Here is a 53,391-nt window from a genome sequence, read left to right on the forward strand (position 1 = left end):
GTACGCCCGGCGCGTCCCGCCGCGCGCCCGCACCCGCGCCTGGCTCACCCTGGAACGCAACCGGCAGCTCTTCGTCTGGCACGACCCCGAGGGCAACCCGCCCCCGCCCGAGGTCACCGTCCCCGTGATCGAGGGGATCGACAGCGGGGAGTGGTCCGCCTGGTCCTGGAACACCGCCCGCGTCGACGGCTCCCACTGCCGGGAGATCGTCGACAACATCGTCGACATGGCGCACTTCTACTACGTGCACTACGCCTTCCCGACGTACTTCAAGAACGTCTTCGACGGCCATGTCGCCACCCAGTACCTGGAGTCCACGCCCCGCCAGGACATGGAACTGGGCAACCTCAGCGCCCCGCTGCGCTCCGACGCCTCCTACTACGGCCCGTCCTACATGATCGACCGGGTCTGGTCGGACATCGGCGGCGGCGTCGAGATGGAGTCCGTCCTCATCAACTGCCACTACCCGGTCAGCGCGGACAGCTTCGTCCTGCTCTACGGGACGATCGTGAAGAAGCTCCCCGGCATGACCGCCGAACAGGCCGACGAGGCCGCGAAGCTCTTCACCTCCGGCCTCGCCGTCGGCTTCGAGCAGGACATCGAGGTCTGGCGGAACAAGACCCGGATCGACAACCCGCTGCTCAGCGAGGAGGACGGCCCGGTCTACCAACTGCGGCGCTGGTACCAGCAGTTCTACGTGGACGCGGCCGACGTCGAGGACGCGATGGTGCGCCGCTTCGAGTTCGAGATCGACACGTCCCGGGCCAACGAGGCCTGGACCGCCGAGGTCGCCGAGAACCTCGCGAAGCGAGCGCGGGAGCAGGAGCAGCAGAAGCAGCAGCAGAAGCAGCAGCAGGAGCAGGAGTCCTGATGCGCGCCGTGGCGTGCGCGGTCTGCGGCAACCGGGTGCTGTGCGAGAAGTTCAGCCCCGCGCACACCGCAGTGCAGTGGACCGAGGAGGCCGCCGCGGTCTGTCCGCGCATCGCCGAACGGGTCGCGGCCGGCGAGCCGTCGGCCCGGGTACGGGTCTGCGGCGCGCTCCGCGACAGCATCGACGCCGCCGTCGCGGCGGGGGAGCTGGAGGTGACGGGTGCCTGGTAGCCGCGGCCCCGGCCGTACGGTCCGGGTGGTGGAGGCGGTCCGCGAGACCGCCGACGCCGTCTCCCTCGTCCTCGACCCCGGGGCCGCCGGGCTCGCCTACCGGCCGGGGCAGTTCCTGACGGTACGGATCCCCGGCGGCGGCGCCCGCTGCTACTCGCTCGCCAGCTCCCCGCACACCGGCGAGCCGCCGCGGATCACCGTCAAACGGGTCCCGGGCGGCGTCGGCTCGGCCTGGATCTGCGAACGGGTCGCGGTCGGCGACGAGCTGGAGGTGCTGCCGCCGGCCGGGGTGTTCGGGCCCGCCGACCTCGACCGGGACCTGCTGCTCGTCGCCGGCGGCAGCGGCATCACACCGGTCCTCTCGGTCGCCAAGTCGGCGCTGGCGGCCGGGCGCGCCCGGGTGGCCCTGCTGTACGCGAACCGCGACGAGCCCGCCGTCATCTTCCGCGACGAACTGCGGGAGCTGGCCGAGGACTACCCGGCCCGCTTCACCCTGATCCACTGGCTGGAGTCCCTGCAGGGGCTGCCCACCGCCGACGCGCTCGCCGCCCCGGTCGCCCCGTACGCCGCCCGCGACGCGTACCTCTGCGGGCCGGTGCCGCTGATGGACGCGGCGGAGGCGGCGGTACGGGCCACCGGGGGCCGGACCGTGCACCGCGAGCGCTACTTCTCCCTCGCCGACGACGTGTTCGCCGCGCCGCGGCCCGTGGCGGCGGGGCCTGTCGTGGCGGACCCCGTCGGCCGGACGCCCGGCTACACCGCCGCGGTGGTCCTCGACGGCACGGTGTACGAGGTTCCGGGCGGCCGGGAGACGCCCCTGCTCGACGCCCTCCTGGCGGCCGGCGTGGACGCGCCGTACTCCTGCCGGGAGGGTGCCTGCGCGGCCTGCACCTGCCGGATCGTCTCCGGCGAGGCGAAGCTGCTGCGCAACGAGGTGCTGACGGACGCGGACCTCGCCGAGGGCTACACCCTGGCCTGCCAGGCCGTGCCCCTCGGCGACCGCTTCGAGGTCACGTACGACGCGTAGGCCCGGCCTACATCCACTCGCTGGTCCGCAGCCAGCCCATCATCGTGTCCATCGCCTGCTCCGACATGTCCGGCCTGGGCGCCGGACCGGACGGCGCGGCCGACGCCCGCCGGGCCGGCCGGCCCGGGCCGAACAGGTCCCGCCACACCGCTCCGGCACAGGCGCGCACCGCTGGGGCGAGCCGCTCCAGTTCGCGGTGCGCGCCCCGGCCCGAGACCGAGACCGCGGCGATCGCCCGGCCCGAACCGCGCAGCGGGGCGGCCACGCAGGACACCCCGCGGAACGTCTCCTCCAGGTCGAACGCCACCCCGCGGTCCCGCACCTCGGCGAGCCGCGAGCGCAGCTGCGCCGGCGCGACGATCGTGCGCGGCGTGTGCGCCCGCAGCCGTCCGGCGAGGACGGGCTCGACGACCGCCGGGTCCCCGTGGGCGAGCAGCGCTTTGCCGGCGGCCGTGGAGTGTGCGGGCATCCGCCCGCCGACGCGGGACGGCACGCTCGTGTCGGCCGAGCCGCCGATGCGTTCCAGACAGACGATCTCGGCGCCGTCGAGCACGTACAGGTGCACCAGCGAGCCGGTCGACTCGTGCAGCGCGTGCAGCCGCGGCAGCGCGGCCCGGCGCAGCCGGTTGTGGTGCGCGGCGAGCGCGCCGAGCTCCAGCATCCGCATGCCCATGCGGTAGTCCCGGCCCTCGCGGTCCAGCCAGCGCAGCCGCACCAGCTGGTCGAGGATGCGGTGGGCGGAGGAGCGGGGGAGCCCGGAGCGGCGGATCACCTCGGTGAGGGACAGGCGCGGCTCGGGCCCGTCGAAGGCGGCGAGCACGCGCGCCGCCTTCTCCAGGAGGGACGGTGCGGCCGGCGCGCCGACCAGCTCAGTGGTCATGGACGTCTCCCCGGGTGACAGAGCGCCGCCGCGCCATCGCGGCGTGTTTCCGTGACGTTTGCGCAGACCCTGCCACGGGGCCGAGGGCCCGGGGAAGACACGTGCACTACTTATTTCTAATAGGCATACCTGAAGGGGTGTCAGCCCGCCCGCCCCCGCCGTGCGCGCTCCCCGCCTGCTCCCCGCCGGGTTCCCGCTCAGCGGGAACCCCGTATGTCGTTCCGAAACACCCCGGGCGTACGGTCCAGCCACTTCCACTCCTTCCGAAGAAGAGAGGACACGCGATGAGCGACGCCACCGGAGCCGTCCTCGAGGCGGTCCGGGCCCTGGCCCCCGCCCTGCGCGAACGGGCCGCCGAGGCCGAGGCCGCGCGCAGGGTCCCCGACGCCTCCGTCGAGGAGCTGGCGGATACCGGCTTCTTCAAGCTGCTCCAGCCCCGCGCCCACGGCGGGTACGCGGCCGACCCCGCCGTCTTCTACGCCGCCGTCAAGGAGATCGCCAAGGCCTGCGGCTCCACCGGCTGGGTGGCCTCCGTCGTCGGCGTCCACCCCTGGCACGTCGCCCTGTACGAGGCGAAGGCGCAGGAGGAGGTCTGGGGCGCCGACCCGGCCGCCCGGATCTGCTCCTCGTACGCCCCCACCGGCACCGTCACCCCCGTCGAGGGAGGCTTCCTGCTCGACGGGCGCTGGCACTTCTCCTCCGGCTGCGACCACACCGACTGGGCGCTGCTCGGCGGCCTGGTCACCGACGCCGACGGCCGGCCCGTCGACATGCGCACCTTCCTCGTGCCGCGCGCCGAGTACCGGATCGACGACGTCTGGGACACCGTCGGCCTGCGCGGCTCGGGCTCCAACGACATCGTCTGCGAGGGCCTGTTCGTGCCCGAGCACCGGGCGCTCAGCTTCGGCCCGGTCACCGCGCTGGACACCCCCGGACAGCAGGTCAACCCCGAGCCGCTGTACCGCCTGCCGTACGCCGCCGTCTTCACCACCACCATCTCCACCCCGATCGTCGGCATCGCCGAGGGCGCGCACGAGGCGTACGCCGCCGCCACCCGCGAACGGTTCCGCGTCTCGTACGGCCAGCAGGTCGCCCAGGACCCGTTCGCGCAGGTCCGGATCGCCCGCGCCGCGAGCGACATCGACGCCTCCTGGCTCCAGCTGACCCGCAACATGGCCGAGTTGTACGAGCTGGCCGCCCGCGGCGAACCGCTCCCGACGGCGCTGCGCGCCCGCGCCCGGCGCGACCAGGTGCTCGCCACCGAACGGGCCGTCGCCGCCGTCGACCTGCTGATGGAGAACGCCGGCGGCAGCGCGATGCGCACCGGCCCCAGCCCCGTCCAGCGCGCCTGGCGCGACGTGCACACCGGCCGCGGCCACGCCGCCAACGACCCGGAACGAGCCCTCGCACTTTATGGGCAGTCGGTGCTCGGCCTCGACATCCAGGACACGATGCTCTGATGATCTTCGACTACGCGCACACCTCCCGCACCGCCAAGACCGCCGGCGGCCTCACCCTCCACTACCACGAGGCGGGCCCGGCCGACGCTCCCGTCGTGATCCTGCTGCACGGCGGCGGCCCCGGCGCCTCCGGCTGGACCAACTTCGGCCGCAACCTGCCCGTCTTCGCGGAGCGGTTCCGCACCCTGCTCGTCGACCAGCCCTGCTTCGGCGCGTCCGACAAGCCGGAACCCGACCGCGACTACTTCTCCTTCAGCGCGGGCGCCGTCGCGGGCCTCATGGACGCACTCGGCATCGAGAAGGCCCACTTCGTCGGCAACTCGCTCGGCGGCGGCGCCTCCGCCCGGCTGTCCCTCGACCACCCCCACAAGGTCGACAAGCTCCTACTCATGGGCCCCGGCGGCATCTCCCTGAACCTCTTCTCGGCCGACCCGACCGAGGGCCTGCGGCGGCTCTTCGACTTCAACGGCGCCGCCGAGCCCAGCCGGGACCTCATGCGGGCCTTCCTCACCACGCTCGTGTACGACCCGGCCGTCGTCACCGACGAACTCGTCGAGGAGCGCTACGCCCAGGCCCTGGACCCGGAGGCCCGGCTCGGCAGCGCCCGCATGGGGGCCGCCTTCGCCAACCCGGCCTGGCAGCAGGACACCATGCTCTGGCGCGAGGCCCACCGCATCACCCACCCCACCCTTCTCACCTGGGGCCGCGAGGACCGCGTCAACCCCCTCGACGGCGCGCTCGTCGCCCTCAAGGCCATCCCCGACGCCCGGCTGCACGTCTTCCCGCGCTGCGGCCACTGGGCGCAGACCGAGGCGTTCGAGGAGTTCAACCGCCTCGCCCTCGACTTCTTCACGCACTGAAGCGTTCTTCGCGCACCGAGCGTTCTTCGCGCACGCAGAGCGTCCTTCGCGCACCGACCGAACTGAGGACCCCGCCATGGACATCCGCTCGCTCGGCTACCTCCGCATCGAGACCGCCGACCTCCCCGCCTGGCGCTGCTACGCCCTCGACATCCTCGGCATGGTCGAGGGCGAGGGCTCCGGCGACACCGTCCTGCACGCCCGCATCGACGACCGCATCCGCCGCTTCTCGTTCGTCGCCGGCACGACCGACCGCCTCCTCGCCGCCGGCTTCGAGCTGCCGAACGCCCGCGCGCTGGCCGAGGCCGCCGAGGAACTGGAGGCCCACGGCTTCCCCGTGAAGCACGCCGACGAGGCCACCCTCGCCGAGCGCCGCGTCCAGGGCCTGATCCACGTCGACGACCCGGCCGGCAACCCCCTGGAGCTGTACTGGGGCCAGGCCCAGGACCACAGCCCGCTCGGCACCCCGTACGGCAACCGCTTCGTCACCGGTGATCACCTCGGCCTCGGCCATGTCGTGCTGCCCGCCCCCGACATGGAGGCCGCCGTCTCCTTCTACGAGCACCTGCTCGGCTTCCAGCTGCGCGACCGGATGAAGCTGCCGCCGGTCGCCGTGCCCACCGGCGAGCCCGGCCGCGACTTCTACTGGATGAACTTCCTCAGCCCCAACGCCCGCCACCACAGCGTCGGCCTCTACCCCGGCGCGCTGCCGCCCGGCATCGTCCACTTCATGGTCGAGACGGACTCGCTCGACGCCGTCGGGTACTGCCTGGACCGGATGAACGCGGCCGGCATCCCGATCGCCTCCACCCTCGGCCGGCACTCCAACGACCACATGGTGTCCTTCTACGCCCAGGCCCCGGGCGGCTTCCAGGTCGAGTACGGCTGGGACGGGCTGATCGTCGACCCGGCGACCTGGACCACGAAGGAGATCACCTCCGACAGCCTGTGGGGACACCAGTGGAACGGCTGATGAAGCACGTTCTCGGCCACTTCGCCAGCGGCGTGACGGTCGTCGCCGCCGCCGGCGAGGACGGTCCGGCGGGCCTGGCCGTGCAGTCCTTCGCCTCGCTCTCCCTCGACCCGCCGCTCGTCCTGCTGTGCGTCGGGAAGAACTCCACCAGCTGGCCGAAGGTCGAGCGCGTGGGCCGGTTCGGCGTCTCGATCCTCGCCGAGGACCAGCGCGAGGTCTGCGCCGCCCTCGGCCGCCCCGGCCGCGACAAGTTCGCCGGCCTCGACTGGACGGCCACCGAGGACGGCGCCGTCCACATCGAGGGCGCCCTCGCCACCCTCGACTGCGCGGTCCACACCGTCCAGGAGGCCGGCGACCACCTCGTCGTCACCGCCCGGGTGCACGCCCTCGACGCCCGCGAGGACGGCACGCCGCTGGTCTTCTACCGCAGCGACTACGCAACGGGGGTCTTCTCGTGACCGAGCACACTTACGACGTCGTGGTCGTCGGCTCCGGCGCGGCCGGCTTCGCCGCCGCCGTCACCGCACGGCTGCGCGGACTGTCCGTACTGGTCGTCGAGAAGACCGACCGGTACGGCGGCTCCACCGCGCTGTCCGGCGGCGCGATCTGGGTCCCCGGCAACCTGCACCTCGACGCGGCCGGCCTCGGCGACACGTACGAGAAGGCCCGCGCCTACCTCGACGCGACCGTCGGCGACCGCGTCCCGGAGGCCCGCAAGGACGCCTATCTGCGCCACGGGCCGCGCATGGTGCGGGAGTTCCACGAACGCACCGAGGTCCGCTTCATGTACACCCCGGGCTACTCGGACTACTTCCCCGAGGCGCTCGGCGGCATGGCGCAGGGCCGCTCGATCGAGCCGCAGCTCATGGACCTGAAGCGGCTCGGCCCGCTCGCCGCCGGCATGCGGCGGGCCGGACTGCCCACGTACGGGCTGACCATGACCTCGTACGACTTCCGCTTCCTCAATATGATCAGCCGCACCTGGGCCGGGAAGCGGACCGCCGTCCGGGTCGGGCTGCGGGCCGTGAAGGCCCGGCTCACCGGCCGCAGGCCGCTCTCGCTCGGCGAGGCGCTGATCGCCAGGATGCGGTACGCGCTGGACCGGCTCGGCGGCGAGCTCTGGCTCTCCGCGCCGGTCACGGCGCTGACCAGGGACGACGCGGGCCGGGTCACCGGCGTACGGGTGGAGCGGGACGGCACGGAGCTCACCGTGCGCGCCCGCGGCGGCGTCGTCCTCGCCTCCGGCGGCTTCTCGCACGACCAGGCGCTGCGCGAGAAGCACCTGCCCGCGCCGACCTCCACGGACTGGACGCACGCCGCGGAGGGCCAGACCGGGGACGCGCTGCGGTTCGGCGAGGAGCTGGGCGCGGCGACGGACCTGCTCGACAAGGTGTGGGGCGCGCCGTCGGTCTGCCCGCCGGGCGAGAAACCGTTCTTCCTGGTCGCCGACCGGGGCATCCCCGGCATGGTGATCGTGAACGCGGCGGGGGAGCGGTACGCCAACGAGGCGGCGCCGTACCACGCGTTCGTGGACCGCATGTACGCCTGCGACCGGCCGGAGGCGACGACCGTCCCGTCCTGGCTGATTCTGGACGCCCGCTCCAAGGCGCGGTACATCTTCGCCGGGCTCTTTCCCGGGCAGCCGTTCCCGAAGGGCTGGCAGGACTTCGTGGTCGAGGCCGGGACGGTGGCCGACCTGGCCCACCGCATCGGCGCCCCGGGCCTGGAGGCGGCGATCTCCCGCTTCAACGGCTTCGCCGAGGCGGGCCGGGACGAGGACTTCGGCCGCGGCGACTCGGTCTACGACCGCTACTACGGCGACCCGACCCTGAAGAACCCCAACCTCGCGCCCCTGGACAAGGCCCCCTACTACGCGATCCCGGTCCACCCCGGCGACATCGGCACCAAGGGCGGCCTCGTCACCGACCCCGACGCCCGCGTCCTCCACGAGGACGGCACCCCCGTCCCCGGCCTCTACGCCGCCGGCAACTGCGCGTCGGCCGTCATGGGTGACACGTACCCCGGCCCGGGCGCGACGATAGGCCCGGCGATGACCTTCGCCTGGGCGGCGGTCAACGCGATAGCGCAGGAGCGGGCGTAGGAGCAGTCGCCCGCTCGCTCACCGCGGTGTCGTCCACTCCAGGCGGGTGCGGAGCCGGGGGTCCTGGACGAACTCCAGCGCGGCCAGGGCCGTGTCGCGGGCGCTGCTCTCCGGGGGCTCCGCGGACAGCAGGCGCAGCAGCGTGTCCACCGCCCGCGGATCGTGCCGGATCGCAAGGCCGCGGGCGGCCTCGGCGGCCGTGTCCCGGTCCGGGTCGGCGAGCCGTGCGGCCAGCGCCTCGCGGACCGCCGGCGCGTCGCCGGGCGTCTCCGCGAGCGCGAGCGTCGCCCAGTCCCGCACCCCGGTGTCCGCGTCGCGGCTGAGTGCGACCAGCGCGTCCACCGCCCGCGCGTCGCCCTCCGGCACCAGCCCCGTCGCCGCCACGGCGACCCGGCGCCGTACCTCCGGGTCCGGGTGGCCGGCGTGCCGCAGGATCTCCGGCAGCGCGGCCGGGTCCCCGAACTGCCCGAGTCCCGCCACCACCGCCTGCACCAGCGCACCGTCCCGGGCCTCCCGGGACAGCTCCCGCAGCAGCGGCAGCGCCCGCGGCGCGAACTCCTTCAACTGGCCGAGGACGCTCGCCCCGAACGCCTGCCGCAGCTCGTCCGCGAGCCCGCAGTACGCGGCCGCCGCCCGGTACGTCTCCTCGTCGCCGCGCCGCCACAGCGCGGCCACCGACTCCGTCCAGTCGTCGAGCTCCGGGTCCCCGCACCGCAGCGCCCGGTCGGCGAGTTCCTCGAAGGGGGTGCGCAGCCCCAGTTCGCTCTCCAGGAGGGTGACGATCGCCGCGTGCCCGGTCTGCTGCTCGTTGCCCGCGCCGGGCGTGCCGTCCTCCCGCAGCAGTTCGACGACGACGGTGATCCCGCCGTCCTCGGGGATCCGCCGCACCACCGTCTCGTGCCCATCCCCATGCGTCTGCGCGAGTCCGTTCCGCAGCCCCGCCTCGATGTCCGCGCCCACCCACCGCCGTGCTTCCCGCAGGGCGTCCTCGACGGGGCCGGCGCCGAAGCCGAGCAGCGCGCGCACGCAGCCGGCGGAGCCGCGGCGGGCGGCCGCGATCAGCGGCGGCAGGCCGTCCGGCCCGGGCAGGTTGGCGTCCGCGCCGTGTTCCAGGAGGGCCTGGACGGTGTCCGCGTGGCCCTGCCTGACCGCCCAGGCCATCGCCGTGAAGCCGTACTCCTCCTGCCGGTCGGCCACCGCGCCGGCGGCGAGCAGGGTCCCCACCACCTCGGTGTGCCCTCCGCAGGCGGCCCCGCACAGCGGCAGGTCGCCACCCTCCGGCCCGCTGCCCCGCTCCGGATCGGCCCCGGCGGCGAGCAGGACCCGGACCGCTCCGGGGCGGTTCGACACGGCCGCCAGGTACAGGACGGTCTGCCCGTCCTCGTCGGCCGCGTCGGCGGGGGCGCCGGAGCGCAGCAGCCGTACGAGGGCGTCGTCGTCCCCCTCGTACATGGCCTCGAACAGATCGTCCATACACCGACCATCCCCCGCAAAGCCCCCGTTCGCCAAATCAGCCCGGCGACCGGCCCCCGGACCGGCCGCTACGGCTCGCAGTCCAGGACCGTCCGGCACAGTCCGCAGCGCGCCCGCACGCGCCGTCCGGACGCCGGGATCCGGATCCGCTGCCGGCAGGTCGGGCAGGGGAACGAGACCCGCAGCGAGGTCCCGGCGCCCTCGAAGGAGTACGGCGCGCCGGGCGCCGCGAGGCCGTGCCGGCGCTCCTTGGCGTACCGGTGCCGGCGCGCCCAGCCGGCGTCCGCGAGCGGCGGCCGGCGGGCTTCGCGCCGCGCCAGGTCGAGGCCGCGCGCGTAGGCCTCGTAGGCCTGCGGGCTGGTGAACCAGGGGGAGGGGTCCTCGTCGAAGACCCGGGCCCGCAGGGCCAGGACGTAGCCGAACTCCTCGGGGGTGAGATAGCCCAGCTTCTGGCTGGTCAGCTCGTCCTCGCGGAACGCGTCGAGCAGCAGCCAGCCGGCGCCGAGGTAGGTCGTGACGGTGTCGGTGAGCAGTTCGTTCTCGCGCCGGCCGGGGAACCCGAGGGCGAGCCGGTGCAGCAGTACGTGGGTGATCTCGTGGGCGAGCGCCGCGCCGATGTCCCGGCGGTGCCGCCGGAAGCGGTCGTTGAGCTCGATGAAGTACTCGGGTCCCGCGGTCAGTTCGACGGCGGCCGCGTGCTCCATGGCCCGGAAGCTCACGACCATCCGCGCCTCGGGAAGCCGCAGGTGCCGGACGAGCGTGCGGGCGATCCGCTGGGCGCCCAGGTGGAGGTCCTCGTCGTCGCCGAAGGCCACGTCGGCCGGGGCGACGCTGGCCCCGTGGGCGAGCACGCCGTCCGCCGAGAGGCGCTTGTAGAGCGCGGTGATCGCGCCGTGCACCGTGTCGAGATGCGGGAATCCGTGTACGACTTCGCCACCGTTCGCCACGATCAGCCGCCCCTCCGCCTCCGCGTCCCGTCTCCACTGTACGTGCGGCCCCGTGTGTACTTCTGGCCGAAAGAGCGCTCTTGTGTGCGGCCCGCGCCGCTCCGCACAATCGGACCGCAACTTGACGGGCTCATGCCATTCGGGTGGGTCCTGTCGGGCTGCGCGACGAACAACCCCCCACGAGAGGCAGTCAGTTGAAGAACACGCTTGTGCGTTTCCTGAAGAGAACAGCGGCGGCCGGCGCGGTCATCCTCGCCGCGGTGAGCCTCCAGCCCAGCTCCGCGACCGCGGCTCCGGCGCCGGTCGTCGGCGGCACCAGGGCCGCCCAGGGCGAGTTCCCCTGGATGATCCGGCTCTCCATGGGGTGCGGCGGCTCGCTGCTGACCCCGACGGTCGTCCTCACCGCCGCCCACTGCGTGGACGGCTCCGGCCCGAACACCGGCATCACCGCCACGGCCGGCGTCGTCGACCTGCAGAGCAGCAGCGCCGTCAAGGTCAAGTCCACCAAGGTCTACCAGGCCCCCGGCTACAACGGCACGGGCAAGGACTGGGCCCTGATCAAGCTGGCCTCGCCGATCACCTCGGTGCCCACCCTGAAGATCGCCGAGACCACCGCGTACAACAACGGCACGTTCACCGTCGCCGGCTGGGGCGCCACCCGCGAGGGCGGCGGCCAGCAGCGGTACCTGCGCAAGGCCACCGTGCCGTTCGTCTCCGACGCCACGTGCAAGAGCGCCTACAGCGAGCTCGTCGCCGGCGAGGAGATCTGCGCCGGCTTCAACGAGGGCGGCGTCGACACCTGCCAGGGCGACTCCGGCGGCCCCATGTTCCGCCGCGACAACGCCGGCGCCTGGATCCAGGTCGGCATCGTGAGCTGGGGCTACGGCTGCGCCCGTCCGGGCTTCCCGGGCGTGTACACCGAGGTCTCCACCTTCGCCTCCGCCATCAAGTCGGCGGCGGCCACCCTGTAACACCTGAGCACATCCCCGGGGGCGGGCCGCTCGCCGGCCCGCCCCCGGGCACGTCACGTCAGCTCCGCCCCCGCCCCCGCAGGGCCCTCCAGTTCCAGCACCCACACCTCGTTCCGGCCCTCGCGGAGCACCGGACCCGGTACGTACAGGGAGTGCTGGGGGCCCGCGGACCAGTAGCGGCCCAGACAGAAGCCGTTGACCCAGACGAAGCCGCGGGTCCAGCCGGGGAGCGCCAGATCCGCGTCGCCCGCGCCGGCCACCTCCATCGGCAGGCGGTACAGGCCCGGCCCGCCGTCCGCGACCGGTGCTGTGAACGGGAGCTTCGCCACCGCCTCCGGCGCGAAGGCGTCGAGGCGCAGGCCCTGGGCCCGTACGCCGTGCAGGTACTGCCGCTCGTGCCGCAGCCCGCCGGTGATGCCCTTCGGCTCGGCCAGCCGCGGCCCGTAGTTGACCCGGCCCAGCGACTCCACCCACAGCTCCACCGACGCGGACCCCGCCACCGGCTCCGGCAGCACTCCGTCCTCCGTGTCGAGCACGCCCGCCCGGACGCCGTCCACGTACACCACCGCCCGGTCCCGCAGCCCCGCCGCCGTCAGCGGGTACGGCTGCCGCGGCCCCGGCACCTCGACGCGGTAGCGGACCACGCCCCGGTCCACGCCCAGCTCCTCGAACGTCGGCGGCAGCGGCGCGAACCGCTCCTCGTCGCCCAGGCCCTCCAGTACTTCCGGCAACGGCAGCCATTCGGTCACCGCACCCGACACCGGCGCGCCGAGCCGCGCCGGCGGCTCCGGCACCTCGGGCAGCGGCCCGTCCGCGTACCCGGCCAGCACCTCGCGGAACCGCCAGAACTTCTCCGTCGGCCGCCCCCGCTCGTCCACCGGCGCGTCGTAGTCGTACGAGGTCACCGTCGGCCGCAGCAGCCCCTCGTGCAGCTCGCCCGCCCGGTTCGCGCCCGCCCAGCCGCCGAAGCTCGTGCCGCCGTGCGCCATGTAGACGTTCACCGACGCCCCGCACTCCAGGATCTCCCGCAGCGCCGCGGCCGCGTCCCCCGCGTCCCGCACCGCGTGCCCGGCGCCCCAGTGGTCGAACCAGCCGCACCAGAACTCCATGCACATCAGCGGCCCCCGCGGCCGGTGCCGACGCAGCACCCCGAACGCCTCCCGCGCGCCGGAGCCGAAGTTCGCCGTCGGCAGCACCCCCGGCACCGAACCGCCCGTCAGCATGTGGTCCTCGGGCCCGTCCGAGGTGAACAGCGGCACGGTCACCCCGCACTCCACCAGAAGGTCCGCGACCTTGCGCAGATACGCCGCGTCGCTGCCGTAACTGCCGTACTCGTTCTCCACCTGCACCAGCACCACCGGGCCGCCCCGGTCGATCTGCCGCTCGGCCACCTGCGGCAGCAGCCGCCGGAACCAGTCCGCCACCGGCCCGAGGAACTGCGGGTCGTCCGTCCGCACCCGCCGCCCCAGCGGACCGGTCAGCCAGTGCGGCAGTCCGCCGTTCTCCCACTCCGCGCAGATGTACGGACCCGGCCGCACGATCGCCCACAGCCCGGCCCGCGCCGCCGCGTCCAGGAAACGGCCGAGCGCGGCCACGTCCCCGTACCGGCCCGGCCGCGGCTCGTACAGGTTCCAGGGCACGTACGTCTCCACGCAGTTGAGCCCCATCGCGCGGAGCATCCTCAGCCGGTGCTCCCACTGGCCCTCGTGCACCCGGAAGTAGTGCAGCGCCCCCGACAGCAGCCGCACGGGCCGCCCGTCCAGCAGAAAATCCGTCTCACCCACCGCGAATCTGCTCATGGGCCCACCCTCACCCTCTGGCGGAGGACGGGTCCATGGACAAAGATCGTCGCTGTTTGGACGTACGCACGGCCGTGCGACGCGCGTACGGGCGAGCCCACGAGCAGGACAGGAGGGGGCGCGGATGTACCACACCTGGATGCGCTACTTCACGCCCGGCCCGGTCCACCACCGGCTCGGCCTGGTCTGCCTCGGCGTCGGGCTCCAGCACGGCGCGCTGCCCACCGTCGGCCCCCGCACCCTCGACCACCACGTCGCCGTCGTCGTCAGCGCCGGCAGCGGCTGGTACCGCGCCCCCGACGGCCGGCGCACCACCGTCACCGCACCCGCACTGCTCTGGCTCACCCCCGGCGTCCCGCACCACTACTCCGCCGACCCCAGGACCGGCTGGGACGAGGCCTTCGTCGACTTCACCGGCCCGGCCACCGCCACCTACACCGAACTCGGCTGCATCGAGCCCGAACGCCCCGTCGTCCCGCTCTCCGACGCGAGCGGGCCGCGCGCCGTCGTCGGCCGCATCGCACGCGCCGCCCGGCGCGGCAACCCGCTCCTGGAGGTGGAGACCGCCGCGGCCGTCCACGAACTGCTCGTCGCACTGCGCCGGGCCCGCGCCGACACCAACGCCGAAGGCGACCCCGTGCTCACCGCCCTGGCCCGGGACGCCTTCCGGCCGCTCTCCGTCGCCGAGCACGCCGCCCGGCACGGCATGACCCCCGCCGAGCTGCGCACCGCCGTACGCCGGTCCGCCGGCTGCAGCCCGAAGGACTACCTGCTGACCATCCGGCTCGGCCGGGCGAAGGAGCTGCTCGCCGCCACCGAGCTGCCCGTCGCCGCGGTCGCCCGCCGAGTGGGCTACGACGATCCGGCGTACTTCTCGCGGCTGTTCACCCGGCGCGTCGGCATCGCCCCGGTCCGCTTCCGTGAGCAGCAGGGACGCGCGGTGCCCGGTGGCTGGAGCGACCGGATCCCGGATCCCGAACACCCTCCGACGATCGCCGGGTGATCGGGCTAGGCTCGCTGCTCATGAGCGAGATCGACGAGTCCGTACGGGCCGAGCTGACCCGGCTGCGCGAGAGCATCGACAACATCGACGCCGCGGTCGTGCACATGCTCGCCGAGCGCTTCAAGTGCACCCAGCAGGTGGGCGTCCTCAAGGCGCAGCACCACCTCCCGCCGGCCGACCCGGCCCGCGAGGGCCGGCAGATCACCCGGCTGCGGCAGCTGGCGGAGAACGCCAAACTGGATCCGGCGTTCGCCGAGAAGCTGCTGAACTTCATCATCGCGGAGGTCATCCGCCACCACGAGACCATCGCCGACGAGACGATCGCCGACGAGACGGGTACGGGTACGGGTACCGGTACGGGCATGGAGGAGAAGGACTGATGGGCCGCGTCACCGTCTTCACGCTCGGAGGGACCATCTCGGCGCGCGGCGGCGACGCCAGCCGGCTGAGCGGCGCCGAGGTCCTCGGCGCCGCCGGCGCCGACGTCGACCTGCGCGACTTCCGCCGCCTGCCCAGCTCCTCCCTCTCCCTCGCGGACCTGCACGCCCTCGCCGACGAGGTGCGCGCCACGGTCGCCGCCGGCTCCGGCGTCGTCGTCGTCCAGGGCACCGACACCCTGGAGGAGACCGCCTTCCTGCTCGACCTGCTCTGCGACACCAAGGAGCCCGTCGCGGTCACCGGCGCGATGCGCCGCCCCGACCTGCCCGGCGCGGACGGCCCCGCCAACCTCGCCGCCGCGGTCGCCGTCGCCGGCGACCCCCGCTGCCGCGACCTCGGCGTCGTCGTGGTCCTCGCCGACGAGATCCACGCCGCCCGGTACGTCCGCAAGACCCACACCACCTCCGTGGCCACCTTCGCCTCGCCCGGCGCGGGCCCCCTCGGGCACGTCGTCGAGGGCGCCCCCCGGATCCTGCTGCGGCCCCCCGCCCCCACCGTCGCCCACCCGCTGCGGCTCGACCCGGACGTACGGGTCGCCCTGGTCACCCTGTCGCTCGGCGACCGCGGCGAGCTCCTCGACGCCGTCGACGACCGCTTCGACGGCCTGGTCGTCGCCGCCTTCGGCGCCGGCCACGTCCCGAACTGGCTGGTCGAGCCCCTGGAGGCGCTGGCCGCCCGGATGCCCGTCGTCCTCGCCTCCCGCACCGGCTCCGGCGCGACGCTCTCCCACACATACCGCGGCCCCGGCTCGGAGTACGACCTGCTGCACCGCGGCCTCGTCCCCGCCGGCCTGCTGGACCCCGTCAAGGCCCGGCTGCTGCTGCACGCCCTCCTGTCCAGCGGAGCGAAGGGCCCGGCCGGCTACGACCGCCCGCGCATCACCGCCGCGTTCGCCCACCTCGCAGGCGCCGGCCTGGCCTGACCGGCCGGGCTGCTCGCCCACAGCGGAATCCGGGCCCCTGCCCGCCCACACCCCCATCAGGCAGCATGGGGCCCATGTCCGTACTCACGCGCGACGAAGCGCAGACCCGTGCCCGGCTCCTCGACGTCCACCATTACGCCGTGGAGCTCGACTTCACCACCGGAGACGACACCTTCGACTCCGCCACCACGATCCGGTTCACCGCCCGCACCCCCGGGGACACCTTCGTCGAGCTGAAGCCGGCCGCCCTGCGCTCGGCCACCCTGGACGGCGCGCCGCTCGACCCCGAGGCGCTGACGGAGAACCGGCTGCCCCTCACGGGTCTCACCGAGGGCGAGCACGAGCTGCGGATCGACGCGTCGATGCGGTACTCCCGCACCGGCGAGGGCATGCACCGCTTCACCGACCCCACCGACGACGAGTCGTACGTCTACACCCAGCTGTTCATGGAGGACGTGCAGCGGGTCTTCGCCGCCTTCGACCAGCCCGACCTGAAGGCCGTCTTCGAGCTGACCGTCACCGCCCCCGAGGGCTGGACCGTGCTCGCGAACAGCGTCACCGAGCAGCAGGAGGACGGCCGCTGGAAGGCCGCCCCGACCCCGCTGCTGTCCACGTACTTCGTCGCCGTCGCCGCCGGCCCCTGGCACTCCGTCCGCACCGAGCACGCCGGCCTGCCGTTCGGCATCCACTGCCGCCGCTCCCTCGCCCCGTACCTGGACGCCGACGCCGACGAACTCCTCGACGTCACCAAGGCGCTCTACGACCGGTACCACGAGAAGTTCACGGAGCCGTACCCCTTCGACTCCTACGACCAGGCCTTCGTCCCCGAGTTCAACGCGGGCGCGATGGAGAACCCCGGCCTGGTCACCTTCCGCGACGAGTTCGTGTTCCGGTCCGCCGTCACCGACACCGAGCGGCAGACCCGCGCCATGGTGATCGCCCACGAGATGGCGCACATGTGGTTCGGCGACCTGGTCACCCTGCGCTGGTGGGACGACATCTGGCTGAACGAGTCGTTCGCCGAGTACATGGGCTACCAGACGCTCAACGAGGCCTGCTCCGACCGCTTCCCCGACACCTGGATCGACTTCGGCGTCACCCGCAAGGCGTGGGGCTCCGACGCCGACCAGCGCCCCTCCACCCACCCCGTCGCCCCCGACCCGGACGCCGTCCCCGACACCGCCTCCGCGCTGCTCAACTTCGACGGCATCTCGTACGCCAAGGGCGCCTCCGCGCTGCGCCAGCTGGTCGCGTGGCTGGGCGAGAAGGACTTCCTCGCCGGCATCAACACCCACTTCCGCCGGCACAGGTTCGGCAACGCCACCCTCGCCGACTTCATCGACAACCTCGCCTCCGCCACCGACCGCGACGTCCACGGCTGGGCCGAGCAGTGGCTGCGCACCACCGGCGTCGACACGCTGACCCCGCGGCTCACCGGCGAAGGCGACCGGGCGGGACTGGCCGTGGACCGGGACGGCGCCCGGCCGCACCGGATCGCCGTCGAGATCTACGACCGCGACGCCTCCGCCGCGCTCGTACTGCGCGAACGGCGCGAACTCGACGTCCCGCAGCAGGAGCCGGTCGAGCTGCCCGGCCCGCGCCCCGCGCTGGTCGTCCTCAACGGCGAGGACCTCACGTACGCCAAGGTCCGCTTCGACGGGACCTCGCTCGAGACGGCCCTGCGCTCCCTCTCCCGCATCCCGGACGCCCTGACCCGCGCCGTCGTCTGGAACGCCCTGCGCGACATGGTCCGCGACGGCGAGCTGGAGCCCGTGGCCTACCTGGAGACCGCCCTCGCCCACCTGCCCGAGGAGAGCGAACTCGCCGTCGTCCAGGGCGTGCTCGGCTTCGCCCGCACCCAGATCGCCGACCGCTTCGTCCCCGCCGAGGACCGCCCCGCTGCCCTCGCCACGATCAACGCGATCGCCCGCGACCTGCTGCGCCGCACCGAGGACGGCGACGCGCCCGGCCTGCGCCTCACGGCCGTGCGCACCCTGATCGACAGCGCCACGACCCCCGACAAGATCGCCTCCTGGCTCGACGAGGGCACCGTCTTCGGCGGCCCCGAGCTCGACCCCGAGCTGCGCTGGCGCATCCTCGCCCGCCTCGCCGTCCTCGGCGCCACCGACGAGACCGCGATCGAGGCCGAAGTCGCCCGCGACCCCTCCGCCTCCGGCCAGGAGGGCGCGGCCCGCTGCCGCGCCTCCCTGCCCACCCCCGAGGCCAAGGCCGCCGCCTGGTCGGCCATGTTCGCGTCGGACGACCTGTCGAACTACCTCTTCACGGCCACCGCCCACGGCTTCTGGCAGCCGGAACAGTCCGACCTGACCCGCCCGTACGTCACCCGCTTCTACGAGGACGCCCCCGCCCTGGCCACCCGCCGCGGCCCCGCCATCGCCGAAGCCGCCGGCCGCTACGCCTTCCCCGCCCACGCCATCGACGAGGACTCGCTGACCACCGGCCGCACCCGCCTCACCCAGCCCGACCTCACCCCCGCCCTCCACCGCAAACTGATCGACCAACTCGACGACCTGGCCCGGTCCCTACGCGTCCGCTCCGGCAACTAGCCGAGGACGGCGAGGAGTAGGCGCCGAGCCTCGTGGACGGCCGCTCTTGTCAAGGGCGGCCGTCCCCCGTTCGGGTTACTCGAACCGCCTTGCCGGACATACCGGCAGAATCCCCGGCACCCTGTCGTCCATGTGTGCCGCATCCCCGCCCCCGCCCCTCGCCGGAGGAACGTCCGGTCCCGACGCGCTGCGTCCGCTGCTCGACACCGTGCTCGACACGCTGCGGTCCGGCGCGGCCGAGCGGGGCGGGCCGCTGCCCCGCGGGGGGCCGGACGGCGTCGCCGGGCGCGTACGGGCGGCGCTCGGCGACACCGCGCTGCCCCACACCGGCGCCGGGGCCGGCGAAGCGCTGCGGCTGCTCGTGCACACCCTGGCCGCCGGCGCCGCCGACCCCGCCGACCCGCTCTGCGTGGCGCACCTGCACACCCCGCCCCTCGCGCTCGCCGTCGCCGCCGATCTCGCCGCGTCCGCGCTCAACCCCTCCATGGACTCCTGGGACCAGGCCCCCGCCGCCTCCGCCCTCGAAGCCCTCGTCACCAGCGCCCTCGCCGCCGAGGTCTACCCCGGCGCACCCCACGCCGACGCGCTCGTCACCACCGGCGGCACCGAGTCCAACCAACTCGCCCTGCTCCTCGCCCGGGAACGCCACGGTTCCGTCCGCGCCGTCGTCGGAGCCAACGCACACCACTCCTTCGCCCGCGCCGCCTGGCTGCTCGGCCTGCCCGAACCCGTCGTCGTCCCCACCCCCAACGGCACCATCGACCCCGTCGCCCTCGACGAGGCACTGACCGACCTCACCGGCCCCCTCCTCGTCGCCGCCACCGCCGGCACCACCGACACCGGCAGCATCGACCCGCTCATCCAGATCGCCGACCTGTGCGACGCCCACGGCGCCGAACTCCACGTCGACGCCGCATACGGCGGACCCGTCCTGTTCAGCACCACCCACCGCGTCCTGCTCGCCGGACTCGACCGCGCCCGCAGCGTCACCCTCGACCTGCACAAACTCGGCTGGCAGCCCGCCGCCGCCGGACTGCTCGCCGTCCGCGACGCCGCCGACCTCGCGCCGCTCGCCCACACCGCCGACTACCTCAACGCCGACGACGACACCGACGCCGGACTGCCCGACCTCCTCGGCCGCTCCCTGCGCACCACCCGCCGCCCCGACGTGCTCAAGACCGCCGTCACCCTGCGCGCCCTCGGCCGCACCGGACTCGGCGCCCTCGTCGACAGCTGCATGGACCAGGCACGCCACCTCGCCCGACTGGTCGAGAAGGCCCCCGGCCTGGAGCTGTACGCCGCGCCGACCCTCACCACCGTCCTGTTCCGGCCCGCCGCCGCCGGCGACGACACCGTCGCCGCGGTCCGCCGCGATCTCCTCACCGACGGCCGCGCCGTCCTCGGCCGGGCCCGCGCCGACGGCCGGCTCTGGCTCAAGGCCACCCTGCTCAACCCGCACACCGCCCCCGGCGACCTGGAAGAGATCCTCACCCTCGTGGAAGGCAGCACCGACCGATGACGGCCAGCACCCCCCGCAACGCCCCCGAGCACCCCCACGACCTCGTCGGCGTCGGCATCGGCCCGTTCAACCTCTCCCTCGCCGCCCTCGCCCACGGCGTCCCCGGCGGCCTCGACACCGCGTTCTTCGAACAGCGGCCCGAGTTCCACTGGCACCCCGGACTGCTCATCGACGGCGCGACGCTCCAGGTCCCTTTCCTCGCCGACCTGGTGACCCTCGTCGACCCCGCGAGCCCCTGGTCGTTCCTCAACTACCTGCGCGCACAGGACCGGCTCTTCCCGTTCTACTTCGCCGAGACCTTCCACATCCAGCGCGCCGAGTACGACGCCTACTGCCGCTGGGTCTCCACCCGGCTCCCCGGCCTGCACTTCGGCCACCAGGTCGACTCCGTCCGGTGGAACCCCGAACGCGCCCTGTTCGAAGTCGACCACAGCCGGCTCGACGCCTCCGGCGAGGCCGAGGCGCTCGGCCGCACCTACGCCCGCAACGTCGTCCTCGGCGTCGGCACCGAACCGTACGTCCCCGAACCCCTGCGCCCCCTCGCCGACGCCCCCGGCGTACCCGTACTGCACTCCGCCGACTACCTCGACCACCGCGCACGCCTCGTCGCCGCCGAGCACGTCACCGTCATCGGCTCCGGCCAGTCCGGCGCCGAGATCTTCCTGGACCTCCTGCGCGCCCGCCCCGCCGGCGCGGAGAAGCTCCACTGGCTCACCCGCACCGAGGCCTTCGCCCCCATGGAGTACTCCAAACTGGGCCTGGAGCACTTCACCCCCGACTACACCCGCTACTTCCACGGCCTGCCCGAACCGGTCCGCAACGACCTCGTGCCACGCCAGTGGCAGCTCCACAAGGGCATCGACACCGACACCCTCGCCGCCGTGCACGAAGAGCTCTACCGCCGCACCCTGCACGGCGGCTGGCCGGACGCCGTCATCACCCCGGGCGTCCGTGTCCGCACCGCGGGACGGGTCGCCGCAGCCAAGGTCGAACTGCACCTGGAGCACCTCCAGCAGGGCAGCCGCTCCCGGCTCACCACCGACGCCGTCGTCCTCGCTACCGGCTACCGCGAACGCTCCGTCGAACGCATGCTCACCGGCCTCGCCCCGTACCTGCGACGCGACAGTGCCGGCCGGCCCCGCATCGACCAGGCCTACCGGCTCGTCCTCGACGACTCCGTCACCGGCAGCGTCCACGTACAGAACGCCGAGAAGCACACCCACGGCGTCGGCGCACCCGACCTCGGCCTCGCGGCCTGGCGCAGCGCCACCATCCTCAACGCGATCACCGGCAAGGAGCCCTATCCGCTGCCCCGCCGCACCGCCTTCACCCGCTTCGGCCTGGACGGGCGAGAGGCGCCCCGCATCCCGGCCCAGGGCCCGGAGCTGACGCCTCTCACCCCCCTCACCGACAGGTCCTGAAGACGCGGCGCGCTAGAACACCGGCACGCCGTCCCGGGTCAGCTTCCAGCCCACCGAGGCAAACCGGCCCGGGTCGACCGTGCCCTCCGCCTTCACCCACTGGATGATCGTGTTGCGGATCTCGTCCGAATTCGCCCACAGCTGCTCGGCCTTGGCGACATGCGGGAACGCGCCGCCACCGCTGGCCCGGTAGTTGTTCACGGCGAGCACGAACCGCGCAGCCGGGTCGAGCGGCGCACCCCCGAACGACAGGTTCACGATGCGCGAACCGGCCGGCTTCGCGATGTCGATCTCGTACGTCAGCCCGGACACGGCGTCGTAGTTGTAGTCCGGGGTGCCGTCCGCGTTGGTCAGCTTCGCGGTGTCCACCGGAGCCCCGGCCGGAGTCCGCACGTAGTACTTCGCCGAGTACTCCAGGTACTCCTTCAGCTGGGCGCCCGTCATCAGCCGGGCCTCCAGCGTGTTCTCGAACGGGTACAGGCCCGCCGCGTCCTTGAGCGTGACCTGCCCGGCCGGGATCCGGGCCGTCCGCGAGAAGCACGACGCCTGCGAGAGCACCGGCAGCGCCGCGTACGCGCCGCCCGCGAGGGCCGCCTTCACCGTCTCGGCCTGGACGTGGTTGATCAGATCGATGATCGGCTCGTCCTTCCACGGCGCGTCGACCGTCGTCATCGCGGCCGTGGAGGTGCCGATGACCTGGTTCACGTACGCCACGACCTTGGTGTGCTCGTCGCCGAGCAGCTTCGTGATCGCCGGGTCCTCCTCCACCGTGTTGGAGTTGAGCACCTGCGCCGAGACCTTCTCCACCGTCCAGCGGCCCCTGCCCCACACCAGCTCGAAGTCGAACAGGGTCAGCCGCTGGCCCCACTTGAGCGGCTCGGACAGCACGACGTCCTGCCCGGTCTCCTTGTTCTTCACCCGGTACTCGGGGATCTCGGTGTGCGCGTGGCCGACGAGGATCGCGTCGATGCCGGGAACCTGCTCGGCGACGAGTCCGGCCGCGTTCTCGACGTACGGCAGCTGATCGCCGTACGAGGACGTGCCGCTGGATCCGGAGTGCGCGGAGACGACGACCACGTCCGCCCCCATCGAACGCAGCCTCGGCACCCACTTCGCGGCCTGCTCCTCCAGGCCGGGGAAGACCATCTGCCCCGTGACGTTGGCCTTGTCCCAGATCGCGATGCCCGGGTTGGTCAGGCCCAGGATCGCCACCTTCACGTCCCGGCCGTGCGGGGTGCGCAGCCGGTGGATGCTGTACGGCGCGAACGCCGGCCGCAGCGTCCGCGCGTCCAGCGCGTTGGCGCCGAGCAGCGGGAAGTCGCACTGTTCCTCGAACTTCCGCAGCACGGGGATGCCGTAGTTGAACTCGTGGTTGCCCAGCGCGGCGGCGTCGTACCCGATGGCGTTCATGGCCTGCGCCATCGGATGCACCGGGCCGCCGGTCTTCGTGATCGGGTCGACCTTGGCGTAGTAGTACGACAGCTGGGTGCCCTGGATGGTGTCGCCGGCGTCGATCAGCAGCGTGTTGCGGCGGCCCTTCGCCTCGCGGACCCGGGTGACCAGGGTGGAGATCTTCGCCAGGCCGACGTCGTTGTGGGCCTTGTCGTCGAACTCCTTGTCCGTGAAGTAGTCCCAGTTGAAGACGTTGCCGTGCAGGTCGGTGGTGCCCATGACGGTGAACGAGTACCGCTTGGGCCCGCGCCCCGGGGCCGGTGCGGCGGCGGCCTCGGCGGGGGCCGCCACACCTGCCGCGAGGGCGGCTCCCGCTCCGGCGGCGACGGAGCTCTCGAGGAACGTCCGGCGGTTCAGCGGCATGGGTACTCCTTGATCTCGACGGTGCACAACGCGCGTAGATTCTGGCTCAGGAGTCACCCGGGGAACACCCCTTTCAGATGACGGAATGCGAAAGTGTTCGAAGGAGCGAGGCTGGAGACATACGGACGAGGGGAGCCCACCCATGCCCACCGACGGATTCACCACCGAACCCGGCCCGCAGAGCCCGCGCGTCACCGTGCGCGGCGAGGCGCGCCTGGAGGTCGACCCCGAGCTCGCCCGCATCGGCGTCACCGTGGGCGCGCGGGGCACGGACCGGGACAACACCCTGCGCGACCTGACCCGGCGCAACACGGAGGCCCTGGAGCTGATCAAGTCGTACGGCGACGCCGTCGAACGCCTGGAGACCGGCGCCTTCACCCTCACCCCCGAACCCGCCCGGCACGGCCGCGGCGAGCGCGTGCGCGCCTACAGCGGCCGCGTCCACCTCACCGCCGAACTCACCGACTTCACCGCACTGGGCGAACTCGCCACCCGACTGGCCGAACACGAACTCACCCGTGTCGACGGCCCCTGGTGGACCCTGCGCCCAGACTCCCCGGCGTACGCCCGGGTCCGCCGGCTCGCCGTCCGGGCAGCCGTCCAGCGTGCCCGCGAGTACGCCGAAGCCCTCGGCACGACGCTTGACGCCCTGCTCGAACTCTCCGACACGGGCACGGACCTGATCCCGCCGCCCCAGGCGGGCGGACTGCGGATGGCCTTCGCGGCGGAGGCGGTCGAACCCACGCCCCCGCTCACCCTGGAACCCCAGCTCCAGACGGCTTCCGCGGAGGTCACGGCGAGATTCACTCTGCACCCGCCTACGCTGTAGAACGACCCCTCCGGACGCTCATCGGAGCAGGGGTCCGCACATATTCAAGACTTGTCAACAACCTTTCATGTAAAGGTTGTTGGTCCGTCATGACAGTCCCATGTTCTACCCGTTGGTAATGCCTAGGCTCGACTCATGCGCCGAGCGAAAATCGTTTGCACCCTGGGCCCCGCCACCGCCACATACGACCAGATCAAAGCCCTGATCGAGGCCGGAATGGATGTGGCCCGGTTCAACCTCAGCCACGGCACCTATGCCGAACACGAGGAGCGCTACCGGCATGTGCGCAAGGCCGCCGAGGAGACGGGACGGAGCGTAGGCGTCCTCGCGGACCTTCAAGGCCCGAAGATCCGCCTCGGCCGATTCCGTGAAGGTCCCGTACTCCTTGAACGCGGCGACGAGTTCACCATCAGCGTCGAACCGGCCGCCGAGGGTGACCGCCACGGCTGCGGCACCACCTACCCCGGCCTCGCCGCCGACGTCACCCCCGGCGAGCGCATCCTCGTCGACGACGGTCGAGTCGCACTCGACGTCACCGCCGTCGACGGCCCCCGCGTCCACACCCGCGTCGTCGAGGGCGGCATGGTCTCCGACCACAAGGGCCTCAACCTCCCGGGCGTCGCGGTCTCCGTCCCCGCCCTCTCCGACAAGGACATCGAAGACCTCCGCTGGGCCCTGCGCACCGGCGCCGACGTCATCGCCCTCTCCTTCGTCCGCACCGGCCGCGACATCGACGACGTCCACCGCGTGATGGACGAGGAGGACCGCCGCGTCCCCGTCATCGCCAAGATCGAGAAGCCCCAGGCGGTCGAGAACATCGACGGCATCGTCGCCGCCTTCGACGGCATCATGGTCGCCCGTGGCGACCTCGGCGTCGAAATGCCCCTGGAGCAGGTCCCGATCGTCCAGAAGCGGGCGGTCAAGCTCGCCCGGCGCAACGCCAAGCCCGTCATCGTCGCCACCCAGATGCTCGACTCGATGATCGACAACTCCCGCCCCACCCGCGCCGAAGCCAGCGACGTGGCCAACGCGGTCATCGACGGCACCGACGCGGTCATGCTCTCCGGCGAGACCAGCGTCGGCCGCTACCCCGTGGAAACGGTCCGCACGATGAGCCGCATCGTGGAAGCGGCGGAGGAGGACATCCTGGCGAAGGGCCTTCCGCCCCTGACGGAACGCAACAAGCCCCGCACCCAGGGCGGCGCCGTCGCCCGCGCGGCCGCCGAGATCGGCGACTTCCTCGGCGCGAGGTTCCTCGTCGCCTTCACCCAGTCCGGCGACACGGTCAAGCGCCTCTCCCGCTACCGCTCGCCCATCCCCCTGCTCGCCTTCACCCCGGACCCGGCCACCCGCGCCCAACTCAACCTCACCTGGGGCGTGGAGACCTTCCTGGGCCCGCACGTCGACTCCACGGACGCGATGGTGGCGCAGGTCGACGAGCACCTGCTGAAGATCGGCCGCTGCAAGAAGGGCGACACCGTCGTCATCACCGCCGGCTCCCCGCCCGGAGTCGCAGGTTCCACGAACATGGTCCGCGTCCACCACATCGGCGACCCGGTGACGGGCTGAGCGGGGCGGGCGGGTCGATCCCACGCGTACGGCTCACGCGTACGGGTGACGATCGCTCAGCGATTGCTGACCTTGGAAAGGAAGGGAAAGTGCCCCGGGTGGGATTCGAACCCACGCTGGATGGTGTTTGAGACCACTGCCTCTACCGCTGGGCTACCGGGGCGCGCCTTCGAAAGAAAGGATGACGGTAACCCGTCGTGTCCCTACCTTACAGGAGGTGGGTAGGCTCGTGGTGAGCAGTATCGCCCCGCAACGAGGAGCCCCCGTGACCGCCCCCGAGTCGCCCCAGCCCGTCGCCGACGACGACAAGTCGCACGTCCCGCCGCTGACGACGCGAGTCGTCATCGCCGAGGACGAGGCCCTCATCCGCCTCGACCTCAAAGAGATGCTGGAGGAAGAGGGCTACTCGGTCGTCGGCGAGGCCGGCGACGGGGCCGCGGCCGTCGAGCTGGCCCGGGAGCACCGGCCGGACCTGGTGATCCTGGACGTGAAGATGCCCGTCCTGGACGGCATCTCCGCCGCCGAGAAGATCGCCGGCGAGTCCATCGCCCCGGTCCTGATGCTCACCGCGTTCTCGCAGCGCGAGCTCGTCGAGCGGGCCCGGGACGCCGGCGCGATGGCGTACCTCGTGAAGCCGTTCAGCAAGAGCGACGTGGTGCCGGCCATCGAGATGGCCGTGTCCCGGTTCGCGGAGCTGAAGGCGCTGGAGAAGGAGGTCGCGGACCTCGCGCAGCGCCTGGAGACCCGCAAGCTGGTCGACCGCGCGAAGAGCATCCTGCAGACGGAGTACGGGCTGACGGAGCCCGCCGCCTTCCGCTGGATCCAGAAGACGTCGATGGACCGGCGCATGTCGATGCAGCAGGTCGCCGAGGCCGTCATCGAGGACTCCGAGGAGAAGAAGGCCGCAAAGGGCCAGTAGGGCCAGTAGGGCCGGCAGGCCTGCAGGACAGCCCGAGACGTGAGAAGGCCCGCCCCACAACGCTGTGGGGCGGGCCTTCGTCCGTCGGGTCCGACTAGTCCTCGCCGAGGTACGTCTTGCGCACCTCGTCGTCGACGAGCAGGTCCGGGCCGGTGCCGGAGAGCTTGATCTTGCCGACCTCGAGCACGTAGCCGTAGTCCGCGAGGGACAGGGCCGCCTGCGCGTTCTGCTCGATGAGCAGGATGGTCATGCCCTCCGCCTTGAGCGTGGCGATGGTCTCCATGATCTTCTGCATCATGATCGGGGAGAGACCCATCGACGGCTCGTCCAGCATCAGCAGCTTGGGCTGGGACATGAGCGCCCGGCCCATGGCCAGCATCTGCTGCTCGCCGCCGGAGAGGGTGCCGGCGGCCTGCTTACGACGTTCGCCCAGGATGGGGAAGAGGTCGTAGGCGCGCTGGACGTCCTTCTCGATGCCGTCCTTGTCCTTGCGGAGGAAGGCGCCGAGCTGGAGGTTCTCGGCGATGGTCAGCTTCGGGAAGATGTGCCGGCCCTCGGGGGAGTGGGCCAGACCGAGCGAGACGACCTTGTGGGCCGGGATGCCGTTGAGCACCTGGCCGTCGAACGTGATCTTGCCGGAGTTCGGCTTGATCAGTCCGGAGAGGGTCCGCAGCGTGGTGGTCTTGCCCGCGCCGTTGGTGCCGATCAGGGCGACGACCTGGCCGGCCTCGACGGAGAAGGAGATGCCCTTGACGGCTTCGATCTTGCCGTAGGCGACCCTGAGGTCCTCGACCTCGAGCAGAGCGGTCACTTGGAGTCTCCTTCGGTGGTGCTGTCCGCGTCCGAAGCGTTCTCGGATGCGGCTTCCGGAGCGTCGTCGGCGGCCTCGTCGGACTCGCCGGCCGCGTCGTCGGACTCGTCCGACTCGGCGTCCGCGGCCTCCGGCTCGGCGTCGGCCTGCGCCTCGGCGGCAGCTTCAGCAGCCTCCTCGGCAGCCTCCTCCGCGTGCGCCTCCGCAGCCTCGACCTCGGCGACCTCCTCCGCGCCCGGAGCCCCCTCGTACGGGGTGCCCAGGTACGCGGCGACGACGCGCTCGTCACCCTGGACGACCTCGGACGTGCCCTCGACGAGCTTCTCGCCCTGGACGAGCACGGCGACCCGGTCGCACAGGTTGAAGATGAACTTCATGTCGTGCTCGATGACGAGGACGGCGATGCCCTTGTCGCGGATGGCGAAGACGAGCTCCTCGGTGGTGCGCGTCTCGTTCTGGTTCATGCCGGCCGTCGGCTCGTCGAGCAGCAGCAGACCGGGGTCGCTGGCGAGCGCCCGGGCGATCTCCAGCTTGCGCTGCTCGCCGTACGGCAGGTTGCGGGCGAGGTGCTCCGCCTTCGCGGCCAGGCCGACGAACTCGAGGAGTTCCATGGCCCGTTCGCGGGAGGCGTTCTCCGCCTTCTTGAAGCCGGGGCCGCGCAGGAGCGCGGACCACAGGCCCTCCTTGGTCCGGGTGTGGCGTCCGACGAGGACGTTCTCCAGGACCGTCATGTTGGAGAAGAGGCGGATGTTCTGGAAGGTACGGGCGATGCCCGCCTTCGTCACCAGGTGCGGCTTGGGCGGCAGCACCGTGCCCTTGTAGCTGACCTGTCCCTCGGTGGGGACGTACAGGCCGGTGAGGCAGTTGAAGAAGGTCGTCTTGCCGGCGCCGTTGGGGCCGATCAGACCGACGATCTCGCCCTCGCGGACGGTCAGGTCGACACCGCGGACGGCGGTCAGGCCGCCGAAGCGCATCGTGACGCCGCTGGCATCGAGGACCGTGGCGGCCGTGGTGGTGGCCGTGGTGGTGGTCGTCATGGCGTTCACGCACCCGCCTTCGCGGTACCGACACCGGACTCGGCGGAGACCCGCTGTTCCGGCACGTCGAGCTTGTCGTCGTTCTCGTGGAACTCCAGCTGCGCCCGCTTGTTGGGGATGAGGCCCTCGGGGCGGAAGCGCATGAGCAGGATGAGCGCGAGACCGAACGCGAGGAGCTGGTAGTCCTTGAGGAAGGCCAGCTTCTCCGGGATGAGGAAGAGCAGCGCCGCGCCGAGGAGCGGGCCGCGGATGGTGCCCATGCCGCCGAGGATGACCGCGGCGAGCAGGAAGGCGGAGTTGGGGGCGACGGGGCCCGCGAAGATGTACATCTCCGGGAGGACCGTGCCCTGGAAGTGGGCCTGGACCGTGCCGGCGACGCCGGCGAGGGTGGCGCCGAGGGCGAAGGCGATCAGCTTGACGCGGAAGCCGTTGATGCCCATGGCGGTGGCGGCGGTCTCGTCCTCGCGGATGGCGACCCAGGCGCGGCCGATGCGGGAGTCCTGCGCGCGGCTGAAGACCACGACGACGAAGACCATGACCAGCAGCATCAGCAGGTAGTAGCTGGCGTAGGTGCTGAGCTCCAGACCCAGGAAGTTGTGGGTCTCGCCGAAGTCGTAGCCGAAGATGTTCAGCGCCGGGATGTTCGGGATGCCGTTCGGGCCGTTGGTGATCTGCGGGCCGTTGTCGCCGTCCATGTTGTTGACGGTGATACGGAAGATCTCACCGAAGCCGAGCGTCACGATGGCGAGGTAGTCGCCGTGCAGCCGCAGCGTCGGTGCGCCGATGACGACGCCGAAGATCAGGGCGACGAACGCGCCGATGACGACCGTGGCCCAGAAGGGCAGCTGGATGTCGAAGGCGGAGGCCGTGGAGCCGGAGACCAGGGCCGCGGTGTACGCGCCGACGCCGAGGAAGGCGACGTAACCGAGGTCGAGCAGACCGGCCAGACCGACGACGACGTTGAGGCCGAGGGCCACCGTCGCGAAGATCAGGATGTTCACCGCGATGACGGTGAAGGTGTCCGTGGTCTGCGTGAAGGGGAAGGCGGCCGCGGCCGCGAAGGCGGCGATCGCGGCGATCTGCCGGTTCTTCGAGGCGATGGCCGAGATGCGGGCGACGAGGCCCGACTTGGACAGGCCCGCGGAGCCGAGACCGGCCAGGATCAGGTAGCCGATGAACAGCTCGCCGTACTCGGTGGAGATGCCGTACGTGACGGCGTACATGCCGATGGCGAACGCGACGACGAGCAGCAGGATCTCGGCCCAGGAGGGGAGCTCACGGGGCTTCGACGGGGTGCGGGTGTCGTCCGGCAGCGCGAAGGCGGCCAGCGGGATCAGCGAGGCGACCGCGGCGACGAAGCCGCCGGGCTCCAGGTGCGCGAGACCGCCGAGCTGGACGGCGATCGCGAGCACGGTGTACCAGGTGGTGCCGAACGCGCCGAGCGCCAGGAAGCGCAGTGCCTTGCTGGAGCCGGCCGGGGTCAGCCAGCGCAGGCCCTTGATGCCGAGCCCGGAGAGGGCGAACAGCGTGACGAGCAGGCCGGCGACGAGGGTGAGGACCTGGAGGCCGCCCGGGTATCCGTTGACCGTGAGGTTGCCGGGGAACTCGGAGGTGTAGGTCCAGGCGAGGAAGGTGCTCGCGACGGTGGCGAGACCGCCGGCGGCGACGACCCAGTGGAGCGGGCCGGAGCCCTTGGCGTCGGTCGACGGGTAGTCGGCGGACACGACGGGGGTCTCGTTCTCGGGGGACTTGTTGAGGTCGGTGGTCATCACGATCACGCCCTGTCCGCGCTGCGCTGTCCGAGGAGGCCTTGTGGCCGGAACAGCAGCACGAGGATGAGGAGGGAGAAGACCCAGATGTCCTTCCAGGCACCGCCGCCGAACTGGTCCATCCCGGGGATGTGCTCGACGTAGGCGATGGAGAGGGTCTCGGCGATGCCGAGGACGACGCCGCCGATCATGGCGCCGTAGATGTTGCCGATACCGCCGAGGACGGCGGCGGTGAACGCCTTGAGTCCGAGCAGGAAGCCCATCTCGAAGCGGATCTGGCCCTTGTCGAGGCCCTCGGCGACCGCTGCGACCGCGGCGAACGCGGCGCCGATGGCGAAGGCCATCACGATGATGCGGTCGGTGTTGATGCCCATCAGCTTCGCGGTGTCCGGGTCCTGCGCCGTGGCCTGCATGGCGCGGCCGCTGCGGCTCTTCGAGACGAAGAGGCCGAGGGCGATCATGCAGAGAGGGGCGGCCACGAGGATGAAGGCGTCGGAGCGCGAGATGGCCAGGCCGTCGAGGAGCTGGAAGCTGTCGCCCTTGAATTCGGGGAAGCTGATCGGCTTCTTGGCGCCGGGGTAGAAGCCCCAGATGAGCTGCTGAAGCACGATCGACAGACCGATGGCCGTGATCAGTGGTGCGAGGCGGGGGGCGCCGCGCAGGGGGCGGTAGGCGAAGCGTTCGGCAGCCATGGCGACGGCCACGGAGACCACCGCGCCGCCGAGGAGCATCACGGGTATCGCGATCGCCAGGGACGTGCCCGAGGGCAGGATCGTGTACGTCGTGAGGGCGCCGAAGCCCCCGATCATGAAGATCTCGCCGTGGGCGAAGTTGATGAGCTGGACGATGCCGTAGACCATCGTGTAACCGATGGCGATCAGCCCGTAAAGGGCTCCGAGGGCAAGGCCGTCGGCCAGCTGTTGCGGCAGTTCGTGCACCGCAGGGCCTCCGATGAGCGTGTCGGATATGAGTCCGGGGGGGGGGGGGGGGTGGGGCCCCGCCCGGGGGGGTTGAAGTTGAGGGGGGGGGTTGGGGGGGGGGGGGGGGCGCGAAAGTGGGGGGCGTGAACAAGGCCCCGGGCCCCGGGGCCCCGCCCGGCGGCCTGGTGGTGCGGCTGGGCGGGCCCCGCGGGCCCCCGGAGGCGGGTGTCTTATTTGTGGCGGGGGGGGGGGGGTTTTGGCCCCCCCCCGCGGCTTGGATCAAGTGGAGCGGGGCATTGCTGTGGTGGGTCAGTCCTCGAAGGTCGCGGACTTCACGTCGGCCCAGGCGCCGGACTTGACCTGGTAGACGGTGAGCTGCTTGTTCGTGGTGTCACCGAACTCGTCGAAGGCGACCTTGCCGGTCACGCCCTCGAAGGAGACCTTGGCCATGGCCTCGGTGACCTTGGCGCGGGCGTCCTCGGGGAGCTTGCCGTCGTTGGCGGCGACGACGGCCTTGACGGCCTGGATGATGGACCAGGCGGCGTCGTAGGAGTAGCCGCCGTAGGCCGCGTACGCGTCCTTGTAGCCGGCCGCCTTGTAGTCCTCGATGAACTTCTTGGCGGTCGGGAGCTTCTCGACCGGGTAGCCGACCGAGGTGGCCAGGTCACCGTCGTTGGCCTCGCCGGACGCCTTGATGAACTCCGGGTCGTAGATGCCGTCGCCACCCATGGTGGGGATCTTCGCGCCGGCCTTCTTGACCTGGTCGGAGAGCAGGCCGCCCTCGGGGTACTGGCCGCCGAAGTAGACGGAGTCGGCGCCCGAGGCCTTGATCTTGTTGGCGGTGGAGGAGAAGTCGGTCTCCTTCACGGTCACGGAGTCGGTGTCGACGACCTTGCCACCGAGGCGCTCGAACTCCTGGGAGAAGATCGCGGCGAGGCCGGCGCCGTAGGTCTGCTTGTCGTTGACGACGAAGACCTTGCGCTTCTTGGCGTCGTTGTACAGGTAGTTCGCGGCGAACTTGCCCTGGACGACGTCGGTGGTGGCGGTGCGGAAGTAGGTCTTGAACGGGCGCTTGAAGTCGCCCTTGCCCCAGTTGTCGCCCTGGGAGAGGGACGGGTTGGTGTTGGCCGGGGAGACCTGGGTCAGGTTGGCCTTCTCGAAGTCCGCCTGCATCGACTGGGCGACGCCCGAGTTCAGCGGGCCGACGACGCCGAGGACGTCCTTGATGCCGACGAGCTTGGTGGCGTTGGCCTTGCCGGTGGCCGGGGTGGCCTGGTCGTCGAGGGCCTCGATCTTGAAGGTGACGCCCGGGACTTCCTTGTTCTTGTTGGCCGTCTGGACAGCCAGGTCCACGGAGTTCTTGATGCCCTGGCCCAGCGCGGAGAGCGAGCCGGTGAGGGGAGCGTCGACGCCGATGACGACGGTCGTGCCGCCCTTGGCGTTGTCGCTGCCACCCTTGTCGTCGCGCGAACCGCAGGCGGTGAGGGTGAGTGCACCGGTGGTGAGCACGGTGGTGAGGACGAGCAACGAACGGTTGCGCACGATGAATCCTTTCCCTGGCGCGGCCCCCTCGAGCTGAGGTGCCGTGTAGCTGGGGTAGCTAGAGGTGCCGTATTTCAACGCCGGGCCGTACGGGTTTCGTACTGGCCTTTGCAAGGACGCGCCCAGCGGCGCGGTGACTGGCCGTGACTCTAGGCGCAGGTGGTGAAGTCGGGGAGCGCCCAGGTCAGGATGTGACTGTCTTGTTATGCCGACGGGGAGAGACGGTGCTCAGGGGGTGGGCAAACTGGGGTAAATCGGGTGGTTGCTTGGTGTTCACATACTGAGAACGCCCAGTTCCGCTAAGGGGCTTGACTCGATCATGGTCCTGTCCGAGCCCCTGGGGGCGTGTCCGGATATCGGACACGCGCCGGTTTGTGACCGGACGGATCGGCGGGTGCCTGCCCTCGCCCCCCCGACCGCGCCGGCATCACTCAGCGTGACGGTGGCGAGGTCGGCGGTCTCCAGTTCTCGGAGCTTCCGGTCGCTCCGTTCGCGGCCGCGCACCGCCGGCGGGACTCCTCGTCGGCGAAGGCGAGCGCGGCCTTCCGTCCCGAGGTGCGCTCCTTCGCGCGGGCCGCGGCGAGCACTTCGTCGTGGAGGGTGAACTGCTCGTTGGAGAACCCCTTTTGCTCCCAGTCCAGTCCCGCCCACTTGCTGCCGTTCAGGGCTTCTTTGACCCAGTACGCGACGAGGTTCGTGCACAGGTCCGTGGGTGTGGTGGCCTGCTGCGTCGGCGTCCGTACGGGTGCGGCCTCGCCGCCGCCCGCGGTCGAGCAGGCGGTCGCGGCGCCCAGGGCGACGGTGACGGTGAGCGCCGTACGCAGGGCGGTCCTGGCCTCGGTGCGCCGTGGAAGCCCCATGGGGGAACGCTAGGCGTTCGGGCGTGGATGCACAACAGACGTGTGACGAGCGGCAGTTGGGAGTGGCCGGCTGGGGCGGGATTCCGGTCCGGGATGTGCGAAGCCCCCGGCCGTCACCGTGGGTGACGCGCCGGGGGCTTCGGCCTGGCTGGGGCCGGGCGGCCTGGCTAGGGCCGGGCCCGGGGTCAGGCCGAGGCGCCGGGGAGGTTCTCCGCGTCCTTGGGGGTCACCTCGCGCAGCATGCAGGTGAGCCGCGCGGTGCAGACCCGCTTGTCCGACTCGTCCGTGATCACGATCTCGTACGTCGCGGTGGACCGGCCGCGGTGCACGGGCGTGGCCACACCCGTGACCAGGCCGCTGCGCGCCCCGCGGTGGTGGGTGCAGTTCAGGTCCACGCCCACGGCGATCTTGGAGACCCCGCCGTGCAGCATGGAGCCCACCGAGCCCAGGGTCTCCGCGAGCACCGCGGACGCGCCGCCGTGCAGCAGCCCGTACGGCTGGGTGTTCCCCTCCACCGGCATCGTGCCGACGACCTTCTCCGCCGAGGCCTCGATGATCTGCACGCCCATGCGGTTGCCGAGGTGCCCGGCCGAGAACAGGGCGGGAAGATCGACGCCCAGCGCGGCGTACTCGTCGATGACCTCCTGCGGGAACTTCACAGTCGTCTGCTCACCCATGGCCCGGCTCCGTTCGTCTGGTGTGTCGCAACGCCTGAGCAAACGCTTAGGCGGTCCGTGATTGTTCCAGACGCACGATCACGGACTTGCTGGCGGGGGTGTTGCTGACGTCCGCGGTGGAGTCCAGCGGCACCAGCACATTGGTCTCCGGGTAGTACGCCGCCGCGCAGCCCCGGGCCGTCGGGTAGTGCACCACCCGGAAACCGGGCGCCCGCCGCTCGACGCCGTCCCGCCACTCGCCGACCAGATCCGCGTACGCGCCGTCCTCGAAGCCCAGCTCCGCCGCGTCCTGCGGGTGGACCAGGACGACCCGGCGGCCGCCCTTGATGCCGCGGTAGCGGTCGTCGAGCCCGTAGATCGTGGTGTTGTACTGGTCGTGCGAGCGCAGGGTCTGCAGCAGCAGCCGGCCCTCGGGCACCCTCGGGTACTCGACCGGGGCGGCCGTGAAATTGGCCTTGCCCGTGGCCGTGGGGAAGCGGCGCTCGTCGCGCGGGGCGTGCGGCAGGGCGAAGCCGCCCGGGTTCGCCGCGAGGCGCGCGTTGAAGTCCCCGAAGCCCGGCACCACCCGGGCGATACGGTCCCGGATCGTCGCGTAGTCCTTCTCGAACTCCTCCCACGGCGTCGCCGAGCCCTCGCCGAGCACCGCCCGCGCCAGGCGCGCCACGATCGCCGGCTCGGACAGCAGCTGCGGGCTCGCCGGGGGCAGGTTGCCGCGCGAGGCGTGCACCAGGCCCATGGAGTCCTCGACCGTCACGAACTGCCGGCCGCCCGCCTGCACGTCCCGGTCGGTGCGGCCGAGCGTCGGCAGGATCAGCGCCCGGGCCCCGGTCACCGCGTGCGAGCGGTTCAGCTTCGTCGAGACATGGACGGTGAGCCGGGCGCGGCGCATCGCCGCCTCCGTCACCTCGGTGTCCGGCGTCGCCCCGACGAAGTTGCCGCCCATGGCGAAGAACACCTTCGCCTCGCCGTCGCGCAGCGCCTGGATCGAGCGCACCACGTCGTAGCCGTGGTGCCGCGGCGAGACGATGCCGAACTCCTTGTCCAGCGCGTCGAGGAACGCGGGCGCGGGCCGCTCGAAGATCCCCATCGTGCGGTCGCCCTGCACGTTGGAGTGGCCGCGCACCGGGCAGACGCCCGCGCCGGGCCGGCCGATGTTGCCGCGCAGCAGAAGGAGGTTCACCACCTCGCGGATCGTCGGCACGGAGTGCTTGTGCTGGGTGAGGCCCATGGCCCAGCAGACGATCGTCCGCTCCGAGGCCAGCACCAGCTCCAGCGTCCGCTCGATCTCGGCCCGGGTCAGCCCGGTCGCCGCCAGCGTCTCGTCCCAGTAGGCGGCCCGGGCGGCCGCGGCGAACTCCTCGTAGCCGTGCGTGTGCTCCCGCACGAACGCCTCGTCGACGGCGCCCTCCGTCTCGAGGACCAGCTTGTTGAGCAGCCGGAACAGGGCCTGGTCGCCGCCGATGCGGATCTGCAGGAAGAGATCGGTGAGCGCGGCGCCCTTCAGCATGCCCTGCGCGGTCTGCGGGTTCTTGAACCGCTCCAGACCGGCCTCCGGCAGCGGGTTCACCGAGACGATCTTCGCGCCGGCCGCCTTCGCCTTCTCCAGCGCGGAGAGCATCCGCGGATGGTTCGTCCCCGGGTTCTGCCCCGCCACGATGATCAGGTCCGCGCGGTGCAGGTCCTCCAGGGAGACGCTGCCCTTGCCGACGCCCAGCGTCTCGGTCAGCGCCGAGCCGGAGGACTCGTGGCACATGTTGGAACAGTCCGGCAGGTTGTTGGTGCCGAACTCGCGGGCGAACAGCTGGAGCAGGAACGCGGCCTCGTTGCTGGTGCGGCCCGAGGTGTAGAAGAGCGCCTCGTCCGGAGAGGCGAGGGCGCGCAGCTCCTCCGCGACGATCGCGAAGGCCCGCTCCCAGGTCACCGCCTCGTACCGGTCCGCGCCCTCCGGCAGGTACATCGGCTGGGTGATCCGGCCCTGCTGGCCCAGCCAGTAGCCGCTGCGGTCCGCCAGGTCCGCGAGCGGGTGGGCGGCGAAGAAGTCCGGGGTGACCCGGCGCAGCGTCGCCTCCTCGGCGACCGCCTTCGCCCCGTTCTCGCAGAACTCCGCCACGTGCCGCTTGTCGCCCTCCGGCCAGGCGCAGCCGGGGCAGTCGAAGCCGTCCTTCTGGTTGACCTTGAGCAGGGTCTGCGCGGTGCGGCGCACGCCCATCTGCTGCCGGGAGATCCGCAGGGTGTGCGCGACGGCGGCGAACCCGGCGGCGGCGTGCGGCGGCGGGGTGACCTCCGGCGCGTCCTGGACCGGGTCGCTCGCGGGCGGCTTGCTGACCATCGCGCTCTCCTTCGAGCGGTCGACGTGGACGTACGCCTCCGAACCGGGGCGTACGTCTCCGATCCTGTCACGGACCGCCGACAACGAGGGCCCCGCGGTCGGCAGGCCGGGATTGTCAGCGGTCCGTGGGAGGATCGCTCCGTGGCCGAGACAGCATCGAAGAAGACCCAGAAGACCGAAGAGAACCGCCCGCGCCTGCTCCTCATGGACGGACACTCCCTGGCGTACCGGGCGTTCTTCGCACTGCCCGCGGAGAACTTCACCACCGCGATGGGGCAGCCCACGAACGCGATCTACGGATTCGCCTCGATGCTGGCGAACACGCTCCGCGACGAGGCGCCCACGCACTTCGCGGTGGCGTTCGACGTCTCCCGCAAGACCTGGCGGTCGACGGAGTTCCCCGAGTACAAGGCGAACCGTTCCAAGACCCCCGACGAGTTCAAGGGCCAGGTCGAGCTGATCGGCGAACTCCTCGACGCCATGCGCGCGCCCCGCTTCGCGATCGACGGCTTCGAGGCCGACGACGTCATCGCCACGCTGGCCACGCAGGCCGAGGCGGCGGGCTTCGAGGTCCTGATCGTCACCGGCGACCGCGACTCCTTCCAGCTGATCTCGGACCACGTGACGGTGCTCTACCCGACGAAGGGCGTCTCCGAGCTGACCCGGTTCACCCCGGAGAAGGTCGAGGAGAAGTACGGACTCACCCCGCAGCAGTACCCCGACTTCGCGGCGCTGCGCGGCGACCCGTCGGACAACCTGCCCGGCATCCCCGGCGTCGGCGAGAAGACGGCCGCGAAGTGGATCAACCAGTTCGGCTCCTTCGCGGAGCTGGTCGAGCGGGTCGAGGAGGTCAAGGGCAAGGCCGGGCAGAACCTCCGGGACCACCTGGAGGCCGTCAAGCTCAACCGGGTGCTGACCGAGATGGTCCGCGACGTGGAGCTGCCGAAGACCGTGCAGGACCTGGAGCGCGCCCCGTACGACCGCACGGCCGTCGCCCTGGTCCTGGACACCCTGGAGATCCGCAACCCGTCGCTGCGCGAGCGGCTGCTCGCCGTCGACCCGGGCGCGGCCGACGAGGTCGCCGCCGAGCCGGCCCCCGGTGTGGAGCTGGACTTCACCGTCCTCGGCGCCGGCGAGCTGGCCCCCTGGCTGGCCGAGCACGGCGCCGAGCCGCTGGGCGTCGCCACCGTCGACACCTGGGCCCAGGGCTCCGGCAGCGTCGGCGAGATCGCCCTCGCCTCGGCCGCCGGCGCGGCCGCCTGGTTCGACCCGAGCCGGCTCGACGAGGCAGACGAGCAGGCCTGGGCGGCCTGGATCGCCGACCCCGACCGGCCCAAGGTGCTGCACAACGCCAAGGCCGTGATGCGGGTCTTCCCCGAGCACGGCTGGTCCGTCGCCGGCGTCTCCATGGACACCGCCCTCGCCGCGTACCTGGTCAAGCCCGGCCGCCGCTCCTTCGCACTGGACGCGCTGACGCTCGAGTACCTGGGCCGCGAGCTCGCCCCGGCGGCCGCGGCGGACGGCCAGCTGGCCTTCGGCGCGGACGACGACGCCGAGGCCGAGGCCCTGATGGCGCAGGCCCGGGCGATCCTGGACCTCGGCGCCGCGTTCGAGGAGAAGCTCGGCGAGGTCGGTGCGCGGGAGCTGCTGCACGAGGTCGAGCTGCCCACCTCGGTGCTCCTCGCCCGCCTGGAGCGGCACGGCATCGCCGCCGACCGCGACCATCTGGAGGCGATGGAGCAGCAGTTCGCCGGCGCGGTCCAGCAGGCCGTGAAGGAGGCCCACGCCTCGGTGGGGCACGAGTTCAACCTCGGCTCCCCGAAGCAGCTGCAGGAGGTCTTCTTCGGCGAGCTGAACCTGCCGAAGACCAAGAAGACCAAGACCGGTTACACCACCGACGCGGACGCCCTGGCCTGGCTGGCCACCCAGACCGAGCACGAACTGCCGGTCATCATGCTCCGCCACCGCGAGCAGGCCCGGCTGCGCTCCACCGTCGAGGGCCTGATCAAGACGGTCGCCGCCGACGGCCGGATCCACACCACCTTCAGCCAGACCACCGCCGCCACCGGCCGGCTGTCGTCCACCGACCCCAACCTGCAGAACGTGCCGGTGCGCACGGACGAGGGCCGCGCGATCCGGCACGGCTTCGTGGTCGGCGAGGGCTTCGAGGCCCTGATGACCGCCGACTACAGCCAGATCGAACTGCGCGTCATGGCCCACCTGTCGGAGGACGAGGGCCTGATCGAGGCGTTCAGCTCCGGCGAGGACCTGCACACCACGGTCGCCTCGCAGGTCTTCGGCGTCGAGCGGTCCGCCGTCGACGCCGAGATGCGCCGCAAGATCAAGGCCATGTCGTACGGCCTGGCGTACGGGCTGTCCGCCTTCGGCCTCGCGCAGCAGCTCGGCATCGAGCCGGCCGAGGCCCGCGGGCTGATGGACACGTACTTCGAGCGCTTCGGCGGGGTGCGCGACTATCTGCGCCGGGTCGTCGACGAGGCCCGCGCCACCGGCTACACCGAGACCATGCTCGGCCGCCGCCGCTACCTGCCGGACCTCAACAGCGACAACCGGCAGCGCCGCGAGGCGGCGGAGCGGATGGCGCTCAACGCGCCGATCCAGGGCACGGCCGCCGACATCGTGAAGGTCGCCATGCTGGGCGTCGACCGCGCGCTGGCCGAGGCCGGTCTGGCGTCCCGGATGCTGCTCCAGGTCCACGACGAAATCGTGCTCGAACTGGCCCCGGGCGAGCGGGAGCAGGTCGAGGAGCTGGTCCGCCGCGAGATGTCCGCCGCCGTGGAACTGCGCGCGCCGCTGGACGTCTCCGTGGGCGTCGGCCCCGACTGGGACTCGGCCGCCCACTGACGCCGGACGTCAGCTGGTGCCGGACGTCAGCCGACGCCTGACGCCGACGCCTGACGTCAGCCGCCGTCGCCCGGGCGGGCGGCGGCGGTTGCGGGAGCCGCGTGCGCCGAGGGCGCGACGCTTCCCGTTTCCGTTCCCGTCCCGGTCCCCGTTCCCGGGCCGTCGTCGCCCCGCCGGAGCAGCCGGACTGCCGCCCCGTACAGCACGAGACCGGCGGCCAGGCCGGCACCCGCGCCGAAGCAGGCCGTCGGGATGATGTCCAGCGGGGTGTCGATCCCGCCCCAGTACGCGTACCAGCGCATGCAGCGGTGCACCACGCCCGCCGTCACGCACCCCCCGAGCAGCGCCCAGGCCGCCCACCGGTCGCGGCGGCCGAGCACGGGGACGCCGCCCGTCGCGCGGGGCGCGCGGCGCAGTCCGGTGGCGGTGAACCACACCAGCACCGCGAGCGCCACCGCCGAACCCCCGTACTGCAGATACGTGTAGACGGGGAAGCCGGCCACGATGTCGCCGAGGACCGGGATCGCCCGGGTGCCCCAGCGGTCCAGATGCGTGAACGAGTCCCACACCACGTGCGTCGTCGCGCCGATCACCGCCGAGACGACGAACCACGCCGCCGGCCGCAGCGCCCCGGCGCCGCCGCGCGGTCGCGGCCGAGGCCGCGCGGCACCGCGGACGAAGCCCAGCACCCGCCCGCGCCACCGCTCCGGCAGCAGCGCCACCAGCGGTTCACGGACCATCAGCCACAGGCCCACGAGCGCCGCCGTGATCGCCACGTCGACCGTCAGCACGCCCCACAGCGCGTGGGTGACGTCGCCGAACGGCATCGCCTCCGGGACCACGCTCGCCGCGTAGTAGGTCATGTCGGGCGCGAACGAACCCGCCACCAGCGCCGACGGCAGCAGCGGTCCGCGGCCCGAGCCGTCCCGCCGGATCCCCGGCAGCACGGCGGCGGCATGGCTGAGCGTGAACGGCATGTGCGGGTCCCCCTCGTGTCCCCTCCGGGCGTTCCGGGAGGCGACGCCCAGTATGCGCGAGCAGTAGGCGCGAGGACCGACTTCGTACAGGCGAACACGGACTCCGAACAACGGACATGAGCATCGTGACGAAAGCGTGAAAAGCGGTCAGGTGCCGGTGTTCCGCCCCTCGGAGTTGCCGTAGGGTCGCCTGAGGTCTGCGCGCGGGGAGCGCGAGTCGACAGGGGAGGGGACCCATACCTATGGCAGCGCAATTCGGCCGCCGGCTCCGCAAGGGCGCCACGACGACGGCGATCGCTGCCGCCGCTGTGGCCGCACTCTCCGCCTCGCAGGGCCCCGGGGCGATTCCGCCGCCCGCCGACACCGCGAGCGGGGACACCTCCCTCGGCTCCGGCGACGGCAGCACCCCGCCGGACGGCTCCGCCACCGGCGACTCGCCGTACTACACCGACCTGCCCCCGCTGAACACGCCGAACAAGCCCGGCACTTCCATAGACCTGCCGATCATCACCGGCCCCGCCGAGGCGGGCATACCCGCGACCGTGCTCGCCGCCTACAAGCGGGCCGAGGTCGCGCTGCAGGCGAGCGACCCCGGCTGCCACATCCCCTGGCAGCTCCTCGCCGGCATAGGCAAGGTCGAGTCCGGGCAGGCGCGCGGCGGCCGGGTGGACGCCAACGGCACGACCCTGTCGCCGATCCTGGGTCCCGTCCTCAACGGCGTCGGCTTCGCGAACATCAGCGACACCGACGACGGCGCGTACGACGGCGACACCACGCACGACCGGGCCGTCGGCCCGATGCAGTTCATCCCCTCCACCTGGGCGACCTGGGGCCGGGACGCCAACGGCGACGGCCGCAAGGACCCGAACAACATCTACGACGCCGCCCAGGCCGCCGCGCTCTACCTCTGCGCCGCCGACCGCGACCTCGCGGTGAAGGCCGACCTCGACAAGGCGATCCTCAGCTACAACCGCTCGACCGAGTACCTGCACACGGTGCTCTCCTGGTTCGAGTACTACAAGCGCGGCTCCCACCAGGTCCCGGACGGCACGGGCGTACTGCCCGGCGACCGCAGCGACACCCCGCGTACGCAGCTCCCGACGCCGCCGCGGACCCCGGCCCCGACGCCCACCCCGACGCCCCCGGCGACCCCGAAGCCGCCCGCGCCGAAGCGGAAGCCCACGCCGCCCGCCACCCCGAAGCCGACGCCCACGCCGTCGGTGGTGCGCATCAAGGACAACGGCACCGGGACGCTGACCGCGACCGCCGGCACGCTCTTCGCCGAGCGCCCCGCCGTCGCCGCCGTCGACTCCGCGGGCAAGCCGGTCGCCGGCGTGGCCCTGACGTTCGAGCTCGTCGGCGACACGGACGCCCGCTTCACCGGCGGCGCGGCCTCGGCGACCGTGACCACCGCGTCGAACGGCGTCGCCGTCGCGCCCGTCCTGCGGGCCGGCGAGAAGACCGGCACGTTCACCGTCAAGGTCACCGTCGCCGGCCGCACCCTGGCCGCCGTCCAGTACGAGGCGACCGTCACCGCCCGCACCGCCGACACGCTCGCCCGCACCGACGACAAGGCGCTCACCGCCGTCACCGGCACCGAGTTCGCCGACCCCCTCCAGGTCAAGGCCACCCTCGACGGCGCGGCCGCCTCCGGCGTCGCCCTCACCGCCACCCTGATCACCTCGGCCGAGGACCCGAAGACCAACGACCGCGGCCCGTACTTCAAGGACGCCGAGGACAAGCCGGTCCGCACCCTCACCGGTCTGAAGACCGACGCGAACGGCCTGCTCACGCTGCCCAAGCTCTACGCGGACGACCAGACCGGCACCTTCCTGATCCGGCTGACCACGCCCGGCGGCGGCACCCTGACCGTCGAACTCCGGGTCACCGCCCCGACGCCGACACCTCCCACCGAGACGCCGACCGACACCCCGTCGGAGAGCCCGTCCCCGACCCCGCCGGCCACTCCCGCCCCCTGACCGGGGCTCCTCGTTCCGCTCCTCGTTCCACCTCCCGTTTCTCTCGCGCCCCTCCGTCCGCACCGGACGGAGGGGCGCTTGCTGTTCTCATCTCGCGGCTGCGTTGCTACGGTGCCCCAGCCCACCTGACGCCGCATCAGATCGAGCACCGGGAGGCCGACTTGCGCGCCCTCGCAGCCGCCGCCATCGGACTGGCCCCTGTCCTCCTCTTCGTGCTGCTCGTCGCCGTCGTCGAGCTGCCACCCGAGGGCCCCACCTCGCCCAGACCCCTGCTCACCGCCGACCCCGGCCCCAAGAAGTAGGGGAGCCCCCATGCGCCGCCGCGCCAGCCTCGTCCTCCTCGCCCTCGCCGTCTTCTTCGTCGCGATGGCCCCCACCCTGCGCTGGTACGCCTTCCCGAAGCTCGCCAAGATCCCCTCGAACCAGTACCAGGAGATGGTCCTGGAGGCGAAGCCAGCGACCCTGCTCAACTACTCCACGCTCAAGGCCGAGCAGGTCGAGAAGATCACCGTCGTGCAGACCCTCAAGGGCAACGTGGCGGAGTCACAGCGGATCGAGCGCGACGCCGGCCGCGACGTCGTCGTCTGGGACGCGCTCTCCCACGTGATGGGCCCGGACGGGAAGATGGTCTCCCAGATCCCCGAGCGGTACATCTTCGACGCCCACACCCAGGACCCCGTCAACGCCACCGGCGAGATGGTCGACGGAGACCCCGTGCGCCGCCAGGGCATCGAGTTCAAGTTCCCCTTCCTCACCGAGAAGCGGGACTACCAGTACTTCGACGCCCAGGCCCGCACCTCCGCCCCCATCCACTACAAGGGCACCCGCGACTTCCGCGGCCTGGAGGTCTACTACTTCGAGCAGACCATCCCCTGGACCAAGGTCCCGATGCCGAAGAAGATGCCGGTCAAGGGCATCACCCCGGAGCTCGTCGAGAGCACCGGCATGACCCGCTGGTACACCACGAAGCGGATGTTCTGGGTCGAGCCCGTCACCGGAGCCCCCGTCAACGGCGAGGAGATCCACACGGAGGAGATGCGCAACGCCGACAAGCTGATGGGCAAGCCCAAGGTGACCGCCTTCTCCGGACATGTGAAGATCCGCGAGGACTATCTCGACGCCACCGTGGAGCTGGTGAAGTCCAACCGACTGATGGTGCTCATGCTCGTCTCCTATCTGCCGTGGAGCTTCACCGTCCTGGCGCTGCTCCTGTTCGCCCTGGCCCTCTGGCTGGAGGCCAGAAGCCGCCGACCCGCCGTCACTCCCTCCTGAGCCGCGCGTTGGTGTACCGGGTCGCCGTGGCCGTCGCCGGGTCCTGTGGCCACGGGTGCTTCGGATAGCGCCCGCGCAGCTCCGCCCGCACCGCGCGGTACCCGTCCTTCCAGAACGACGCCAGGTCCGACGTCACCGCCGCCGGCCGCCCGGCGGGGGAGAGCAGGTGCACCAGCACCGGCACCCCCGCCACCCGCGGTGTCTCCTCCAGCCCGAACAGCTCCTGCAGCTTCACCGCCAGCACCGGCCGCTCGCCCGCGTAGTCCACCCGTATCCGCGAGCCGCTCGGCACCTCGATCCGCTCCGGTGCCAGCTCGTCCAGCCGGGTCGCCTCGCCCGACGCCCACGGCAGCAGCCGCCGCAGCGCCTCGCCCGCCGCTATCCGCCCCAGGTCCGCCCGCCGCCGGGCCCGCGACAGCTCCGGCTCCAGCCAGTCGTCCACCCGCGCCAGCAGCGCCGCGTCCGACACGTCCGGCCACGCCCCGCCGACCTCCCGGTGCAGGAACGCCAGCCGCTGCCGCAGCTCCGTCGCCTCCCGGCTCCAGGCGAGCAGGCCCAGCCCCTCACGCTCCAGCCCCTCCAGCAGCGCCCGACGGACGAGCCCGGCATCGGCGTCCGCCCGCAGCGGCCGCACCGTCAGCTCCACGGCCCCCAGCCGCTCCACGGACCGGGCGACCACGTCGCCGTCCTCCCAGTGCACCTCCTCGCCCGACGTCAGCAGCCGGCCCGCCGCCGCCCTCGCCGCGGCCTCGTCGAGCACCGCCGCCAGCCGCACCCGCGCGGTCGTGCTCCGCGCGGTCCGGTCCGCCACCGCCACCGCCAGCCACGGGGCGTCCCGCAGCCGCGACCCCTCGGTCGGCTCCGCCGCCCCACCGGACACCATCAGATACCCGCCCTGCTCCCGGCGAGCCGCCACCCGCTCCGGGAACGCCAGCGCCGTCACCAGCCCGGCCGCCTCGTCGTCGCCGACGATCCGCCGCGTACCGGCCCCTCCGCCCGCCTCGCCCAGCGCCCGCTCCAGCCGCCGCGCCTCCGCCTTCCAGCGCGCGCCGTACCCGTCGCCGCCCCGACGCGCCTCCCGCCAGGCCGCCACCATGTCGTCCCCGTACTCCCGCGGCGGCTCCTCGCTCAGCAGCGCCACCACCTCGGCCGCCCGCCGCGCCCCGACCTCGGGAGCGCTGTCGAGCAGGGCCCGGCCCAGGCGGGGATGCAGGCCGAGCCGCGACATCCGCACGCCCCGCTCCGTGGCCCTCCCCTCCCCGTCCACCGCACCGATCGCCGACAGCACGGACCGCGCCGCCGCCAGCGCCCCCGCCGGAGGCGCGTCCAGAAGCGCCAGCCCCGCGGCCGCCGGTTCACCCCAGCAGGCCGCTCGCAGCGCGAAGTCCGCCAGATCGGCAACCTTGATCTCGGGGGAGGGGAAGCGGGCCCGGGCGCCGTCCTGCGCCTCCGCCCAGCACCGGTACACCACCCCGGGCGCCTCACGCCCCGAACGGCCGGCCCGCTGTGTCGCCCCCGCGACCGACACCGACACCGTCGCCAGCGAGCCCAGCCCCCGCGCGTGGTCCATGCGCGGCTCCCGGGCGAGCCCGGAGTCCACCACGATCCGTACCCCCGGCACCGTCAGGCTGGACTCGGCCACCGACGTCGACAGCACCACCCGCCGCCGCCCACCCGGCTCGGAGCCCCGCAGCACCGCGTCCTGCACCGCGGCGGGCGCGCGCCCGTGCAGCTGGAGCACCTCCGCGTCCAGGTCCGCGAGCAGCCCCGCCGTCCGCGCGATCTCGCCCGTACCCGGCAGGAAACAGAGCACGTCCCCCCGGTACTGCTCCATCGCCAGCCGCACCGTCGCCGCCACATGCCGCAGCAGCGCCGGATCCACCCATGTGCCGTGCGCCGGCCGGATCCCGGCGGGCGGCGCGGCGAACCGCACCCCGTAGCCGTGCCCCTCGCCCTTCGCCCACACGATCGGCGCCGGCCCGCTGCCGTCCAGCACCGTCAGCAGCTGCGCCCACGCCTCCGCGTCGCTCGTCGCCGAGGCCGCGATCAGCTTCAGCTCCGGCCGCAGCGTCGCCCGCACGTCCACCAGGAAGGCCATCGCGGTGTCCGCGTCCAGATGCCGCTCGTGGCACTCGTCGAGCAGCACCACGTCCACGCCCGACAGCTCCGGATCGCGCTGCAGCCGCTGCAGCAGGACGCCCGTGGTCACCACCTCGACCCGCGTCGCCGGACCGGCCCGCCGCTCGCCGCGCACCGAGAAACCGACCGCCTCGCCGACCTCCTGGCCCAGCAGCCAGGCCATCCGCCGCGCCGCCGCCCGCACCGCCATCCGGCGCGGCTCGGCGACCAGCACCCGCCGCGCCGGGCCGTCCCCTATGAACCCGGAGAGCGCCAGGGGCACCAGCGTGGTCTTGCCGGTGCCGGGAGGCGCGTACAGCACCGCCGTGCCGCGCTCCTCGAGCGCGCCCAGCAGCTCGGGGACGGCATGACGGACGGGAAGACGGTCGAGTGCGTCGTTTCGGATCACGCACTCAGTCTCGTACGTCGCGCGAGGGCCCGGCTCCGTCCGTCCACAGCCCCGCACTGTTCATACGACTAGCTGTCGGCTAGCTGTCGATCGAGGGGCCGTCCATCCGCTCGCACACGAAGATCGCCGTCCCCGGGATCAGATTCCCCCGCAGTGGAGACCAGCCGCCCCACTCCTGACTGTTCCACTCCGGCCACTCCGGCTCGACCAGGTCCACCAGCCGGAATCCGCCGGCCACCACGTCCCGCACCCGGTCACCGATCGTCCGGTGGTGCTCGACGTACACCGCGCGCCCCGACTCGTCCTGCTCCACGTACGGCGTGCGGTCGAAGTACGAGGCGGCGATGCTCAGGCCCTCCGGCCCCGGCTCGTCGGGGAACGCCCAGCGGATCGGGTGCGTCACCGAGAACACCCAGCGACCGCCCGGCCGCAGCACCCGGCGCACCTCGCGGAACACCCGCACCGGGTCCGCGACGAACGGCACCGCGCCGTACGCCGAGCACGCCAGGTCGAAGGAGCCGTCCCGGAACGGCAGCGCCCCCGCGTCCGCCTCCACGAGCCGGACCGCCGGCACGTCGCTGCCGCCGATCCGCAGCGCGTGCTGCAGCTGCCGGTGCGAGAGGTCCAGGGCCACCGGGCGGGCGCCCTGCGCCGCCAGCCAGCGCGAGCACTGCGCCGCGCCCGCGCCGATCTCCAGGACGTCCAGTCCCTTCAGCGACCCGGCCGGGCCCAGCAGCCCGGCCTCCGCCTCGTCGAGGCCCTCAGGTCCCCAGACGAACCGGTCGTCGCCGAGGAACGCTCCGTGCTCGCTCTGGTACTCGTCCGCGTTCCGGTCCCACCAGCCGCGGCTCGCGCGGCTGCTCTCCGCATCCCCCGCGTCACGGCGGGTCGCGTCCGCGTCCTCGTACGGTCCGTGCTCTTGGTTCATCTCGCCCGTCGTTGTAGTTTGCGCTTCAGTGCCGGCGGCGCCGGCTCCTGCGGCCGTATGGCCTGGGGAGTCATGAGTTGTGCCGGGTATGGGGTGAACTGCCCCGGCTGCGCGCTTCGCGCATTGACCGTGTCCGGCTGCCCCCGTATGCTAAAGGTTGCGCTGCGGGCCTGCGCGCCTCAGACGGAGCAGGCCGCGCTCGCAACTGTTGCAGTCCCCTCGGTTTTCGAGGCGCCCCCCGGTTGCCGGGAAGGCGCTTCCTTGGCTGTCTGGCTTCTTCAGTGCGATACGGGCTCTCGGCGTAGCAGTACCTACGACTTTCTGTCCGTAACCGGAGCCCTTTCCCACATGACGAGCAGCACCGAGACCACCGCCACCACCCCGCAGGTTGCGGTCAACGACATCGGTAACGAGGAAGCCTTCCTCGCCGCGATCGACGAGACGATCAAGTACTTCAACGACGGCGACATCGTCGACGGCGTCATCGTGAAGGTCGACCGGGACGAGGTCCTGCTCGACATCGGTTACAAGACCGAAGGTGTCATCCCGAGCCGCGAGCTCTCGATCAAGCACGACGTCGACCCGAACGAGGTCGTCAAGGTCGGCGACGAGATCGAGGCCCTGGTTCTCCAGAAGGAGGACAAGGAAGGCCGCCTGATCCTCTCGAAGAAGCGCGCCCAGTACGAGCGCGCCTGGGGCACCATCGAGAAGATCAAGGAAGAGGACGGCATCGTCACCGGTACCGTCATCGAGGTCGTCAAGGGTGGTCTCATCCTCGACATCGGCCTCCGCGGCTTCCTCCCGGCCTCCCTGGTCGAGATGCGCCGTGTCCGCGACCTCCAGCCCTACGTGGGCAAGGAGCTCGAGGCGAAGATCATCGAGCTGGACAAGAACCGCAACAACGTGGTCCTGTCCCGCCGTGCCTGGCTCGAGCAGACCCAGTCCGAGGTCCGCCAGACGTTCCTCACCACCCTGCAGAAGGGTCAGGTCCGCTCCGGCGTCGTCTCCTCGATCGTCAACTTCGGTGCCTTCGTGGACCTGGGCGGCGTCGACGGTCTCGTCCACGTCTCCGAGCTGTCCTGGAAGCACATCGACCACCCGTCCGAGGTCGTCGAGGTCGGCCAGGAGGTCACCGTCGAGGTTCTCGACGTGGACATGGACCGCGAGCGCGTCTCCCTGTCGCTGAAGGCGACCCAGGAGGACCCGTGGCAGCAGTTCGCCCGGACCCACCAGATCGGTCAGGTCGTCCCGGGTAAGGTCACCAAGCTGGTTCCGTTCGGTGCGTTCGTCCGCGTGGACGAGGGCATCGAGGGTCTGGTCCACATCTCCGAGCTGGCCGAGCGCCACGTGGAGATCCCGGAGCAGGTCGTCCAGGTCAACGACGAGATCTTCGTCAAGGTCATCGACATCGACCTCGAGCGTCGCCGGATCTCGCTGTCCCTGAAGCAGGCCAACGAGTCCTTCGGTGCCGACCCGGCGTCGGTCGAGTTCGACCCGACCCTGTACGGCATGGCCGCGTCCTACGACGACCAGGGCAACTACATCTACCCCGAGGGCTTCGACCCCGAGACCAACGACTGGCTCGAGGGCTACGAGACCCAGCGCGAGGCCTGGGAGACCCAGTACGCCGAGGCGCAGCAGCGCTTCGAGCAGCACCAGGCCCAGGTCATCAAGTCCCGCGAGGCCGACGAGGCCGCTGCTGCCGAGGGTGGCGCCGCCGCTCCGGCCGCCGCGCCGACCGGCGGCTCCTACTCCTCGGAGTCGGACGACAACTCCGGCGCCCTGGCGTCGGACGAGGCCCTCGCCGCGCTGCGCGAGAAGCTGGCCGGCGGCCAGAGCTGAACAGGCTCTGCGCTAGCAGCCAGTAGCTAGCCGCTCGTACAGAGGCCCGTCCCCCGGTTCGTCCGGGGGGCGGGCCTCTGTCGTGTCCCGGGATCCGAGCCCGCTGCGGCCGACCTGGCGAAACCACGCCACGGGGGAATGCACCGCCTGTGACCGGCGTTGGCACATACGGACACGAGGAGGAGCGGTAATCGTGCTTGATCCCCAGGATTTGTACGCGTGGGACCCGAAGGGCCTGGCCGTGGTCGACGTGGCGCTGGCGCAGGAGTCGGCCGGACTGGTCATGCTCTACCACTTCGACGGATACATCGACGCGGGCGAGACGGGCGAGCAGATCGTCGACCGCATCCTCGACACCCTGCCGCACCAGGTCGTGGCCCGTTTCGACCACGACCGGCTCGTCGACTACCGGGCCCGCCGGCCCCTGCTGACCTTCCGCCGCGACCGCTGGACCGACTACGAGACCCCGGCCATCGAGGTCCGCCTCGTCCAGGACGCCACGGGCGCGCCGTTCCTGCTGCTCTCCGGCCCCGAGCCGGACGTCGAATGGGAGCGCTTCGCGCTCGCCGTCCGCCAGGTCGTCGAGCGGCTCGGCGTCCGGCTCTCGGTGAACTTCCACGGCATCCCCATGGGCGTGCCGCACACCCGCCCGGTCGGCCTCACCCCGCACGGCAACCGCACCGACCTGATGCCCGGCCACCGCAGCCCCTTCGACGAGGCCCAGGTCCCGGGCAGCGCCGAGTCCCTGCTCGAGTTCCGGCTCATGGAGTCCGGTCACGACACTCTCGGCGTCGCCGCCCACGTCCCGCACTACGTGGCGCGCTCGCCGTACCCGGACGCCGCGCTGACCGCGCTCGAGGCGATCACCGCCGCCACCGGGCTCGTCCTGCCCGGCGTGGCGCACGCCCTGCGCACCGAGGCACAGCGCACCCAGACCGAGATCGAGCGCCAGATCGGCGAGGGCGACGAGGAGCTGACCACCCTGGTCCAGGGCCTTGAGCACCAGTACGACGCCATGGCCGGCGCCGAGAGCCGTGGCAGCCTGGTCGCCGAGCCCGTCGACCTGCCCTCCGCGGACGAGCTCGGCCGCGAGTTCGAACGCTTCCTCGCGGAGCGGGAGGGCGAGGCGTAGGGCCCGCAAGCCCACGGCTAAGCTGCCGCTCATGCTGAAGGTGGGCCTGACCGGTGGAATCGGTGCCGGCAAGAGCGAAGTGTCGCGGCTGTTCGTCTCGTACGGCGCCGTGCTCATCGACGCCGACAAGATCGCCCGTGAGGTCGTCGAGCCCGGCACTCCCGGGCTCGCCGCCATCGTCGAGGAGTTCGGCGCCGACGTCCTCACCCCCGAGGGGGCCCTGGACCGACCCAGGCTCGGCTCGCTGGTCTTCGCCGACGCCGACCGGCTCGCAGCCCTCAACGCCATCGTCCACCCCCTGGTCGGAGCCCGGTCCGCCGAACTCGAGCAGCTCGCCGGCCCCGGCGACGTGGTGATCCACGACGTGCCGCTGCTCACCGAGAACGGGCTCGCCCCGCTGTACGACCTCGTGGTCGTCGTGGACGCGGCCCCCGAGACCCAGCTCGACCGGCTGGTCCGGCTCCGGGGCATGGACGAGACCGAGGCCCGCAACCGGATGGCCGCCCAGGCCGGCCGCGAGCAGCGCCGCGCCGTCGCCGATCTGGTCATCGACAACGACGGTCCCCTGGAGGCGCTGGAACCCCAGGTCCGCAAGGTCTGGGAGCAGTTGCGCGAGCGGGCCGCGGAAAGCCGCTAGCACCGGACGGATCCTGTCGCGCCCGGCTGGGTAGGGATCCACCGGGCCGGCGGGCCCGCGCGGCGTACGGCGTACGGAATACCGTTCTCCGGCCCGGCGTTGCACCACCGGAGCGAGGGAAGGATCCAGTGTGGCCGAGCAGACCCCGGAGACCCACGTCATCGCCTTCCGTGCGGCCGAGCAGCTGCTCGACGCCCGGGATCCGCGCGGTGCCATCAAGCTGCTCGATTCCGTGATCGCCGCCCATCCCGAGAGCGGCGCGGCGCGCCTGCTGCGGGCCCGCGCCTACTTCGCCTCCGCGCAACTACGGGCGGCGGAGCGCGAGTTCCAGTACATCGTGGACCAGGAGCCGGACAACGCGTTCGCGCACTTCGCGCTCGCCCGCACCTTCCAGCGGGCCGGGCGGTCCGAGCAGGCCACCCGGCACTTCCGGCTGGCCGCCGCGCTCGACCCCAAGCCCGAGTACCTGGAGGCCGCGGGCTTCGACGCGGCGGAGTGAGCGCCCACGGCGCTTAGCCCACCGGTCGCCCTCGGCCGCTGCTGCACCCCCAGTGCCCCTCACCGTCGTCCGTCGCCGCCGTGGTCCGGCTCGTACGGGGGGATGTCGCGGCCCGGCTGGTAGTGCGGGCCCTGCCGCAGATGCCGCGTGATCATCGCCAGGTCCACGCAGACCACCAGGAGCAGCACCCCGCAGGCCGCGGCCCAGCCGGGGCGGTCGAGCAGCGCGAACACGACGGTGCCGAAGGCCGCCCAGATCAGACCCCATAGACTCAGCAGCAGCCGCATCCGCAGAGGACTGCGCGCGGTCGACGGCTCATTCCCGGTACGCATGATGCTCGCCTCTCCTACTGGAGTTGTACCCGCGCCGTCGTGGTTCACCGATACGGATCGATGTGGGGGCGGAACGTGGGCGGTACGGCGACCGGGGACCGGACGGACTGGCAGCGGACCGCGGTGCGCCGCTCCCGGGTGCGCGGCTGTCTGCTGGGTGGTGCGATCGGTGACGCGCTCGGCAACCCGATCGAGTTCCTGTCCCTGGACGGCATCCGCCGCACGTACGGGGAGCAGGGCGTCACCGGCATGGTGCCCGATGCGGAGGGCGTGACCGGCCGGGTCACCGACGATACGCAGATGACGCTGTTCACCGCCGAGGGCTTGATCCGGGCGCACGCCCGCGCCACCTCCAAGGGCATCGGCGGCGCGGGGACCGCCTGCGTCCAGCGCGCGTACCGGCGGTGGCTCGACACCCAGAACTATCCCGCCCCGCCGGCCCGCGGCGGCGACGACACCGTCCGCACCGGCTGGCTGCGCACCCAGCCCTGGCTGTATGCGCGCCGGGCGCCCGGCAACGCCTGCCTGACCGGGCTCGCCGTAGGCCACGTCCCCGACCCCTTCGGCCCGCCGGGGGAGCCCGGTCCGGTGAACCCGCAGTCCAAGGGCTGCGGCACGGTCATGCGCTCCGCGCCCTTCGGACTGACCGGCGCGCGCCCGGACCGGATGTTCACCCTGGCCGCCGCGGCCTCCCGGATCACCCACGGTCACCCCACCGCCTCCCTGTCCGCCGGCGCCTTCGCCGCGATCGTTGGCTATCTGCTGCAGGGCGAGTCCGGGCCGGCGGCGGTGCTGCGGGCCATGGACGTGCTGCGGCGGCACGCCGGGCACGAGGAGACCACCGCGGCGCTCCGCAACGCCGTCGACCTGGCGGGCGAGCGCGGCAGGCCGAGCGCGGAGCGCGTGGAGTCGCTGGGCGCGGCCTGGATCGCCGAGGAGGCGCTGGCCATTGCCGTGTACTGCTTCCTCGCACGGACCGACTCGGTCGCGGAGGCGCTGCTGCTCTCGGTCAACCACTCCGGCGACAGCGACTCGACCGGCTCGCTCTGCGGAAACCTGCTCGGCGCGGCGTACGGGGACGTCCAACTGCCGGTCGAGTGGCTGATGCTGACGGAGGGGCGGACGGTGATCGCCGAACTCGCCGACGACTTCAGCCTGCAGTTCGAACACGGAGAGGTCGCGCACGGGGTTCCGGTCCATTCCTTCGACCGCTACCCGGGAAACTGACGCTCTGCGGAAATCCGGGAAAGTGCCTCCAGGAGCGATGAGTTCGGGCGGCCGGTCCTGTCTATCTCTGTGAAAAGCGCTCGAGACGCCAACACGAGGAGCCCACGATGACCGCCCTGTCCCCCGAGACCACCACCTCCGCCACCACCACCTCCGCGAAGCGCCTCGGTCGTAAGGCCGACATCGCGGTCCGCGTCCTTCAGTGGGTCCTCGCCCTGTTCTTCGCGATCCCGAGCGCCGGGCCCAAGCTGGTCGGCCACTGGTCGGCTGCGGAGGGCTTCGACACGATCGGCTGGGGCGACTGGTTCATGTACACGGTCGGCGGCCTGGAGCTGGCCGGGGCGATCGCCCTGGTGATCCCCGTGCTGTCCGGTGCGGCGGCGACGGCACTGATCGGCCTGATGGCCGGCGCGTTCGTGTTCACCCTGACCTTCTTCGACGGGCAGAACGCGGCCACCCCGGTGATCTTCGCGGTGCTGCTGGCCGTGGTCGCCTGGACCCGCCGCGACCAGAACGCCCGCCTGTTCGCGCTGCTGTCGCGCCGCGGCTGAAGAGACGGGCCGGCGGCATCCGGCGGGACACGACGACGGGGGGGGGGCCCCCGGCGGCGGCGGGGGGGGGGGGGGGGCCGGGCTGGG

General features: G+C 72.3%; 45 protein-coding genes and 1 tRNA gene (1 of these 46 only partly in view). 28 read left to right on the top strand and 18 right to left on the bottom strand.

What is annotated here, in order from left to right; all coding sequences use genetic code 11:
• The 3 genes in view from ACGFMM_RS16690 to ACGFMM_RS16700 are tightly spaced (each overlapping or abutting the next) and all read left to right on the top strand, a layout consistent with a single transcriptional unit that may run on beyond the window.
• Positions 1 to 871, top strand: partial view of a Rieske 2Fe-2S domain-containing protein gene (locus tag ACGFMM_RS16690; RefSeq protein ID WP_393647061.1) — the 3' portion only. It extends 308 nt beyond the left edge of the window; the window shows 871 of its 1,179 coding nt (coding positions 309-1,179); the start codon falls outside the window, past its left edge; its stop codon occupies positions 869 to 871.
• Entirely contained in the window at positions 871 to 1,101 is a 231-nt protein-coding gene (locus ACGFMM_RS16695; RefSeq protein ID WP_393647062.1) for a hypothetical protein, read from the top strand. The genes ACGFMM_RS16690 and ACGFMM_RS16695 overlap by 1 nt, the downstream gene beginning before the upstream one ends.
• Positions 1,091 to 2,128 carry a 2Fe-2S iron-sulfur cluster-binding protein gene (locus ACGFMM_RS16700; RefSeq protein ID WP_393647063.1) on the top strand — a complete coding sequence of 346 codons (1,038 nt, stop codon included), beginning with the start codon at positions 1,091 to 1,093 and terminating at the stop codon, positions 2,126 to 2,128. The genes ACGFMM_RS16695 and ACGFMM_RS16700 overlap by 11 nt, the downstream gene beginning before the upstream one ends.
• Positions 2,129 to 2,135: 7 nt before the next feature.
• Here ACGFMM_RS16700 and ACGFMM_RS16705 read toward each other — a convergent pair whose 3' ends face one another.
• Positions 2,136 to 3,008 carry an IclR family transcriptional regulator gene (locus ACGFMM_RS16705; protein ID WP_393647064.1) on the bottom strand — a complete coding sequence of 291 codons (873 nt, stop codon included), beginning with the start codon at positions 3,006 to 3,008 and terminating at the stop codon, positions 2,136 to 2,138.
• Positions 3,009 to 3,292: 284 nt separating this feature from the next.
• Between ACGFMM_RS16705 and hsaA the strand changes: the two genes are divergently transcribed.
• From hsaA to ACGFMM_RS16730, 5 genes are all read left to right on the top strand, one after another.
• The gene (gene hsaA / locus ACGFMM_RS16710) at positions 3,293 to 4,468 is read left to right on the top strand and encodes a 3-hydroxy-9,10-secoandrosta-1,3,5(10)-triene-9,17-dione monooxygenase oxygenase subunit (RefSeq protein WP_393647065.1); all 1,176 of its coding nucleotides are present in this window, start codon (positions 3,293 to 3,295) and stop codon (positions 4,466 to 4,468) included.
• Positions 4,468 to 5,328 (top strand): 4,5:9,10-diseco-3-hydroxy-5,9,17-trioxoandrosta-1(10),2-diene-4-oate hydrolase, encoded by an 861-nt coding sequence (hsaD, locus tag ACGFMM_RS16715; protein WP_393647066.1) that lies wholly within the window; start codon positions 4,468 to 4,470, stop codon positions 5,326 to 5,328. Before hsaA ends, hsaD begins: the two co-directional genes overlap by 1 nt.
• Positions 5,329 to 5,404: 76 nt before the next feature.
• Entirely contained in the window at positions 5,405 to 6,301 is an 897-nt protein-coding gene (locus ACGFMM_RS16720; protein ID WP_393647067.1) for a VOC family protein, read from the top strand.
• Complete coding sequence (locus tag ACGFMM_RS16725; RefSeq protein ID WP_393647068.1) at positions 6,301 to 6,759, top strand: flavin reductase family protein; 459 nt, start codon at positions 6,301 to 6,303, stop codon at positions 6,757 to 6,759. Before ACGFMM_RS16720 ends, ACGFMM_RS16725 begins: the two co-directional genes overlap by 1 nt.
• Positions 6,756 to 8,402, top strand: coding sequence for an FAD-dependent oxidoreductase (locus ACGFMM_RS16730; protein ID WP_393647069.1), 1,647 nt, complete (start codon positions 6,756 to 6,758; stop codon positions 8,400 to 8,402). Before ACGFMM_RS16725 ends, ACGFMM_RS16730 begins: the two co-directional genes overlap by 4 nt.
• 18 nt (positions 8,403 to 8,420) lie before the next feature.
• Here ACGFMM_RS16730 and ACGFMM_RS16735 read toward each other — a convergent pair whose 3' ends face one another.
• A complete protein-coding gene (locus ACGFMM_RS16735; RefSeq protein ID WP_393647070.1) occupies positions 8,421 to 9,875 on the bottom strand; it encodes an ankyrin repeat domain-containing protein in 1,455 nt (484 codons plus the stop codon).
• 68 nt (positions 9,876 to 9,943) lie between these two features.
• Complete coding sequence (locus ACGFMM_RS16740; RefSeq protein ID WP_393647071.1) at positions 9,944 to 10,822, bottom strand: hypothetical protein; 879 nt, start codon at positions 10,820 to 10,822, stop codon at positions 9,944 to 9,946.
• Between the two features lie 194 nt (positions 10,823 to 11,016).
• Here ACGFMM_RS16740 and ACGFMM_RS16745 point away from each other — a divergent pair, with 194 nt between their 5' ends.
• Entirely contained in the window at positions 11,017 to 11,793 is a 777-nt protein-coding gene (locus ACGFMM_RS16745) for a S1 family peptidase (protein ID WP_393647072.1), read from the top strand.
• A gap of 53 nt (positions 11,794 to 11,846) precedes the next feature.
• On the opposite strand, the gene ACGFMM_RS16750 is transcribed toward ACGFMM_RS16745, so the two are convergent.
• Complete coding sequence (locus ACGFMM_RS16750) at positions 11,847 to 13,592, bottom strand: beta-galactosidase family protein (protein WP_393647073.1); 1,746 nt, start codon at positions 13,590 to 13,592, stop codon at positions 11,847 to 11,849.
• Between the two features lie 124 nt (positions 13,593 to 13,716).
• Here ACGFMM_RS16750 and ACGFMM_RS16755 point away from each other — a divergent pair, with 124 nt between their 5' ends.
• The 6 genes from ACGFMM_RS16755 to ACGFMM_RS16780 all read left to right on the top strand — a co-directional run bounded on the left by ACGFMM_RS16755 (position 13,717) and on the right by ACGFMM_RS16780 (position 21,462).
• Positions 13,717 to 14,595: a helix-turn-helix domain-containing protein gene (locus tag ACGFMM_RS16755; RefSeq protein WP_393647074.1), complete on the top strand. Its 879-nt coding sequence runs from the start codon at positions 13,717 to 13,719 to the stop codon at positions 14,593 to 14,595.
• Between the two features lie 20 nt (positions 14,596 to 14,615).
• Entirely contained in the window at positions 14,616 to 14,975 is a 360-nt protein-coding gene (locus tag ACGFMM_RS16760) for a chorismate mutase (protein ID WP_393647075.1), read from the top strand.
• The gene (locus tag ACGFMM_RS16765; RefSeq protein ID WP_393647076.1) at positions 14,975 to 15,955 is read left to right on the top strand and encodes an asparaginase; all 981 of its coding nucleotides are present in this window, start codon (positions 14,975 to 14,977) and stop codon (positions 15,953 to 15,955) included. The genes ACGFMM_RS16760 and ACGFMM_RS16765 overlap by 1 nt, the downstream gene beginning before the upstream one ends.
• A 74-nt stretch (positions 15,956 to 16,029) precedes the next feature.
• Positions 16,030 to 18,522: an aminopeptidase N gene (gene pepN / locus ACGFMM_RS16770; RefSeq protein WP_393647077.1), complete on the top strand. Its 2,493-nt coding sequence runs from the start codon at positions 16,030 to 16,032 to the stop codon at positions 18,520 to 18,522.
• A gap of 130 nt (positions 18,523 to 18,652) precedes the next feature.
• Positions 18,653 to 20,041 carry a pyridoxal phosphate-dependent decarboxylase family protein gene (locus tag ACGFMM_RS16775; protein ID WP_393647078.1) on the top strand — a complete coding sequence of 463 codons (1,389 nt, stop codon included), beginning with the start codon at positions 18,653 to 18,655 and terminating at the stop codon, positions 20,039 to 20,041.
• A complete protein-coding gene (locus ACGFMM_RS16780) occupies positions 20,038 to 21,462 on the top strand; it encodes a lysine N(6)-hydroxylase/L-ornithine N(5)-oxygenase family protein (RefSeq protein WP_393647079.1) in 1,425 nt (474 codons plus the stop codon). Before ACGFMM_RS16775 ends, ACGFMM_RS16780 begins: the two co-directional genes overlap by 4 nt.
• A 12-nt stretch (positions 21,463 to 21,474) precedes the next feature.
• On the opposite strand, the gene ACGFMM_RS16785 is transcribed toward ACGFMM_RS16780, so the two are convergent.
• Entirely contained in the window at positions 21,475 to 23,277 is a 1,803-nt protein-coding gene (locus ACGFMM_RS16785) for a bifunctional metallophosphatase/5'-nucleotidase (protein WP_393647080.1), read from the bottom strand.
• Between the two features lie 142 nt (positions 23,278 to 23,419).
• On the opposite strand from ACGFMM_RS16785, the gene ACGFMM_RS16790 reads away from it, so the two are divergent.
• Together ACGFMM_RS16790 and pyk are read left to right on the top strand one after the other, a co-directional pair.
• Positions 23,420 to 24,106: an SIMPL domain-containing protein gene (locus ACGFMM_RS16790; protein WP_393647081.1), complete on the top strand. Its 687-nt coding sequence runs from the start codon at positions 23,420 to 23,422 to the stop codon at positions 24,104 to 24,106.
• A gap of 135 nt (positions 24,107 to 24,241) precedes the next feature.
• A complete protein-coding gene (pyk, locus tag ACGFMM_RS16795) occupies positions 24,242 to 25,675 on the top strand; it encodes a pyruvate kinase (RefSeq protein ID WP_393647082.1) in 1,434 nt (477 codons plus the stop codon).
• Between the two features lie 90 nt (positions 25,676 to 25,765).
• Here the strand turns inward: pyk and ACGFMM_RS16800 are convergent.
• A tRNA-Leu gene (locus tag ACGFMM_RS16800) sits at positions 25,766 to 25,838 on the bottom strand.
• Between the two features lie 102 nt (positions 25,839 to 25,940).
• On the opposite strand from ACGFMM_RS16800, the gene ACGFMM_RS16805 reads away from it, so the two are divergent.
• The gene (locus ACGFMM_RS16805; protein WP_393647083.1) at positions 25,941 to 26,594 is read left to right on the top strand and encodes an ANTAR domain-containing response regulator; all 654 of its coding nucleotides are present in this window, start codon (positions 25,941 to 25,943) and stop codon (positions 26,592 to 26,594) included.
• Between the two features lie 94 nt (positions 26,595 to 26,688).
• Here ACGFMM_RS16805 and ACGFMM_RS16810 read toward each other — a convergent pair whose 3' ends face one another.
• The 8 genes from ACGFMM_RS16810 to ACGFMM_RS16845 form a co-directional block, all read right to left on the bottom strand.
• A complete protein-coding gene (locus ACGFMM_RS16810) occupies positions 26,689 to 27,405 on the bottom strand; it encodes an ABC transporter ATP-binding protein (RefSeq protein WP_393647084.1) in 717 nt (238 codons plus the stop codon).
• Positions 27,402 to 28,442, bottom strand: coding sequence for an ABC transporter ATP-binding protein (locus tag ACGFMM_RS16815; RefSeq protein WP_393647269.1), 1,041 nt, complete (start codon positions 28,440 to 28,442; stop codon positions 27,402 to 27,404). Before ACGFMM_RS16815 ends, ACGFMM_RS16810 begins: the two co-directional genes overlap by 4 nt.
• 5 nt (positions 28,443 to 28,447) lie before the next feature.
• Positions 28,448 to 30,211, bottom strand: coding sequence for a branched-chain amino acid ABC transporter permease (locus ACGFMM_RS16820; RefSeq protein WP_393647085.1), 1,764 nt, complete (start codon positions 30,209 to 30,211; stop codon positions 28,448 to 28,450).
• 5 nt (positions 30,212 to 30,216) lie between these two features.
• On the bottom strand, positions 30,217 to 31,149 hold the full coding sequence (locus ACGFMM_RS16825) for a branched-chain amino acid ABC transporter permease (RefSeq protein WP_393647086.1): 933 nt from the start codon (positions 31,147 to 31,149) through the stop codon (positions 30,217 to 30,219).
• A 291-nt stretch (positions 31,150 to 31,440) separates the two neighbouring features.
• Positions 31,441 to 32,673, bottom strand: coding sequence for a branched-chain amino acid ABC transporter substrate-binding protein (locus ACGFMM_RS16830; protein ID WP_393647087.1), 1,233 nt, complete (start codon positions 32,671 to 32,673; stop codon positions 31,441 to 31,443).
• A 431-nt stretch (positions 32,674 to 33,104) separates the two neighbouring features.
• Positions 33,105 to 33,533 carry a hypothetical protein gene (locus ACGFMM_RS16835; RefSeq protein WP_393647088.1) on the bottom strand — a complete coding sequence of 143 codons (429 nt, stop codon included), beginning with the start codon at positions 33,531 to 33,533 and terminating at the stop codon, positions 33,105 to 33,107.
• Positions 33,534 to 33,718: 185 nt separating this feature from the next.
• Positions 33,719 to 34,210, bottom strand: a complete 492-nt coding sequence (locus ACGFMM_RS16840) for a PaaI family thioesterase (protein ID WP_393647089.1) — start codon at positions 34,208 to 34,210, stop codon at positions 33,719 to 33,721.
• Between the two features lie 46 nt (positions 34,211 to 34,256).
• On the bottom strand, positions 34,257 to 36,539 hold the full coding sequence (locus tag ACGFMM_RS16845) for an FdhF/YdeP family oxidoreductase (RefSeq protein ID WP_393647090.1): 2,283 nt from the start codon (positions 36,537 to 36,539) through the stop codon (positions 34,257 to 34,259).
• A 141-nt stretch (positions 36,540 to 36,680) separates the two neighbouring features.
• Here ACGFMM_RS16845 and polA point away from each other — a divergent pair, with 141 nt between their 5' ends.
• Positions 36,681 to 39,401: a DNA polymerase I gene (polA, locus tag ACGFMM_RS16850; protein WP_393647091.1), complete on the top strand. Its 2,721-nt coding sequence runs from the start codon at positions 36,681 to 36,683 to the stop codon at positions 39,399 to 39,401.
• A 56-nt stretch (positions 39,402 to 39,457) separates the two neighbouring features.
• On the opposite strand, the gene ACGFMM_RS16855 is transcribed toward polA, so the two are convergent.
• Positions 39,458 to 40,378, bottom strand: a complete 921-nt coding sequence (locus tag ACGFMM_RS16855; RefSeq protein WP_393647092.1) for a DUF4184 family protein — start codon at positions 40,376 to 40,378, stop codon at positions 39,458 to 39,460.
• A 242-nt stretch (positions 40,379 to 40,620) separates the two neighbouring features.
• On the opposite strand from ACGFMM_RS16855, the gene ACGFMM_RS16860 reads away from it, so the two are divergent.
• The 3 genes from ACGFMM_RS16860 (at position 40,621) to ACGFMM_RS16870 (ending at position 43,629) form a co-directional block, all read left to right on the top strand.
• Entirely contained in the window at positions 40,621 to 42,357 is a 1,737-nt protein-coding gene (locus ACGFMM_RS16860) for a lytic murein transglycosylase (protein ID WP_393647093.1), read from the top strand.
• A gap of 161 nt (positions 42,358 to 42,518) precedes the next feature.
• Positions 42,519 to 42,659, top strand: a complete 141-nt coding sequence (locus tag ACGFMM_RS16865) for an SPW_0924 family protein (protein WP_393647094.1) — start codon at positions 42,519 to 42,521, stop codon at positions 42,657 to 42,659.
• A 10-nt stretch (positions 42,660 to 42,669) separates the two neighbouring features.
• The gene (locus ACGFMM_RS16870) at positions 42,670 to 43,629 is read left to right on the top strand and encodes a DUF3068 domain-containing protein (RefSeq protein ID WP_393647095.1); all 960 of its coding nucleotides are present in this window, start codon (positions 42,670 to 42,672) and stop codon (positions 43,627 to 43,629) included.
• On the opposite strand, the gene hrpB is transcribed toward ACGFMM_RS16870, so the two are convergent.
• A complete protein-coding gene (gene hrpB, locus ACGFMM_RS16875) occupies positions 43,616 to 46,156 on the bottom strand; it encodes an ATP-dependent helicase HrpB (RefSeq protein ID WP_393647096.1) in 2,541 nt (846 codons plus the stop codon). The two genes, ACGFMM_RS16870 and hrpB, sit on opposite strands and share 14 nt — an antisense overlap.
• A 79-nt stretch (positions 46,157 to 46,235) precedes the next feature.
• Positions 46,236 to 47,084, bottom strand: a complete 849-nt coding sequence (locus ACGFMM_RS16880; RefSeq protein ID WP_393647097.1) for a class I SAM-dependent methyltransferase — start codon at positions 47,082 to 47,084, stop codon at positions 46,236 to 46,238.
• A gap of 348 nt (positions 47,085 to 47,432) precedes the next feature.
• Between ACGFMM_RS16880 and rpsA the strand changes: the two genes are divergently transcribed.
• From rpsA to ACGFMM_RS16900, 4 genes are all read left to right on the top strand, one after another.
• Entirely contained in the window at positions 47,433 to 48,926 is a 1,494-nt protein-coding gene (gene rpsA, locus ACGFMM_RS16885) for a 30S ribosomal protein S1 (protein ID WP_018848670.1), read from the top strand.
• A gap of 193 nt (positions 48,927 to 49,119) precedes the next feature.
• Positions 49,120 to 50,058, top strand: coding sequence for a PAC2 family protein (locus ACGFMM_RS16890; RefSeq protein WP_393647098.1), 939 nt, complete (start codon positions 49,120 to 49,122; stop codon positions 50,056 to 50,058).
• Between the two features lie 31 nt (positions 50,059 to 50,089).
• On the top strand, positions 50,090 to 50,695 hold the full coding sequence (gene coaE, locus ACGFMM_RS16895) for a dephospho-CoA kinase (RefSeq protein ID WP_393647099.1): 606 nt from the start codon (positions 50,090 to 50,092) through the stop codon (positions 50,693 to 50,695).
• A 130-nt stretch (positions 50,696 to 50,825) separates the two neighbouring features.
• Positions 50,826 to 51,194 (top strand): tetratricopeptide repeat protein, encoded by a 369-nt coding sequence (locus ACGFMM_RS16900; RefSeq protein ID WP_393647100.1) that lies wholly within the window; start codon positions 50,826 to 50,828, stop codon positions 51,192 to 51,194.
• A gap of 59 nt (positions 51,195 to 51,253) precedes the next feature.
• On the opposite strand, the gene ACGFMM_RS16905 is transcribed toward ACGFMM_RS16900, so the two are convergent.
• Positions 51,254 to 51,526, bottom strand: coding sequence for a DUF6343 family protein (locus tag ACGFMM_RS16905; RefSeq protein WP_393647101.1), 273 nt, complete (start codon positions 51,524 to 51,526; stop codon positions 51,254 to 51,256).
• Between the two features lie 60 nt (positions 51,527 to 51,586).
• Between ACGFMM_RS16905 and ACGFMM_RS16910 the strand changes: the two genes are divergently transcribed.
• Positions 51,587 to 52,753, top strand: coding sequence for an ADP-ribosylglycohydrolase family protein (locus tag ACGFMM_RS16910; protein WP_393647270.1), 1,167 nt, complete (start codon positions 51,587 to 51,589; stop codon positions 52,751 to 52,753).
• 107 nt (positions 52,754 to 52,860) lie between these two features.
• The gene (locus ACGFMM_RS16915) at positions 52,861 to 53,304 is read left to right on the top strand and encodes a DoxX family protein (protein WP_393647102.1); all 444 of its coding nucleotides are present in this window, start codon (positions 52,861 to 52,863) and stop codon (positions 53,302 to 53,304) included.
• Positions 53,305 to 53,391 lie beyond the last annotated feature (87 nt).

It is taken from the genome of Streptomyces sp. NPDC048604, from assembly GCF_043199435.1.
Classification (GTDB): domain Bacteria; phylum Actinomycetota; class Actinomycetes; order Streptomycetales; family Streptomycetaceae; genus Streptomyces.

Coding starts and splice junctions, on each gene's coding strand:
- ACGFMM_RS16695 (WP_393647062.1), top strand. CDS start 871: ATGCGCGCCGTGGCGTGCGCGGTCTGCGGCAACCGGGTGCTGTGCGAG.
- ACGFMM_RS16705 (WP_393647064.1), bottom strand. CDS start 3,008: ATGACCACTGAGCTGGTCGGCGCGCCGGCCGCACCGTCCCTCCTGGAG.
- hsaA (WP_393647065.1), top strand. CDS start 3,293: ATGAGCGACGCCACCGGAGCCGTCCTCGAGGCGGTCCGGGCCCTGGCC.
- hsaD (WP_393647066.1), top strand. CDS start 4,468: ATGATCTTCGACTACGCGCACACCTCCCGCACCGCCAAGACCGCCGGC.
- ACGFMM_RS16720 (WP_393647067.1), top strand. CDS start 5,405: ATGGACATCCGCTCGCTCGGCTACCTCCGCATCGAGACCGCCGACCTC.
- ACGFMM_RS16725 (WP_393647068.1), top strand. CDS start 6,301: ATGAAGCACGTTCTCGGCCACTTCGCCAGCGGCGTGACGGTCGTCGCC.
- ACGFMM_RS16735 (WP_393647070.1), bottom strand. CDS start 9,875: ATGGACGATCTGTTCGAGGCCATGTACGAGGGGGACGACGACGCCCTC.
- ACGFMM_RS16750 (WP_393647073.1), bottom strand. CDS start 13,592: ATGAGCAGATTCGCGGTGGGTGAGACGGATTTTCTGCTGGACGGGCGG.
- ACGFMM_RS16755 (WP_393647074.1), top strand. CDS start 13,717: ATGTACCACACCTGGATGCGCTACTTCACGCCCGGCCCGGTCCACCAC.
- ACGFMM_RS16760 (WP_393647075.1), top strand. CDS start 14,616: ATGAGCGAGATCGACGAGTCCGTACGGGCCGAGCTGACCCGGCTGCGC.
- ACGFMM_RS16765 (WP_393647076.1), top strand. CDS start 14,975: ATGGGCCGCGTCACCGTCTTCACGCTCGGAGGGACCATCTCGGCGCGC.
- pepN (WP_393647077.1), top strand. CDS start 16,030: ATGTCCGTACTCACGCGCGACGAAGCGCAGACCCGTGCCCGGCTCCTC.
- ACGFMM_RS16775 (WP_393647078.1), top strand. CDS start 18,653: ATGTGTGCCGCATCCCCGCCCCCGCCCCTCGCCGGAGGAACGTCCGGT.
- ACGFMM_RS16780 (WP_393647079.1), top strand. CDS start 20,038: ATGACGGCCAGCACCCCCCGCAACGCCCCCGAGCACCCCCACGACCTC.
- ACGFMM_RS16785 (WP_393647080.1), bottom strand. CDS start 23,277: ATGCCGCTGAACCGCCGGACGTTCCTCGAGAGCTCCGTCGCCGCCGGA.
- ACGFMM_RS16790 (WP_393647081.1), top strand. CDS start 23,420: ATGCCCACCGACGGATTCACCACCGAACCCGGCCCGCAGAGCCCGCGC.
- pyk (WP_393647082.1), top strand. CDS start 24,242: ATGCGCCGAGCGAAAATCGTTTGCACCCTGGGCCCCGCCACCGCCACA.
- ACGFMM_RS16815 (WP_393647269.1), bottom strand. CDS start 28,442: ATGACGACCACCACCACGGCCACCACCACGGCCGCCACGGTCCTCGAT.
- ACGFMM_RS16820 (WP_393647085.1), bottom strand. CDS start 30,211: ATGACCACCGACCTCAACAAGTCCCCCGAGAACGAGACCCCCGTCGTG.
- ACGFMM_RS16835 (WP_393647088.1), bottom strand. CDS start 33,533: ATGGGGCTTCCACGGCGCACCGAGGCCAGGACCGCCCTGCGTACGGCG.
- ACGFMM_RS16840 (WP_393647089.1), bottom strand. CDS start 34,210: ATGGGTGAGCAGACGACTGTGAAGTTCCCGCAGGAGGTCATCGACGAG.
- ACGFMM_RS16845 (WP_393647090.1), bottom strand. CDS start 36,539: ATGGTCAGCAAGCCGCCCGCGAGCGACCCGGTCCAGGACGCGCCGGAG.
- ACGFMM_RS16855 (WP_393647092.1), bottom strand. CDS start 40,378: ATGCCGTTCACGCTCAGCCATGCCGCCGCCGTGCTGCCGGGGATCCGG.
- ACGFMM_RS16860 (WP_393647093.1), top strand. CDS start 40,621: ATGGCAGCGCAATTCGGCCGCCGGCTCCGCAAGGGCGCCACGACGACG.
- ACGFMM_RS16870 (WP_393647095.1), top strand. CDS start 42,670: ATGCGCCGCCGCGCCAGCCTCGTCCTCCTCGCCCTCGCCGTCTTCTTC.
- ACGFMM_RS16880 (WP_393647097.1), bottom strand. CDS start 47,084: ATGAACCAAGAGCACGGACCGTACGAGGACGCGGACGCGACCCGCCGT.
- rpsA (WP_018848670.1), top strand. CDS start 47,433: ATGACGAGCAGCACCGAGACCACCGCCACCACCCCGCAGGTTGCGGTC.
- coaE (WP_393647099.1), top strand. CDS start 50,090: ATGCTGAAGGTGGGCCTGACCGGTGGAATCGGTGCCGGCAAGAGCGAA.
- ACGFMM_RS16905 (WP_393647101.1), bottom strand. CDS start 51,526: ATGCGTACCGGGAATGAGCCGTCGACCGCGCGCAGTCCTCTGCGGATG.
- ACGFMM_RS16910 (WP_393647270.1), top strand. CDS start 51,587: ATGTGGGGGCGGAACGTGGGCGGTACGGCGACCGGGGACCGGACGGAC.
- ACGFMM_RS16915 (WP_393647102.1), top strand. CDS start 52,861: ATGACCGCCCTGTCCCCCGAGACCACCACCTCCGCCACCACCACCTCC.